Below are 57,671 nucleotides of genomic sequence, written 5' to 3' on the forward strand. Positions count from 1 at the left end.
ATTCAAAAGCGAAATTTGCGGAACATGGCTTGGACTTCGACTTTGTTCAAGACAATCATTCATTATCTGCAGAAGCAGGTGTGATTCGTGGTCTTCATTTCCAAAAAGGAGAAGCAGCGCAAACGAAATTGATCCGTGTGACTTCTGGTGCGGTACTGGATGTCATCGTGGATATTCGTAAAGGCAGCCCTACCTATGGACAGTGGGACGGATTTATCCTGTCTGAGCACAACCACCGTCAATTGCTTGTACCAAAAGGCTATGCACATGGTTTCGTGACATTGACGCCTAATGTCAATTTCTTATACAAATGCGATAATTACTACAATGCAGAAGCAGATGGAGGCATCGCGTTCGATGATCCTGATCTAGCGATTGAATGGCCGATCGACATCTCAAAAGCGATCATGTCAGAAAAAGACCATCATCATCCGACTTTGAAAGAATTTGAAGCAGAAAATCCATTTGTTTATGGTGAAATCTAACATTTGATAAGGAGAAAAACTTCGTATGAAAAACATCATCGTTACTGGTGGCGCCGGTTTTATCGGTTCGAATTTCGTCCACTATGTAGTAAACAATCATCCTGAAGTACATGTCACTGTTTTAGATAAACTGACTTATGCAGGAAACAAAGAAAATCTAGCTGGTCTTCCCAGCGATCGTGTAGAATTGGTCGTAGGTGACATTGCAGATGCGCCACTCGTTGACCGTCTAGTGAAAGAGGCAGATGCGGTAGTACATTACGCAGCGGAATCCCACAATGACAATTCATTGAAAGATCCTTTCCCGTTTGTACAGACAAATATCATCGGTACCTACACATTACTTGAAGCATGCCGGAAATACGACGTCCGTTATCATCATGTTTCTACGGATGAAGTATATGGCGATCTGCCATTGCGTGAAGATCTGCCAGGACATGGGGATGGCCCGGGAGAGAAATTCACTGCGGAAACACCTTACAATCCGTCAAGTCCTTATTCATCGACAAAAGCTGGCTCAGACTTATTGGTCAAAGCATGGGTGCGTTCCTTCGGGTTGCGTGCAACAATCTCGAATTGCTCGAATAATTACGGACCTTACCAGCATATCGAAAAATTCATCCCGCGCCAGATCACCAATGTATTGAGCGGCATCCGTCCTAAATTGTACGGAGAAGGGAAAAACGTACGTGACTGGATCCATACGAATGACCATTCTTCAGCAGTCTGGCTGATTTTGACAAAAGGAAGAATCGGTGAAACATACCTGATCGGTGCAGATGGCGAAGAAGATAACAAAACCGTGATGGAACTGATCCTTGAACTGATGGGTCAGCCGAAAGATAGCTATGAACACGTGAAAGATCGTGCAGGACATGATCTGCGTTATGCGATCGATTCGACAAAATTACGTGAAGAACTTGGCTGGAAGCCAGAATTCACTAATTTCCGTGATGGATTAGCTGACACAATCAAGTGGTACGAAGAACATGAAGATTGGTGGAAAAAAGAAAAAGAAGCCGTGGAAGCAGCGTACGCCAAAAATGGACAATAGTACAGGCAGCTTACATCTGTATTAATGGAAAAACACATGGGAGGCAGGCGCTCGTCTGTCTCTTTTTTAAAATAAAAGTCAAGGAGTGAACATCATATGTTTTTATTAACCGGAGGAAATGGCCAGCTTGGCACAGAATTACGACATTTACTAGATGAAAAGAATTTACCATATGTATCCACAGACGCACAGGAACTGGATATCACAGACGCGGATAAAACGATGGCGTATATCACAGAATTAAAACCAGACGTAATCTTCCATTGCGCCGCTTATACAGCTGTAGACAAAGCGGAAGAAGAAGGAAAGGAACTAGACGAAAAAATCAACATTGACGGTACAAGAAATGTTGCCCTTGCAGCAAAAGCAGTAAATGCCAAATTAGTTTACATCAGCACAGACTATGTGTTCGATGGCAAAAAGAAAAACGAGGAATATCAAGTCGACGATCCAACCAATCCTCTGAATGAGTACGGACGCACGAAATTATTAGGGGAACAAGCAGTCCAAGAAATCTTAGATGAATACTATATCATCCGTACTTCATGGGTATTCGGTATTTACGGACACAACTTTGTATTCACTATGCAACGCTTGGCACAAACCCATGATCGCTTGACAGTCGTGAATGACCAGTTCGGGCGACCAACTTGGACACGGACATTGGCTGAATTCATGACTTATGTGATCGAACAGCAGGCGCCATTTGGCATCTATCAGCTATCTAATGAAAACAGCTGTTCATGGTATGAATTTGCCAAAGAGATTTTGAAGGATACAGATGTGGAAGTAGCACCTGTCACATCAGAAGAATTTCCGCAAAAAGCGACACGTCCTCAATATTCAGTGATGAGTCTGGAAAAAGCAGAAAAATTAGGATTCACTATCCCAACATGGCAAGAAGCGCTCCATCAAATGCTTGCTGCGGCAGAAAAAATGAATCAGTAACATTTTTTCTTTCTGACAGAATCTAAAGAGAAATTGGAGACATTTATGGAAAATCAAACAAGAAGTGCGCGAAGAAGGAAGAAATCCGCCACAACACAGCAGTCTTCCCATCCGATTTTAGATGTATTGCTGAAGCTTCGTTATCTTTTTGGACTTCTAGCAATCGTCGTCATCGTGTCTTTTAATTTGAATGGCAGCTCGATCGGTGTATGGGACAACTATGTTTCACAAAGAGACGATGGTAAGAAAACTGATGTCATCTTTGGGCAGAACAGAGAGGTGCGATCGGATGAATGGCTTGTACAGACGCCGTTTTACCTTTCGCAAGCAGAAGAAGGTTATCCGTTAGTGAACGAAGATTATTCGCTGAATGGTCAGAACATGGTCATTGCGTATAATTCTCCAGTGAAAGATCTGACAGTGATCGGCAAACCTTTTAACTGGGGGTTCTTTTTCCTTGGGAGAGATCGCGGATTATCCTTTTACTGGGCAGTGAAACTAGTAGGGATGATTCTTTTAGGCTTTGAATTGCTGATGATTCTGACGAAAAGAAAAAAGGCATTATCACTAGTCGGTTCTTTTGCATTGACTTTTTCTCCCGCAGTCCAGTGGTGGTTCATGCAGCATGTCGGCGATTTGATTTTCTTTACGTTGGGGCTTATGGTGGCCTTTTACCATTATTTCTATCAGCATGAGAAAAAATGGCTGAGAACATTGCTGATGATATTGATCGTGATATTCGGGATCGGCTTTGTTCTGGTCATCTATCCAGCTCATCAAGTCATGCTGGCCTATCTATTGATTATCTATTTTGTCGGTCTGCTGATCTATTATGGCAAAAGAATCACTTGGGACCTATTTGACGCTTTACTGATCGGTGGTGCGATCGTATTCATTGGCATCGTGCTGTTTTATTTCTGGTCTACTTCCAAAGATGCACTGGAAGCGTCACTGAATACATTGTACCCAGGAAAACGAGTAAGTACGGGCGGGAAATGGACTTTTGGCGAATTCTTTTACTTTTTGACGAATTGGAAGATTCCGTTCAAAGATATCAGCTTTTCTAATAATTCAGAAGTGGCGCTGTTCTATCATTTCTTTCCAATCGTGTTTTTAGCCAGCCCGTTTGTTTTGTTCGGCAAAAAAGACAGTGAACAAAAATTATTAGGACGTATACTGATGGTTTTTTGTTTATTCTCTCTTTTCTGGATCACGATCGGTTTGCCAAAAGGAATCGCTGAACTCACCTTGTTGTCTTATGTTCCTGCAGAAAGAGCTTTACTGACATTCAGTTTTGCTGCTTGTTTACTGACGATTTGGTTCATTGCTTATATCTGGCGGGAAGAAGTGATCCCCACTTGGTACAAGTTCATTTTGCTGATTGTCAACGCTGGAATGTACGTGTATGCGATCGACAGCTCCCGTATGTCAGGTTATTTTTCAGTAATCGAAACAGCAGGGATTGCCATTGCGGGTACTTTGATATTAGCTTTCGCTTTATTTGGATGCAGACGTCTGTTTTATCTGTCTTTTGCTGCCTTGGTCATCGCTTCAGGATTTTTCGTTAATCCAGTTGTCGAAGGGACAGGTGCGATCTATGAAAAAACACTGGCAAAAGAGATCCGAAAGATCGATCAGGCAGACCCAGGGAAAATCTGGCTGTCAGAAGATCAACTGTACAATTTCACACCTGCACTTGGAGTAAAATCTTTCAACACCGTACGTTTTTATCCTGACATGGCGGCTTGGAAACTGATCGATCCAGATGGCAACGCAGAAAGATTCTACAATCGCTATGCGCATACGAGAGCGTTTATCGCAAAAGAAGAGACCTCGTACGTTTTGGATCGTCCGGATATGTTTACTGTGACGCTGAACTTTGAGGATGCGAAGAAATTAGGGATCAATTACGTGGTCAGCAAACGGCCGCTAAATGATTATAACCAGTTGGGAGAGGCCCAGTTCACACAGCTGTATGGTCCGGATCAGGATGGTTACAGGATTTTTGGAATCAGTTATCCGAATGACCAGCAAAATCAGCTGCTAGGACAATAAAACGTGTGAAAAATAGAGTTTCCAACAAATGGGAGCAACGAAAGGAGAGTGAAAAAAATTCAACAAATCGTACAGAAATTCAGTAATAAAATGAGTGCTGCTCTTTTGCTCATGCTCACATCAATCCTCTTTTTTGTATGGACAGCTGGGCTTAGTGTCCCGGCTGCTTCCTTTTTATATGACAACAGCCCTAAATTGATTGCTATGAGTATTTTGATTTTGTTAGGACTGAATATCTACAAGGCACGAGGGGCTGATTTTTTCTATTTAGGCGCAACGGTAGTGATTTTTCTTTTCTTTTCGTTTTTTAGAGAGATAAGAAATGAGTCGCTTTCTGGGGATCTGCTTCTTCCACTTGTGATCATTTTTGTCTTAGTCGTGAAGTGGATCGAGTTTACCAAATGGGATCGTGCCATGTATTTGCTTGTTTTTTATCTTTTTTTAGGCATCACAGTCTATCGAGTATTCACAGAGATCCAAGTACCGGAAGGGCAGAGTATCTGGTTGCCAGGCAATTCACTTTCAGATATTTGGATCAATACGAATACGATTGGTGGTTCATTGTTGACCCTTGCCCTGCTAATCAGCGGGTTTGCCAGTTCGTTTGAAAAATGGTATGTCCGAATGTTGGCACTGCCGGCTGTAGTTGCCGCATTGCTAGGTATCTGGGTTTGTCAATCCAGAGGCGCTTTAGTTGCGCTGATTGTTTTTGCAGTATTGGATATCTTGCCTAAGTTTTCAATGAAAATTATCCGAGCGCCATTTATCGCTTATACGGCCACGATCATTTTAGCCTTGCCATTATCCTACTTAGCAGGAAGCTCTGAAAAAGTAAACTTGTTTACCGGAAGAGAAGATATCTGGAATCATTTTTATCAGACACTCTCAGAAAAAACAGAGCAGATCTGGCTTGGGATGCAGCCATTTGTTTTCCATCGCGGTCATCAGGTGTTAGGAAATCACAACAGTTATAATTCTATCCTTAATCTTTATGGATTGGTCGGGTTCGGACTTGTTGTACTGCTGTTGTTAGGCTATATCGGCAAGTTGACGTTGCGCGCCGATCTATCGAATGGGCAAATGACTTTTCTTTGGGCATTCTTTGCCATATTGATGCAGTCGTTCATGGAAGACACACTTACTTCTTATCCATGGCTGCCTCTGATCTATCTGCTGCTGGCGATGGCTTCTCACCGATATGATGGATACGACGAATATATTGAATATGATGAATCCGAGATACCGGGACACATTGAAAGCAGAGATTTTGAAGATGATACAGAAGGATCATTCTCAAGAATCAAACGGTATCATTAAACACGTTTGTAAAAAGCCGCTCTGCATCAGGCAGGTAGCATAGATTTATCAAAAAAATCAGGGAAGTAGTCAAGACAAAACGATGTCTTGGCTGCTTTTTTGGGTTTATTGCAATTGCTTGTTATCTTTTGTAGAATAGAAACGTTAGAGCAAAGTTTACAAAGCAGAAAGTTAAGAAAAAAATAATATCGCAGTCCATTGGTGAATTTGTGGTAAAATGACACTTGACTGTAATTCATAGAAATCGCTTGGAGGAACACAAATGTTTAAAGATCTGTTTTTATTTATGAAGGATATCTATCAGAACAGAAAATTGCTGCTTCAATTCTCACTGAATGATTTTAAATCACGCTATGCGGGATCATTTTTGGGGATTTTATGGGCATTCATCAATCCTGTTTTCACTGTCCTGATCTACTGGCTGGTTTTCGGCTTCGGTTTGAAGGCGCAGATGGTCGATGCAAAATATCCATTTATCGTTTATCTAGTCACTGGAATAGTCCCATGGTTCTTTTTCTCTGATGCTTTTGCATCGACAACGGTCGTTTTTCGAGAGTATACGTATCTGGTAAAAAAAGTCGTCTTCAATATAAGGATCTTACCTACGACAAAAATCTTGTCTAATCTGTATACGCATCTTTTCTTTATCCTGATCGGGCTAGGTATAGCGATCGGATACGGCTTTTATCCCTCGGTGATGACTTTACAATTATTTTACTACCTGTTTTGTATGTGTGCATTCTTGACAGGACTGACATGGCTGACTGCTTCGATCCAACCATTTTTACCTGACATCATGCAGCTGATCACGATCGTTTTGCAGCTGATCATGTGGACTTTGCCGATTCTTTGGAGTACGAACCAGTTCAATCCACAGATCGTGAGAGTGCTGAAATTGAATCCACTGTACTATATCGTTCAAGGCTATCGCGAATCATTTTTGAGTGAAGCATGGTTCTGGCAGCACGGTGCATATAGCTTGTACTTTTGGATCTTCACATTAGCATTGTTTGTGATTGGTTCCGCAGTGTTCCGTAGATTGAAACCACATTTTTCAGATGTGTTGTAAGGAGAATAAACATGACAGAATATGCGATTAAATTAAACAACATCACAAAATCATATAATATGTACGCAAAACCAACGGATCGCTTCCGTGAAGCACTCAATCCATTCAAAAAATCCTACCATGATGTGTTTTATGCATTGAAGAATATCAATGTGGAGATCAAAAAAGGAGAAATGATCGGCTTCGTGGGCGAAAATGGCTCGGGAAAATCAACCATGCTGAAAATCATCACTGGCGTATTGACACCCACATCCGGCACGATGGAAATCGAAGGGAAGATTTCTGCGCTGCTTGAATTGGGCTCAGGATTCAATCCTGAATATTCGGGCTACGACAATATCTATCTGAATGGGATGGTCCTCGGTTTTTCTCGCGAAGAAATCGATGGGATGGTCGATGACATCATTGAATTTGCAGATATCGGCGATCATATCTATCAGCCAGTCAAGACGTATTCAAGCGGGATGTTTGTCCGACTGGCATTTGCTGTGGCGATCAATGTCAACCCTGATATTTTGATCGTAGACGAAGCTTTAGCCGTTGGCGATTTGGAATTCCAGTTGAAATGTATGGAAAAATTCACAGAAATCAAAAATTCTGGAAAAACGATTTTATTCGTCTCTCACGATATCAGTTCGATCCGTCGTTTCTGTGACCGTTCTTATTGGCTGAAAAACGGAGAGGTCGTTGAATACGGAGATACGATGGACGTTACGACAAACTATGAGAACTTTCTGAAGAAAAAGTCAGTAAAAACTGTTGATCGTAACAAGAATCAAGTAGAACGTTTTGCGTCACCTGACATCGTGGATGTACTCAGTGCAGAATTATTGGACAAAGACAAAAATCCGATCGATGTTTTAGACCAAGGAGAGACGCTTTTAGTCAAAGTGACCTATGAAGTAAAAGATGACTCGATCAAAAATCCGGTACTGGGAATCGCTTTGCGCACCGTCGATAATTTTTATGTGTGCGGCTTGAATACGTTATTGGATGGGATCAAGATTCCTTGGAAAAAAGGAAAGAATGTCTTTTATCTTGAATACGAAAAGTTAGGTTTATTAGCTGGCGAGTATTATTTTGATGTGGCGGTTTTTGAAGAAAACGCGACTGTTCCTTTGGTTTACAAGACGAAATACATGAATCTATTTGTAAATGGTTCTTATATCGGTGAAGGAATCGTGATCTTGGATCATAAGTGGGAAGAAGGTAGTCATAACGATGAAGTATGATTTTGAAATGGATCTAGACGAACAAAGCAGTGTAGGGAAAATCGCTGCTCAGATCAAGCTTGGAAGTAAGGTCTTAGAATTCGGACCGGGAAATGGCCGATTAACGAAGCATATGATCGGCGCAAAAAATTGTGAAGTAAGCATCGTCGAATTAGACAAGGAATTGTTCGATTATGTCAGCGATTTTGCACAAGACGGGTTTTACGGCGATATCGAAAGCTTCGAATGGGCCAACTATTTTGCCGGACAGACCTTTGATTATGTATTGTTTGCTGATGTGTTAGAGCATTTAGTGGATCCAGGCAAAACACTGGCTAAAGTCAGAGAATTTCTGAATGAAGAAGGCGAAATCCTGATCACGTTTCCTAACTTGGCACACAATTCAGTCTTGATCGATCTATTCAACAATGAATTGCCATGGGCTTCTTATGGCTTGTTAGATGAGACACACAATTCTTTTTACACACATACAGGATTCAAGAAAGTGTTTGAAAGAGCTGGGTTGCATATCAATATTGAGGACTATCTTTACTTAGCAGTAGGAGATACAGAACTGGACTCTACTTATGAAGAATTACCGAAAGCTGTTCGATATGATTTTAAAATGCGTCCATTCGGCGAAGTGTATCAATACTTCTTCTCGTTGAAAAAACACCCAGTCGAAAGCAAAGCGGTCCAGCCGCAAAACTCGAATTATGTCAAAGTCATGGAAATGATCCAGCAAACCGCGCAAGGGGAAACCGCACAGCAGATCCCATTCAACAATTTTACTGGCGAAAATCAGACATTGACATTTCCAATCGCAGAAAGCACGGAAACAGTAGCGATACGATTTGAAAAGCAACCAGGCTTTATTGAATTCCGTGCAGAAGTAGCAGGTGACTGCGTCGAATTTATCCAATCGAATGCAGTGATCAAGACTCCAAGTGATTGCTACTTATTCGATGGCGAAGAAGTACCAGAATTCTTGATTACCGAAGCAGCTGGCAAAGACTTGACGATCCATTGTCATTATCGATTTATCGGCGAATTGACAGATACGATGAAAGAAGTTCTAGCTGTAATCAAACCGATGAATGAAGTCAAGAAAGAATTACGCCAAAAAAACGCAGAATTGGAAAAAGAACTCCAAGAATCAAATGAAGAAAAAGAAGCGTTAGATCATTATCTTCAAACGACAACAAATCGTTACTGCTCTTTATTGGACAAAAATGAATGGTCTATCAAACCAAAAGGAATGCGTCGTACAAAAGAAACAGCCAAAAAGATCCAAGCAAAAGAGTTATCTCTGCGGATCGACGAAAAAACATGGGATGCAGAAACAAAAATCTTGAAAATCGTTGGCTGGGGAATCTCAAAAGAAGATCGGACACCGCTATCTTATAAATTGTCAGCAGATCAATCGCCTTATTTCGATGCAACTCCGATCCTTCGTGATGAAGTCAATCAAGCAGAACAGTTGCCGGAAGACACCAAAGCAGGGTTCGAACTACAGATCCTCTGTGAACAGGAACAAGCCTTTCTGGTAGAAGTCATTGCTGAAAACGGCCGTTCATGGCATGTTGAAATGTAGACAATCACAACTAACTTATTTGATAAAGGAGTAACTGAACTGTGCAGAAGAAAGAAATTGCCGTATTTATAGATCAGATCACTCGTGAGCGCGCTTCAGGGGATCTGCTCGTTGTCGGCTGGGCAATTGATGAAGTGACAAAAGAAATCCCTAAAATAAAAGTGGATAAAGACAATCTATTAGCAGAAACGACACCCGTTGTAAGACTGGACATCAACCATCTCTATGGTTTAGATGTGAAAACACAAAGCGGCTTCAAGATCCGCCTTTCCGGCAAGATGAGAGGAAGAGCGATTCTGGATTTCCAGACAAAAGAACACCAGAATGGGATCGCAGTGAAGTTGAATGCCCATTACCCTTATGATGACGGAATCGAGTCGGCATGGCAGAAACAAAAACGGTTATTAAAAAAAGGAATCAACTATGCACGTACACATGGTGTGAAAAAAGCGATCCGTCGTATAAAACTAGAATTGAAGCCAGGCTCCGTAGATTATGCAGAATGGATCACCAGACACGAGAAAGTGGATCTGAAAGCTCAGCAGAATCAAGCAAAAGAATTTGCTTATCGTCCACTGATCTCAGTAGTGATGCCTGTTTACAACGTAGAGATCAAATGGCTGGAAAAATGTATCGATTCAGTCTTAGCTCAAACCTATGATCATTGGGAATTATGCATCAGTGATGACGCTTCGACAGATCCAGCGATTCGAAAATGTCTCGAAGCTTATCAGGCAAAAGATGAACGGATCAAAGTCGTTTTTCGGGAAGAAAACGGTCATATCAGTTTAGCGACTAATTCTGCGTTGGAAAAGGCAGAAGGTGAATTTATCGCCTTGTTAGATAATGACGATGAATTACCGCCATTTGCTTTATATGAAGTTGCAAAAGTCTTGAATGAACGCCCGGAACTGGATTTGATCTATAGTGATGAAGATAAAATCGATGCAGATGGGAATCGGTTCGATCCTCATTTCAAAGCAGACTGGTCCCCAGATACCTTGATGGGCAATAATTACATCTCTCATTTAGGTGTATATCGAACCAGTATCGTCAAAGAGCTTGGCGGATTTCGCAAAGGCTATGAAGGTTCACAGGATTACGATCTGGTCCTTCGATTCACAGAAAAGATTCCGGCAGAGCATATCTATCATATCGATCGGGTCTTGTATCATTGGCGTACGATCCCTGGCTCGACTGCTAGCAGCGGCGAAGCTAAGAGCTATATCTATGACTCTGGCGTAAAAGCATTGACAGACGCATTAGCAAGACGGAAAATCAAAGGGAAAGTCCGTCCTGGGAGAATCTCCGGATTTTATGAAGTCACTTATGAAGTGCTAGAGGAAGAGTTGGTCAGTGTCATCATCCCGACTAAAAACGGCTATGATGATTTGAAAGTATGTGTTGATTCGATTATCGAGAAGACCACGTACCCGAATTATGAGATCATCATCGCAGACAATGGAAGCACCGATCCTAAAATGCAGGAATTGTTTGCCGAGTACAAAAAACAGCTGAATGATCGGTTTATCGTCGAATTGATCGATATTCCTTTCAATTATTCACGCATCAATAATCTAGCCGCTGAAAAAGCAAGCGGAAAGTACTATTTATTCCTGAACAACGATACAGAAGTCATCGAACCGAATTGGATGACGACAATGGTTTCCTATGCGCAATTCGATCGGATCGGCTGTGTCGGTGCGAAGCTCTTTTATCCAGATGACACGACACAGCATGCCGGTGTTCTCTTAGGAATTGGTGGAGTTGCGGGACATGCGTTGAATAATTACGACCGGACACATTGCGGGTACTTCGGCCGTTTGGTTATCGATGTCGATTATTTAGCAGTCACAGCCGCTTGCATGATGGTCAAAGCAGCAGATTTCAAAGCAGTCAACGGGTTTGACGAAACATTAGAAGTAGCCTTCAATGATGTCGATCTTTGCTTGAAAGTCTATGAATTAGGCCGCAACAATGTTTATGCCCATCAGGCAGAACTTTATCATTTCGAATCGAAATCAAGAGGATACGAAGATACACCGGAAAAACAAAAACGTTTCGCCGGAGAAATCAAGAAGATGCAGGACAAATGGCCTGCGTATATCGCACATGATCCTTTTTATAATGATAACCTGACAAAAGAAGGGATCGGCGACTTCTCGCTGAGACCGGATTAAAAACAAAAAACTGTTTCTTCATCTAAATGGATGAAGAGACAGTTTTTTTACTTCGGCAATATTGTATAGGAAGTTGCATCATTCCGTATAAAAGACAAGGTTTTTTTCTTTTAATTTATTTTACAATTTGGTTATTCACTAGGTTTTTAAAGTTGGCTATGGTAAGATGATAGAGGCATTATTTAATGGTTAGGAGTGTATATATGAATAAAAATGGGGAGTGGAATGCAGCACGTCGGATATTTATTATCCTGATGGATGTTGTTGTTTTCAACGTATCGATCTATCTTAGCTTTCTGCTGAAATTCCAAGGAGAAGTTCCAGCAAGAAACTTTGAGACCTTCCAGCGATCAGCGATCTTTATTTCTATCATCTTTATTGCATTGAATATTTTATTAGGTGCATATGTCTTTTATAATCGGACGATCAGTGACATTGTTTTCATTACGGTGATCGGGCAAGTCTTGATGATGCTCGGGATCATGGTCGTAACATTTGCTGGCCGCTGGTTTGCTTTTCCGCGTCTGGTGATCATGATGTCCTTTATTCTCGGTACGCTTTTGCTGAGTTTGTACCGAATACTCGTTTACAAATTGTATTTGAGTGTCAGCCGCGATAAAAAAGTCTTGATCGTGGGAAAAGAAAAAGACGTAGCGCCTGCTATCCAGAACTTCCAATCGAAGAAAAACAACAAGCATAAGGTAGAAGCAGTGGTGATCGGTGATTACTATGCGCATACGAAAGAATTGATCGATGACATCGATATCGTTTATCTGGCTTCTCATATCGAAGAAGAAGAGAAAATCAAAATCTATCAGCTAGTGACGAAAAAAGATAAAAAGCTATTCTTGAATACGACTTTTGAGAATCTGACAATGATCAATCCGAATATCATGAATTTTGAAGACGAAAGCATCATTGAAGCTTCTGGTTTCAGGATCCAGCCGGAATACGAACTGTTCAAACGGCTATTCGATATTCTCGTATCTCTAGTCTTATTGATCATCGCTTCACCGTTCATGCTGATCACAGCAATTTTAGTGAAAACGACATCCCCAGGTCCGATCATCTACAAACAAGTACGGATCACGAAAAACCAGAAAGAATTTTCGATCTATAAATTTCGCTCGATGAGTGCCACAGCTGAAGCAAAATCAGGCCCAGTCCTGGCAAAAAGCAACGATGCACGAGTGACACCAGTTGGTAAATTTATCCGTGCCGTGCGTTTTGATGAGCTGCCACAGATTTTCAACGTCTTGAAAGGGGATATGTCGATCGTTGGGCCACGTCCGGAAAGACCATTTTTCGTGGATCAGTTCAACGAAGAGAATCCTTATTATTACTTGAGACACAATGTGCGCGCTGGGATCACCGGTTATGCACAAGTCTATGGGAAATATGTCTCTGATTACAACAGCAAACTGCGCTTTGACTTGCTGTACATCAAAAAATATTCCTTGCTGCTAGATTTAAAAATCTTACTGCAAACAATCAAAATCTTGTTTGACAAAATGTCTTCTCAAGGACTGGATGAAGACGAAAATATCCGCTCATTAGCAGAAATTGCATTTCCAAAAGAAAAAACGTATCGTTAGATGGAGGCATTAGAAATAAATGAATCATCCGACATTTAGTATTATCGTCCCAGTTTATAATGCTGAAGACACGATTTTACGGACATTAGAAACGCTAAGTCAATTGGATTTTCCAGATTATGAAGTGCTATTGATCAATGACGGCTCCACCGATCATACGGAACAGATCATTTCGGAATTTGTTAAAGAAGATGAGAAAATCCGATTGATCACGACAAAGAATCAAGGTCCCGGACTTGCGCGAAATGAAGGAATCACACGCGCGAAAGGTAAGTATCTTCTGTTTTTTGATGCGGATGATGCGCCGATAAAAGAAGTTTTATCAGACTATCATACATTATTGATGGAAGAACCCGATTCAGATTTGATTATCAGTTCTTTTACATTCCGTACGCTAAGCGATGAAAAATTGATTTCAGAAAAAGACTATCTGGTTCCAGCATATCGATACACAAGTCACGAGTTGTTTGTTAATGATATGTATCAGCTGATGAACCAGCAACTGATGTACGTTGTTTGGAACAAGTGCTATCGACGAGACATCATAGAACAGCATCAGATTAGGTTCAAAAACTATAGCAGCTGTGAAGATCGTATCTTCAATCTCAATTATTATGAACACTGCCGACAAGTGATTTTGAATCCTAAGATCGAATATATCTATGATTTCGAAGGCGGGAAAGGAATCACGAACAAATATAATCCAAATAAATTCCAAACATTTAAAGAATTTTATGAACTTGCTAATTTTGTGACAAAAGAAAAAGACAAGGCTGGGATGGCTTCACTTTTTTTAAAAGGTACTACTTCGGTGATTTTTTCAATCTATGAAACTTCTACGCGAACATCTAAAGAGAAAAAACAAGAAGCAATGCAGATACTAAATGATGAAGCGATAAAAGAAGCAAAAAAAATTGCATTAGCTGATTCAAATGCAAAAAAAGTGACAAAATGGCTCTATAACATGCCAGCGCCATTATTCTTGTCAGCAGTTAAAATGGGAAGCTTCGTGGAAGTCAAAATGCCTGGATTGATGGCGGCTTTGAAGCGTGTTTATTAGTTTATGGAGGCGAAAAATGATTAAAAGAATCTTACATTTTCAAGGGAGAATGGGATTAGGCGGTGCTGAATCATTCATGATGAACTTGTACCGCAAGATTGACCGTTCAAAATACCAATTTGATTTTTTAATCTATGATGATTATGAGGATGTTCAAGATTACCATGCAGAAATTGAAAAATTAGGTGGCAGAATATTTGTTGTTACAAATCCTAAAAAAAATATTATCAAATATTTGATTCAAGTCAATCGACTGTTAAAAAAAGAATCATTCAGCATAGCTCATAATGAAGTTTATTTTGGTGGCGGTATTAATCTATGGCTAGCGAAAAAAAATGGTATCAAACAAAGAATCGCTCACAGTCATGCTACAGAGGACGGGAAATCTCAAAATATGGTAATGAGTTGGCTACGTAGATTTCTGACATATTTGCTTTTAACGAATGCAACAGATTTTCTTGCTGTCAGTAAAGAGGCTGGGGAAAGTTTATTTAAAGGCCATCCATTTGAAATAGTGCACAATGGGATTAATTTGCAAAGTTATCAGTTTACTGACGAAGAAAAAGCAAGCAAGCGAAAGGAATTAGGCTTGTCTACAGAGGACTTTATTATCGGAAATATAGGAAGACTTGAAAAACAAAAAAATCAAGAACGTTTATTAGAAATAACAAAAGAATTAAACCATATAAATGAACATACCAAGCTTTTGTTAATCGGAGAAGGAAGTCTTCGAGCAATGTTAGAAGAAAAAATATCCGATCTGGGGATCAAGGACTCAGTAATTATGACGGGCGAACGAAACGATATTCCAGAATTATTGTCTATTATGGATGTTTTTGTTATGACATCTTTATATGAAGGATTGCCAATGGTCGGATTAGAAGCGCAAGCAGCAGAATTAAAGTTAGTATTGGCAGACACAATTTCAAGAGATACTAAACTTACAGATAATGTTGTATTTGTATCTTTGAATGATACAGCAAAAGAATGGGCAAATCAAATCAATACAAAGCCATATACTAATAAAATAACAGAAGAACTAAAAAGCTATGATGTTTCATATACCACTGCACAAATGGAAAACATATATAGCAGGGAGATTGGAAAGTAAATTTAAATCTTTGGAGTGTGATTTTTTTTGGAAATTTGCTATTTAATATTGGCATATAATGATATTGAAAACTTAAAAAGATTGATTGATCGTTTAAATAAAAATGCTGTTTTTTTTATTCATATTGATAAAAAAACTAATATTGAACCATTTATACAAGAATTTAAATTGTATAAAAACGTGAATTTTTTACGAGGAAATGACCGTGTAAAAATTTATTGGGGAGGTTTTTCAATTGTTCAAGCTGAAATTAATTTAGTTTTAAAGGCGTTACAAAATGGAAAGTATTTAAAATATGTTTTATTGTCGGGAGCGGATTATCCAATCAAAGATAATGAATATATATATAATTACTTTAAAAAAAATCAATCAATAGAATTTATCAGGGGAATAAATTTAGATAATTTAGACCACAAGGAATTTTATGCTAAACATATAGATGTTTATCAAAAACATGATTATCCTATGATAAATAAAAACAATACAATTGTCTTTAAAACATTTAGAGCAATGGTTAATCGTTTTTTAAGGTTAGTTAAGCTTCCCCCAAAAATTAGGCATCATAAATTTGATCTATACCATGGCTCTCAATGGTGGGCTCTTTCCAAAGAATGTTTAGAGGAATTAATGACTATGTATAAAGATAATGAGGAAGACTATTTAAATTTCAAAATTGGCATGTTTGCTTCCGATGAAAAATTTTTTCATACTCTTTTTTTCAACTCATCCTATAAAAATGAAAATGTTGTACATGGACCTGATGAACCATTGAAATTGAGAAATGTAGAAGAAACTCCGTTACAAACTTCAAGGCTAGCAAATATTCATATTATTGATCCATCAATGAATAAGTGGTTTGATGAACGTGATTTTAATCAAATAAAAAAGAGTGATAAACTTTTTGTGAGAAAGGTTAAGTCAGGGTATTCTGATAAACTATTAAATAAAATTGACAATGAAATTCTGAAAGTTGGAAGTATAAATGAATAAAATAATTTCTGTTTTCAAAAAAAATATTCTGAGCCGCGATTTATTTAGGATAGTAAATTTAATAATCTGTTTGTTCTATTTTATGCCTAGTACCTTTAATATAACCAACATACCCATGAAAATAGCGTTTGTATGGGGAAGTGGTATAGTATTATACGAAATTTTTATACGAAAAAATTTTTTTAAAATGTCTTACTCCTTTTTATTAATTGTAGCAATACTTAGCTTTATGGTAACGATATTACTAAATAGAGAACATTTTTTAATTCCTTCACTTTATAATTTGGGTTATTTATTAATCACCCTAATAGTAATTTTCCCTACTGATTTTTCGCAAAGTAAAGAAACAAAAAAAATGAAAATGCTGCAATTTAATAATGTTTTTATCATTATAGTTTTTTTTGCTGCATTGATATCACTTTACCAATTTGTGCTTTTAATTGCTTATCATGTTCCAACAGGTACTCCAGGCTTATTTGCTAGACAAGGATTTATTGAACACAGATTATTTGGTGTATATACTAGCCCAAATGTGGGAGCTATGTTTGGATATACGTCTATTGTTTTGAGTTTAATTAGCGGGTTAATAAGAAAGTTAACTACGAAAACTCGTGTATTTTATGGGTTAAACTTTATTGTTCAAGTATTTTACATCACACTTTCGTCTTCAAGAGGAGCACAAGCAGTAATATGTAGCTTTTTAATATTGTTTGTTTTATTACTGTCCTTTTCAAGTTTTAGAAAAAGCATAGCTAAGGTCACATCTATAAAAACTAGATGGTTGTTAAGTCTACTACTTCTATTACTTTTATATTTTTCTGTTGGTAACACTTATGCTAAAGATTTTTTAGCTACAGTTCCTATATCAATTGAAAAAGAAGTCAAAATTGTAGAGCCTGAAAAAAATGAAGAAAATACAAATCCACCAAAGAAAGTGGTATTACAACATTCTGATAATGATTCAGAAGTTTCAGCTGGACGCTTTGCAATTTGGAAAGCGGCAGCAAAGGCGATGAAAACAGCACCGTTATTTGGATATGGTGAGACGGATTTTTACGGTAATAGTGATGGAAGAATTTTAAATAAGGTTGAACTTAGTACTTCTGATCAGAATGAATTGAAGAGGGCTCATGGAAATATGCATAATGGATTCCTTCAAGTTTTTGTATCTAGTGGTATAATTGGATTTATATTCTTTTATATTTTTTATGCATGTAATCTTTTTAATCTGATTAAAGCATTCTTGACCAATAAAGTAGATTATGTTTTTCTCGGAATTGTTTTGATATTTATATTATCTATTTTTGTAGATGAAATGGTTGAAGCGCATGTACTTTTCAATAAACGCGATGTAATATCAATTGTTTTTTGGTATTATTTAGGTAATTTATCTTACCTATATTTAAAAAAGGAGAATTGAGATGAGGATTGCTTTTGTTGCCTGGACTCCTTTACATTTGATTAACATAATAAACGTTTATAAAAATTTTTATCAAGAATCAAAAAGTGACTTGTATATATATTCGGAGTTTGAAAATGCAACGACATATAGTCAACGTTTGGAAAAATTAGGGATATTCGATAGAGTTATTTTAGTGGATCATAAAAAAATAGGCTCCACTTTAAAAAGAAAATTAAATTTAATTACTAATCATAACCAGTTTTTTTCTAATAAATTTGATTATTATGATGAGATTTTTATACAAGGAGAGAATTATTTTACAAAGATTCTTTTTTCAAATGCTTATAAAAATAATAAAAATGTTAAATTGAATTATATAGAAGACGGTTTAGGGACCTATTTAAATAATAATATCTTTTTAACTAGTAAAAATATTCAAAAGTTTTTTATGACAATGAATAGATATAGCATTTTTTCTAAAAAGATTGATACCTATTTTGTTTATTGCCCGGAGTTGCTGCTTTATGACGTTAAAGACGTGAAAAAAATACCTAAAATAGCAGAAAAAAGTGAATTGATGAGTACTCTTACAGCTATTTTTGGTTTAGAGAAACTTTCTGTTGAAAATAAAAGTATTTTTTTTGATCAACCTTTGCTTAATGATGGTTATGGTGTTGATGAGACAATAATTTTTACTCGCGTAAAAAAAATACTACCTAAATCAAGAGAAACTGTGGTTAAATTACATCCTAGATCTGATTTAAATCGTTATGGGGAAAATATCAACTTATTGGGAACACAGCTACCGTTTGAAGTATTACTAGCTGAAAATGATTTTTCTTCTACACTTTTAATCAGTCCAATATCTACTATTTCTTTTTCTCCATCTATGATGTTTGAAAAAAATATAAACTCCATTTTGTTAGCAAAATTGATTCTCAGAGAATATCCAACATTGGCTGATGCAAAAAGAGAAACATTAGAAAACATAGCATTATTTTGTCAAAAATATAATAATTTATCAGAAAAGAAAATATTACTTCCCTCAAGTTGGGACGAACTAAGAAAGTTGGTTGAATAAATTCATGGGATTAATTAACACACTTTCCAAATCAAAACTAATCAAATCAAGTTTTTGGTACACAATCGGAAACTTTTTTATTAAAGGCATTTCATTTATAACTATTCCAATTTTTGTAAATATTACTACTCAAGCTGAATATGGTTTAATTAATAATTTTGCATCTTTTGTCTCAATTTTTTCAATACTGGTTGGATTAAGTCTAAATTCAGCTATTAATAATGCTAGTTTTGATTATAAAAATGAAATAAATGAGTTCATGTCAGCTGCGCTTTCACTAGCTACCCTTTCATTAACTGTTTTTTTAATATTCGGAAATATATATTTTGTATTTACAGATGAATTTTTTAATATGAATCAAATTGTGTTTAATTTAATGTTGTTACAAAGTTTTGCTAGTTTTGTAATTAGTTATATTCAAGCATATTTTACTATTAACTTTAATCACTTTAAATACTTAATTTTATCATTTGTATCTACTATATTGAATGTGGCTGCTTCCGTAGCACTGATGCAAACTTTATACGTAGAAAATAAATATATTGGTAGAGTAGTTGGTGGAACATTAGCCTTTGTATTAATTGGTTTAATAATATATTTGCGAATAATGATTAAGGGAAAGCACTTTTTTGATAAAAAACAATGGAAATATGCTTTAAAAATTTCATTGCCTTTGATACCACATTCTTTAGCAAATATAGTTTTAGCTCAATTTGATAGAATTATGATTAATTCCTATTTAGGTCCTGCTGCTGGAGGAATATATTCATATATCAGCAATATAGGTATAATTTTAAGTGTAGTATGGATGTCAACTAATAACGCGTGGGTGCCGTGGTTTTATGGTGAAATGAGTAAAAAAAATGAGAAGACAGTGAAAAAAGTTAGCAATTACTATCTCTTAGCGTTTACTCTAATTACAATGATTGTGATGGTTGTTTCCATAGATTTGGCAAAATTTATGGCTCCAAAAGAATATTATCCTGGATTATCTTTGGTTATTCCTATTACTTTAGGGTATTTCTTCCAATTTTTGTATAGTTTCCCAGTCAATGCGGAATTCTATGAGAAAAAAACATCTTTTATAGCTATCGGGACAATAGCAAGTGCTGTAATCAATGTATTGTTAAATATAATTTTTATACCTGAATTTGGAATTATTGCTGCAGGGTATACGACAGTATTTACTTACTTTTTACTCTTCTTGTTCCATTATAATATTGCAAAAAAAATTACAGGCAAACAATTATTTGACACAAAAAAAATATGTATCATAATAGTTTTTGTATCGATTTTTTCATTAGCACTTCATGTATTAATCAATCAAATAGTTATTCGCTATGTACTGACATTGTTATTGATTATTAGTTTCGGTATTTATTTTTTGAAAAACAAAGATCGAATTATAGATGATTATAATTCATAAGGAGTGGTAGTAGTGTTTAAAGGAAAAACAATATTAGTTACTGGTGGAACTGGGTCCATTGGAAGTGAAATCGTTCGGCAACTATTGAAATTTGAACCAAAAGCAATTAGAATTTTTAGCCGTGGTGAAGAAAAACAATTTTATATGCAACAAGAACTTTCCCAGTATTCTAATTTAAGATTTTTAATTGGTGATATCAGGGATCCTCAGAGAATTGATTATGCGTGTCGCGATGTCGACATTATCTTCCATGCTGCAGCCATGAAGCACGTTCCAGCAAGCGAGTATAATCCGATGGAAGCGGTGAAGACAAATGTGATGGGAACTCAAAACGTAATAGACGCCGCAATAAAAAATGATGTTAAACATTTTGTAGGTATTAGTACAGATAAAGTAGTAAGTCCTACTAATACGATGGGAACGACAAAATTGTTAAGTGAAAAGTTAATAATCGCTGCAAATCAATATAAAGGAAAAACAGAAACAAATTTTTCTTGCGTGAGATTTGGCAATGTCATGGGTTCAAGTGGATCGGTAATCCCCCTTTTTTGCAAACAATTAGAGAACAATAAGGACATCACACTAACGGATAGTAATATGACTCGATTTATGATGTCTATACCAGATGCTGCAAAATTAGTATTGTCTGCTGCTATGAACTCAAAATTTGGAGAGACGTATGTTCTAAAAATGCCTTCAATCAAAATTTTAACTTTAGCTCAGGCATTGATAGATTTGTATAATAGTACGCATGAGAGTAAATATAAAGGTGAAATCAAAATTGTAGGTGTGAGACCTGGTGAAAAGCTATATGAAGAGCTGATGACTGTGGACGAAATTGAGCGATCATATGAAAATGATAAAATGTATATTATCCCACCACATTATCATGCAACTGATAAACTTTATGAAGACTATGAAAAAATAAAAATCACTGCATATTCTTCGGATACTACTGATTTAATGAGCGGACAAGAATTTATCAATATTGTAAAAGAGAATAAGATTATCGAGTGGTAAGGGGGAGAAAAATGGAATCTCAAGTATATATAATTGCGGAGATTGGAGTAAATCACAATGGAAGTCTTGATTTAGCCTTAAAAAGTATTGATAAAGCCAAAGAATGTGGAGCTGATGCGGTTAAATTCCAAACATTTAAGACAAGTAAATTAGTTTCTAAAAAAGCTCCAATGGCAAAATATCAGAAAGCTAATTTGGAGAAAGATGGTTCTCAATTTGATATGTTAGAAAAATTGGAATTATCAAAGTCAGATTTTATTGAAATAAAACAATATTGTGCGCAAAAGGAAATTGATTTTTTGTCTACCCCTTTCGATGACGAAAGTGCGGCATTTTTAAAAGAAATAGGGGTAGAAGGATTTAAAATTGGTTCCGGAGATCTAACCAATCTACCTTTTCTTAGAAAAATTGATATGTATGGACTACCAATCCTATTATCTACGGGTATGTCTAATATGGATGAAGTCAGAGAAGCTATGGCGTGTTTTGTGGATAGTCCTGTAACAATCCTTCATTGTACATCTAACTATCCTGCTGCTCCTGAAGATATTAATTTATTAGCTATCAATTCATTGAAGGAAACATTTAATGTGCCTGTAGGGTATTCTGACCATTCTTTAGGGTATGACGTTGGGATTTGCTCAGTTGCAATGGGTGCAAAAGTGATTGAAAAACATTTTACTTTGGATACGTCATTGCCTGGGCCAGACCACAAAGCTTCTTTGGATCCTAAAGAATTTAAGGAGTTTGTAAATCATATTAGAAATGCTGAAGTTTTTCTAGGTGATGGTGTTAAAAGAGCAATGCCATCTGAACTTAGCACTAAAGATGTTTCTAGAAAAAGTTTAGTTGTTACTAAAGATCTGAGTGTCGGAGATACTCTATCAGAAGAATCTCTTACAATTAAACGTCCGGGAAATGGATTAGCACCTAAATATTTATATCAATATATTGGGAAAAGGGTCAAGAAATCAATAAGCGCAGATAGCATTCTGCTTGAGGAAGATGTTGAATGAAGAAAATCTTTATAGTGAGTGGCACTCGTGCTGATTATGGAATATATAAGCCAGTTGCTGAAGAATTAAAACGAAGCAATTGGGATGTGTCATTTGTTGTTTCTGGTATGCATCTAGCTCATCAATATGGATTTACCAAGGAAATAATTTTAAAAGATGGTTTTAAAATTGTTGGAGAAGTTCAGAGTCTCTTCTTAGAAAATACGAAGGGAAACATGGCACGCTCAGTTTCATTAGAAATAAGTGGTTTTACCAATATTTTTGAGCAACATAACCCTGATTTTGTTTTATTGTTAGGAGATAGAGGAGAAATGCTAGCAGCTGGAATTGCTTGCTTATATCTGGGTATCAAAACAGCTCATATTCATGGGGGTGAAAGATCTGGTACCGTAGATGAATCAATTAGACATGCTGTTTCAAAGTTATCTTCAGTTCATTTTACTGCTACAAAGAAGAGTAAGGAACGTTTATTAAAAATGGGAGAGGATTCTTGGAGAATCTTTTCTGTAGGTGCTCCTAGAATCGATACAATCTTGAATAGTAAATTACCTAGTTTTGAGAGTATACAAAAAAAATATAATTTTAATTTTGAGAAAAAAGAATATATTTTACAAGTGTTTCATCCTGTGGTTACAGAATTAGAAAATATTGAAAAACAAGTATTGACTTTGATAAAGGCTATGAAGAATGAATCAGTTCCAATTATCTGCATTTTACCTAATAGCGATGCTGGAAGTGAGATTATTCGAAAAATATACCAAGAAAACTTTATTTCAAATATCATATATATAAGCAACTTAAATCCTGAAGAATATTTAACAGTATTGAAAGAATGTAGGTTTATGATTGGGAATTCTTCTTCTGGGATAATTGAAGCAGCTTCTTTCAAAATACCAGTTATAAATTTAGGAACTAGGCAAAACGGACGTGAGCAATCTCCAAACATTATAAATGCAAATTTAGAAGTTAATGAAATTGAAACTGCATTAAAGTATGTTCAAAATCCTGTCTTTTTAAACAAATTAAGTAACGTTGTAAATATCTACGGCGATGGTAGAAGTGCCAAAAGAATAGTCAAAATATTGAATAAAATTTTGGATGAGAAGGAAGAGTTGAAGTGGATTCAGAAAAAAATAGCTTATTAAAATATTCCAAATATCAATATATCATTATTGGCGCAGGTGGGCACGCAAAGGTCATTCTTGAGACTTTAAGATTAGAGAATAAAAAAATTTATGGATTTTTCGATGATAATAATGTTAAATTACAAGGACTAAAGTATCTTGGTACAATAAAAGAACTGAACAAATGGACGGATAAAGAGAAAGAAAAATATAAGTTTATTATAGCTATTGGTGATTGTGCTGTGAGAAAAAAAATTGTGGAACAATTGAATTTATCTAGTGAACAATATGGGGTAGCTATTCATCCTAGTGCTATTCTTGCTGAATCAATTTCTATTGGACCTGGAACTGTTATTTTTGCGAATGCTGTGCTTAATCCAGACGCTGTAATTGAAAAACATGTCATAATAAACACTGGTTGTATTGTCGAACACGATTGTATAATTAAAAGTTATGTTCATCTATCTCCAGGAGTGGCATTAGCTGGAGGGGTAAGAGTAGGAATAGGAACTCAAATTGGAATTGGCTCTCAATGTATCCAGACGAAGAAAATTGGTTCTTGGTGTATGATAGGCGCAGGCAGTACTATTGTTAAGGACATTCCATCTCATACCTTGGTTTATGGCACGCCTGCTAAAATTATGAAAGAAGGAATTAATATTGAATTCTAGAATTTTATTATCAAGCCCACATATGGGTGGGACAGAAGAAAAATATGTTGCTAAGGCTTTCAAGGATAATTGGATAGCACCACTAGGAGAAAATGTTGATAAATTTGAAGAAAGTATTACACAATATACTGGTTCTGAAGGAGGAGCTTCAGCATTAAGTTCAGGTACAGCAGCTATCCATTTGGCATTACGTTTATTGAATGTAGGTAAAAATGATATTGTTTTTGCGCCTTCATTTACATTTATTGCTTCAGTAAATCCGATTCTATATCAAGGGGCTACTCCTGTATTTATTGACTCAGAACCTAACACATGGAATATGAGCCCCATCGCTCTAGAACGAGCTTTAGAAGATGCAGAAAGAAATAATGAAATGCCTAAGGCAATCATAGTAGTGAACTTATATGGACAAATGGCTAATTATGAACAAATTTTAACTATTGCGAATCGTTTCAATATCCCGGTAGTGGAAGATGCTGCAGAATCTTTAGGTTCAACTTACAAAGGAGTTTCTTCTGGTCTCTTTGGAACTATTGGTATTTATTCATTTAATGGAAATAAAATTATTACGACTTCTGGTGGAGGAGCTTTAGTAGCAAAAGATAAAAAATATGTCGAGCATTCAAGATTCTTAGCTACTCAAGCACGCGATCAAGCACCATATTATCAACACAGTGAAATAGGCTATAATTATCGTCTGAGTAACATTTCTGCTGGGATTGGACGTGGACAAATGGAAGTTTTAGATGACCGTGTCGCTAAACGCAGAGAGATTTTTGATCGATATAAGGACGCTTTTTCTGGATTGGACAGAATTGAAATGATGCCAGAAGTAGAAGATATGGTACCTAATCGATGGTTGTCTACCTTAACAATTAACGGTTATAATTCTATTGATCAAGTAGTTGATTTAATAAATAAAATGAACGAAAAAAATATTGAAACTAGAGCTCTATGGAAACCACTTCACTTACAACCATTATTTCATAGCTCAAAGATGTATTACCATGATGAAGGTACTAGTGTATCTGAAAAATTGTTTAATAGCGGACTCTGTCTGCCATCTGGGAGTAACATGACAGAGAGCGAACAAGAATTTGTAATTGAAGAGTTTAAAAAATTATTTAAGTAGGAGTGCTGTTGTATGAAAGTGGGAATTATTGGATTAGGTTCTATGGGTAAAAGAAGATTACGTCTCATTCAAGCTAATTTTAATGATATTTTATTATGTGGTATTGATACCAATAATATAAGACGTCAAGAAGTAGAAAATAGATATGGTATACCCACCTATAGCAGTTTAGAGACAGCAAATACTGAATTTGAACTAGACACAGTTTTTGTCTGTACTTCTCCTATAACCCATGAAAATATAATTAAGGAAGCTTTAAATTTAGAGTGTAATATTTTTACTGAAATTAATTTATTAAATGAATATTATTCAGAGGTAATCCAATTAGCAGAAAAGAAAAGAAAGTTGTTGTACTTGTCTTCTACATTTTTAAAAAGAAAAGAAATACAATATATCCGATTAAAAGTAAAGGATGAACAAAATATTTCGTATCGGTATCATGTGGGACAATATCTCCCTGATTGGCATCCATGGGAAGATTACCGTAATTTTTTTGTTTCAAATAAAAAAACAAATGGCTGCAGAGAAATATTTGCTATTGAATTGCCTTGGATTATTGATACTTTTGGAAAAATTAAGAAATTCTCTGTAAATGCTCGAAAATTGTCCAATCTTGATATCGATTATCCAGACAGTTTTAATCTATTGATTGAACATGAGAGTGGTGTTGTCGGAACCATGACTGTAGATCTTGTTTCAAGAATTGCAAAAAGAGAATTAACGATAATTGGCGAAAATAATTTAATAGAATGGTATGGTAATCCAAATTCCTTATTTTCATGGAGTAATAAAGACTCTGATATGAAAAAAATTGAGTTGTATGATGATATAATTAGTGACAGTAATTATTCCCATACCATAATCGAAGATGCTTATTTAGAAGAAATAAAAGAATTTTTTATGATTTTAGAAAAAAATTTAAAACCCAATTACACTTTTGAACAAGACGACTATGTCATTAACTTAATTAATGAAATTGAGGCAAATTAGTATGAAAGTAATTTTTTTTGGATTAGGCTCAATCGGGAAAAGACACTTGAAAAATCTACTGAGTTTCGGTGCTGAAAGATCTGTTGAATCTGATATCACAGCTTACAGTAGTAGTGGCAAAAAAGAATTTCGAGGTATCACATATATCCAAGACGAAGAAGAGTTAGCCCCGCATTATGACGTAGCATTTATCACAAATCCAACTTTTAAACATCTAGATACTTTAAATATGATTATAAAAAAAGCAGATTATATCTTTTTAGAAAAACCTGTTTTTTCGGAAAGTATCAATCTTTCCCAATATAATTATGATTATCAAAAAATTTATATAGCTGCTCCATTAAGGTATAAACAAGTTATGAATATTGTACGTGAAAAAATTTCTAGTACTGAAGTTTATTCAGCCAGAGTAACTTGTTCTTCTTATCTTCCAGAATGGAGAAAAGATACAGATTACAGAAAAAATTATTCTGCCTTCAAATCTATGGGTGGTGGTGTTGAATTAGACTGTATACATGAATTAGATTATGTTATAAATCTATTTGGTTTTCCAAAAGATGTGAAAAAGAAATTTGGTAAATTTTCTAATCTTGAAATTAAAAGTAATGATTTAGCTACTTACTTATTGGAATATAATGATAAAATTATAGAAGTCCATTTAGATTATTTTGGGAAAAAATCCAAAAGGAAGCTCGAATTATTTACTTCAGATGGATTTATTAATGTTGACTTGTTAGCTAATGAAGTAAGTATTGATGAGCATATCATTGAAAAGATAGATGAATCCTCCAATTATATGTATGAAGAAGAATTAAAATATTTTTTAGAAAATGTAATAATGGGTAAAAGTAATTGGAATAATTTATACCATGCGAATGAAGTATTAAAGATAGCTGAGGAGAAATAAATGGAAATTTTGTTTACTATTTGCGGTAGAGCTGGTTCTAAAGGATTTAAAAATAAAAACTTGAAATATTTAGCTAGAAAACCTTTAGTTCATTATGCTTTAGCAATAATTGATATCTATCAATCGAAACATCCTGAGTATAATTGTTCAATTTGCTTAAACACAGACAGTGATGAATTAATAGAATTGACAACTAAATTAAATTCATCTGTAAAAATTATAGAACGGAAACCTGAATTAGCGACAGATACCGTAGGGAAAATTGAAGTAATTAGAGATTCATTTCTAAATTTAGAATCAGAAAAAAAACATTTTGACTTAATTGTAGATTTAGATTTAACCTCACCTTTACGTGAGGTTTCTGATCTTGAACAGTTGATATCTGAACATTTAAATAACATAGATGAAAAAGATGTTTATTTTTCAGTTGTGTCTGCAAGGCGTAATCCTTATTTCAATATGGTAAAAAAAATTGATAATGAAGTTACTATAGTTAATACATCGGATTATACATCTAGACAGCAAGCGCCAGAGGTCTTTGAGATGAATGCTTCTATGTACTCCTTTAAGCCTGAATTTCTAAAAAAGAATAATTATATCTTTAATGGGAAATGTGGAATAATAGTAATGAAAGATTATCTTGTTTTAGATATCGATAGTGAAGAAGATTTTAATTGGTTAGAATTTTTATTCCCTAAATTTTTAGAAGATTCAATTGAACTGCAAGATATTTATAATCATTAGCATTGGAGGATAGAAAATGTCGAACTATCTCATTCCCGGCGGCGCCGGCTTCATCGGCTCGACGCTCGCGAATTATTTGGGAAAAGAAAACAATGTGGTCGTGATCGATGACTTGTCGATGGGGAAAAAAGAGAATCTGGATGAATCGAAGCACATCACGTTTATTGAAGGGGACGTCGCTGACAAAAATTTGATGGAAAAGGTCATGAAAGAATACCGTTTCGATTATATTTTCCATCTGGCGGCTGTTGCTAGTGTGGCGGATTCTGTCGCACGCCCGCTGGAGACTCATCGCGTGAATTTTGACAGCGTGCTGCTTATGCTTGAGCTTGTCCGCAGCTACCAGCCTGAGTTGAAACGGATCGTGTTCAGTTCGTCTGCTGCAGTTTATGGCGATGAACCAACGTTGCCTAAAAAAGAAGAATCAGTCATTCGTCCATTGACACCGTATGCGATCGATAAATTTGCAGCGGAACAGTATGTTTTGGATTACTGTCATTTATATGGTGTTCCAACGAGTGCTGTGCGCTTTTTCAATGTTTATGGACCAAATCAAAACCCAAGCTCTCCTTATAGCGGCGTGATCTCCATTTTGGTCGATCGTTACAAGAAACAGCTTGCAGGAGAAGACACTTCATTTACTTTGTTTGGTGATGGCAGTCAATCAAGAGATTTTGTCTATGTGGATGATGTGATCCAAGCACTGCTTCTGGTTGCAACCAAAGAGGCTGCTTTAGGGAAACAGTTCAATGTCGGCACAGGAAAAGCGACGACGTTATTGGAACTGATCCATGCGATCGATGAGATACTTGAGGTAGAATTGAAGCTGGAGTATGAAGAAGAGCGTTCTGGTGATATCCATGACTCATTAGCGGATATCTCTAAAATCCAATCGATCGGTTATCAGCCTCGATATGATGTACTTAGCGGAATGACGAATTATCTGAAAACAGAAATCAAATAAAAAAGATCTTATGATAGTTTAAACGAAGAGAGCCAAACGCTTGAAGAACTTGTTTCATCGATCAGCGTTCGGCTCTTTTTTATAAAATTGTTATCCTTTAGACAATTGGTTTGATCCTTCGATCAGGTCGTAAATCTTATTTCTCAGATCAGTAGCAGGAGTTTTGAATTTTTTGTCGGCTTGCACATTGCTTTCCATCACGACAGCATCTGAGGTGTTTTTTTTCATGGCTAAAACAGCATGGAATCGATTGATGTTTCCTTGTGCTAAAAGATAGTTGTTCCCGCTGTAGACTCCTCCATTATAAGGATGCTTGGTACCGTTGTCTTGCCATAAGGAGAAGAGCAGGTCTTTTGGTATCAGCTTTCCTGAAAGTACCTTAGTGAAGAATGCATCCAAATCATAGACAGACATGCTGATGTTTCCTGTTCCGAGTTCATTGCGGATATCTGTCTCTGTTTCACTAAGAGCTTTCCAGTAATCATTTTTTGCTGACATTTGATAAGAGATAGCATGTTGTGGAGAATTCTTTATTTGTTCATAGAAATTCGTCTGTTTCAATTGTAGTGGCTGGATCAGTTCTTTCTTCAGCAGCGTCTCATAAGGCTGATTCGTCAATTTGAGTAAAATACCTGTTAATAACGTAAAATTTAATGGTTCATAATGGTACGTATGATAATCGGTGAATTTCAGGTGCGCTAAAGCAAAACGGATCACTTCATTGTCTGACATAGGTTTATCTGGCGAAGCCGTACGATGAAGGCCAGAGCGCATATAGAGCAAGTCCTTGATCGTGATCTTCTGACTGCCTGGAATCTTGGGATAGAAATCTGCCAGCTTGGTTTCTAGTGTAAGATTGCCTTGTTCTACTTGTTTCAAAATAAGTAGCGCAGTCATCGCTTTTTGGATAGACCCGATCTGATAGTATAGGGCAGGCGAATTCGGCAGGTGTTTTTGTTCATTGGCATAGCCATAACCTTTTTCAAAAATTACCCGATTGTTTTTACGTACGTAAATCGAACCGATATAGTCAGCTTTTTGCAAAAGCTGATCGATTTTTGCAGAAAGTTGCTGTTCTTCGGGGGTCAAAGGCGTTGAAAGCTTTGGCGTCTGGATACCAGAAATAGATGAAAAAGTCTGATCTTCTTTGGATAGCTGCCAGCCAAGTAGTATGCCTGTTGAAAGCGCACAGCCTGATAAAAGAAAAATCACTAAAGGAATCAGCCGAAATGAACGTTTTTTTTGATGTCTTCCTTTTCTCATCGGGACTCCTTTCTGTTTTTTTTTGTGGACAATATTTATTGTAATCCGCAGCTTTGCTATTTACCACTTACAATTTTGACATAATATTTGAATAAAATAATTCACGGCAGTCAAAATTTCATGTATAATAAATAGAGTTACGAAGTTGATAGTAAGGAGGAGTTGTTTTGTCAGAAAACAAACAACATCCAGAAGAAAAAAACAGAAGAAAAACCAGCGAAAAAACTACCGCTGATGTAATCAGTAAGCGAAAAGATATGCGTAAAAAAGAAGACAAGATCGTTGGAAAGATCATATTAGTGATCGTACTCACTTTATTGATCATCGGCGGTGTTTTTGGATTCACCATCTATCGTTATGTGGACAATGGGCTGAAGCCTCTGGATGCCTCAGACGATCAGCTGGTTCAAGTGGAGATTCCAAGCGGTTCATCTAACAAGCAAATAGGAGAGATATTGGAAAACGATCAGATCATCAAGAGCGGCATCGTTTTTAATTATTATACCAAGTTCAAAAATATGACCGGATTCCAAGCAGGTTATTATCAAATGTCACCAAATATGACATTGGATGAAATCGGAAAGCAGCTACAAGAAGGCGGGACATCGGAGCCGACAAAAGTAGCGGATGGGAAAGTCGTGATTCCTGAAGGGTATGATATCGATCAGATCGCTTCACGTGTGGCAAAAGTCACCGGTAAAGACAAACAGGAATTCTTGGATTTGATGAAAGACGAAAGTTTCTTCAAAGAACTCTATCAAAAATTCCCGGATCTGCTGGAGAGTGCCTCGAAGGCCGAAAACACGAAATACCGCTTAGAAGGGTATTTGTTCCCAGCAACCTATGATTATTACAAGAGTACTTCTCTGAAAGATCTGGTTGTCCAGATGGTGGCAAAAACCAATGAAGTGATGCAGCCGTATTATGCAACAATCAAGCAGCAGAACCATACAGTACAGGAAGTCCTGACATTGGCTTCGTTAGTTGAAAAAGAAGGAGTGTCAGAAAACGACCGTAAGAACATCGCACGGGTATTTTATAACCGGATCGATGCAGATATGCCGCTTCAGTCAGATATTTCTGTTTTGTACGCATTAGGTGAACACAAAGAATTCGTCACTTATGAAGATACTGCTGTCGATTCCCCTTATAATTTGTATACTAATACAGGTTATGGTCCAGGGCCTTTAGACAGTCCAAGTGAGTATTCCATCAAGGCAGTCTTGGAGCCGGCAGAGAATGACTACTATTATTTCGTGGCTGATATGAAAACTGGAGATGTTTACTTTGCAAAGACGTACGAAGAACACTTAGAATTAGTTGACAAGTACGTGAACAATTCTTAAGAATAAAAAACTATCTGTAGTTGTTCATTTTTTAGAAAAACATTTACATTTTAAGAAAAGCATGGTAATCTTTTTTGGACTATATTCCTCAAAAGATTACCTTTTGCGGTATTCCATAGAGAAAAAGGAGACGTTACACATGGTAGAGAAAGTTTACCCAATGACTCTAGAAGGTAAAGAAAAACTGGAACAAGAATTAGAAGAGCTAAAAACAGTCAAACGCGGAGAAATCATTGAACGCATCAAGATTGCACGAGGTTTCGGTGATCTTTCCGAAAACTCTGAATATGAATCAGCAAAAGATGAACAAGCATTCGTTGAAGGAAGGATCACGACACTAGAAAACATGATCCGTTTCGCTCAAATCATTGATAATGACGGAGTGGACGCTGATGAAGTATCTATCGGAAAAACAGTGACTTTCATGGAATTGCCTGATGGAGAAGAAGAAGAATATACGATCGTCGGAAGTGCAGAGGCAGATCCATTTTCAGGAAAAATCTCTAATGACTCTCCGATCGCACAAGCCTTGATCGGCAAAATGAAAAACGATGAAGTAACGATCGCCACACCTGGTGGAGATATGTTAGTAAAAATCATCAAAGTGGAACAAGCATAAGAACGTATTGCAAAAAGATCTAGGACTTTCATCTTATGATAAAGTTCTAGGTCTTTTCTCATGCATAGGATGTTCGGCGATTTACATCTAAAGTCCTATAGCATCTCAAACAGAAAATAGTTATGATAATAAGAGAATGTGTCAAGGAGGGAGAAAAAAGATGAATAGCTCTTGGCGTTTTTTCATAGTAGTCGAAGCATTGTTGCTGTTATTTGCTGTTTGGCAGATCGTGAATAATACTGGATTACTACTCTTAGTATTATTCGGTATCTTTAATATATATCTAGCATTACGGAAACATCCACGTACGAGATTCCAGAATTTCCAGCTAGTTTTAGGGTTATTGGTCATTTTTTTCAGTTTAGTGAACAGTCCGGCTTTATGGATGATGGCAGTCTTTGCTGTGTTATTCATCGGTTTGAAAGGGGTCGAGATCTCAGGGATCGATCTGACCAAAAATGCTTTCTGGCGGAAAAAACAAATGGTGATGGTCCAGACAGAACAATTGAAGTCGCATAATAATGAACGCAAAAGACAGCAATTATTCGGCAATCAGCGAATCGGCAATGATGTCTATGAGTGGGACGATATCAATATCGCAGTTATCTCAGGGGATACGATCATCGATCTTGGGAATACTTTACTGCCTAAAGACGATAATATCGTCATTGTACGCAAAGGGGTCGGCAGAACAAGAATCTTAGTGCCTTTGGGGATTGCTGTTAGCCTAGAACATGCGACGCTCGTTGGCAACGTGTTGTTTGAGGAAGAACAGTTTTCATTGAAAAATGAGTCGATCAAGATTTTCAGCAATGATTATGATGAAAATCCTCGACGTCTGAAAATCATTACGAACACACTTCTTGGCGATGTCGAGGTGATCCGTGTATGATGGGAAAGATGTCGAGAGCAATGGTAGCAGTGTATGCAGCAAGTGGTACGTTCCTTGTCATTTTGTTCTCACTGTTCACCTATTTTTATGCAAGTAACCAAGAGCAATGGTGGGGAGAATTGCTGCGGGCCAGATTACTTTATGTCCCGCTGATTTTTCATTTATTTGCGATTTCTTTAGGTGTAGGTCTGATCGTCTTTTTAGTGATATCAGTGATGCAAAAAACACGCTATGGAAAAATCGAAGAAAAACTGCGCGCGCTGTCTTCAGGCAACTATGAGTCAAAAGTCCTGAATGAACCGATCCCAAGTGCGTCCGATGATATCTATGTGAAGGATATCGACAAAGAGATCACAAAAATCAAAGAAAAAATGATCGAGGTATCTAGTGAACTCCAAATTATGACTAGCCGCCCGCAATATGTAGATGGACAAACCAAAGAAGAAATCTTAGAATTAGAGAGACACCGTCTAGCGCGTGAGCTGCATGATTCAGTCTCACAGCAGTTATTTGCTGCGATGATGATGATGTCTGCCTTGACAGAACAAGCAGAAAAAAGCGAAACACCAGAAATTTTCCGTAAGCAGTTGAGAATGGTCGCAGATATCATCAATGCTTCGCAATCGGAAATGCGTGCGTTGCTGCTGCATCTTCGTCCAGTGAATCTAGAAGAAAAGAGTCTGAAGCAAGGGATCGAACAATTGCTGAAAGAGCTGCAGAACAAGATCCAGATTTCATTGAAATGGGATGTGGAGGATGTGACATTGTCCAGTTCGATTGAAGATCATTTATTTCGGATCGTTCAGGAATTATTATCGAATACCTTGCGACATGCAAAAGCAGAAGAACTGGAAGTTTATCTCCATAAAATCGACAATAATCTGCTATTGAGAGTGATCGATGATGGTACGGGATTCAACATGAATGAAACGAAAACCGGCAGCTACGGACTCAGCAATATCAGAGAACGTGTGGCGGGGATTGGCGGAACAGTGAAGATTATCAGTTTTAAAGGTCAAGGAACCAGTGTAGAGATCAAAGTTCCTTTGATAAAGGAGGCGTAAGATAACAATGATAACAGTTTTATTAGTGGATGATCATGAAATGGTCCGTTTAGGCGTATCCTCTTATTTATCGATTCAAGAAGATATCGAAGTGATCGGCGAGGCCGAAAATGGACAGCAAGGGTATGAAAAGGCAATGGAATTACGTCCAGACGTCATATTGATGGATCTGGTCATGGAAGAGATGGATGGCATCGAATCGACAAAAGCGATTTTGAAAGACTGGCCGCAAGCGAAAATCATCATCGTAACGAGCTTCATCGATGACGAAAAGGTCTATCCGGCAATCGAAGCAGGAGCAGCCGGTTATCTGCTGAAAACATCCACAGCGCATGAAATCGCTGATGCGATCCGTGCGACGCAACGTGGCGAAAGAGTTTTGGAACCAGAAGTCACCTCGAAAATGATGGAGAAAATGAGTCGCCGGAATGAACCGATCCTTCATGAAGAACTGACCAATCGGGAAAATGAGATCCTGATGCTGATTTCTGAAGGGAAAAGCAACCAGGAAATCGCGGATGAACTGTTTATTACCCTCAAGACCGTTAAAACACATGTATCAAATATCTTAGCGAAGCTTGAAGTGGAAGATCGTACGCAAGCAGCTATCTATGCCTTCAAGCACGGACTAGTAAAATAAGAAAAAAATCTTATCAGATAAATCAAACAAGTCAAGAAAATGTGTGTCATTTTTCTTGGCTTTTTTACAAAGAAGAAGGCCTGCTTTTGTTTTTAGAAAGGCTTTGCTATACTTGGAAGAGGAAAGAGGATAAAGGAGGACAAACGTGAAACAAAATTTTGCAATTGTCGGTCTCGGTCGTTTCGGCGGAAGTGTTTGCCGTACATTGATCGAAGCAGGTCAAGAAGTCTTGGCCATCGACAGCAACGAAGACCGAGTAAATGAATACATGAATATCGCGACACATGCCGTGGTAGCAAATGCACAAGATGAGATGACTTTGCGTTCATTGGGGATCAGAAATTTTGACCATGTGATCATCGCTATCGGAGAAGATATCCAGGCGAGCATCTTAGTTACCTTGATGGTGAAAGAAATGGGCGTACCGAATATTTTAGCAAAAGCGCAGAATGAATATCATGCGCGTGTATTGGAAAAGATCGGCGCAGATCGCGTAGTCCATCCCGAGCGAGATATGGGAAGTCGGATCGCGCATAATCTGGTCTCGAAAAACATTCTGGATTATCTTGAACTTTCAGATAAATTTTCTTTGGCAGAGATTCGAGTGACCAATCCTAAATTCTGCAACAAAACATTATTGGAACTGAATTTTAGACAACGCTACGATTTGACAGTCGTTGCTATCCGAAGATCTGACCATACAGTGATCGTGTCGCCTTCAGCGGAAGAGTATGTGCGTGAGAATGACAATCTGCTGGTGATCGGAGAGACAGAGGACGTAGATATTCTAGATGATAAAATGAATCAGTAAGGGGATGCTTGAATGGAATTGACAGTGACTGAAGCAGCACAAAAATGGTTCAAGACAGAAGTAGATCCGCCAGAACATTACGGGATCCGTTTTTTTGGTAAAGTTTACGGAAAAACAGAAGTACACGATGGTTTTTCGATTGGCATGTCCGTAGAACAAATGGAGCATCCTGTCAAAGAGACAATGATTGACGGCATGCAGTTTTTTATCGAAGAAGCAGACGAATGGTTTTTCAAAGGATATGATTTACTGGTCGATTACGATCCTGTGTTGGATGAGCCGGTGTATCATTTTAACAAACAAGAATCGTAACAGTGAGTAGAAATAAATGACAGATGAATAACCGAAAAAGGAGGTTGGGATTTTTCCCAAGCCTCCTTTTTAAGATCATATGTTTGTTTGATATAGAGGAGTTTTTCTTGAATTCAGTCTAATATCCGTCATCTAATCTCACTTGATTGGTCCTGATTTTTCCTGTTTGGATATAGCTTTCCAGATTATCCAGGAAAATCGCCATCAGTTTGTGCTGGAAGTCGGGTGTCAATCCAGCGATATGCGGAGTGATCAGGACATTGTCCATCGCCCAAAGCGGACTGGTTGCAGGAAGTGGTTCTTCTTCGAATACATCGAGTGCAGCAAAAGCCAGCTGTCCTTCATCTAATGCATGGATCAGATCTGCTGTTTTGACTGAAGCGCCTCGTCCCACATTGATAAATAGGGATTCTGGTGAGAATTGCGCAAACAGCTGTGCATCGAAAAGTCCCGTTGTCTGTTCGGTCAAAGGCAAAATATTGACCATGATCGCCGCACTTGGAAGAACTTCTCCCAGTTGTGCTAATGAAAAGGTCTTTTCCATCCCTTCAACAGGATGGCCAGTTGTGTTGATCCCATAACACGTTAAGCCGAATGCACTGGCTTTTTGCGCAAGCCGCTTGCCGATATGACCAGTACCGATGATCAGTAGTTTTTGCTGTTCTAAGGCCTGATAATGGACAGAATCGCCTAACCACTGTTTATTCATCTGTGCTTTTTGTGCTTGGAAAAGACCTCTCGAATACCCAAGAATGATTCCCATGATGTGTTCGGCAATGGACTCACTATGGATTCCGCTCCCATTTGACAAGTGGACTTTTTTTTCTGCAAAACGTTGGAGTGGTAACGTGTCGACGCCTGCTGAAATCGACTGGACCCACTTCAGGTGAGAACTAGCTAGTAAATCTTCTTGGTAGTTTCGATCCCAGCCCAAGCTGATCTCCACATGTTCGATCTCTTCAGGCTGTAATTCCGTTTTGAATACATAATCTGGGGCGATTTCCCGGATCTTTTTGATGAATTCCTCGCGAAACGGCCGATTAGCATAAATGATTTTTTCTGACATAGCGTTTACCTACCTTTCCTTCTTTTAAGTGTAGCGCATACAGCGTGAACTTTGAAGTGCCTTGCTTGCAGTTGGCATATCTGCGTTTCAACTAAAAAAACTGTAATGAAGAAATTCTCCATGAAGTTTGATCTTCCAAGGTGATTTAATTAAAACAACACTATTTGACAATGAGCCGTTATTTCCTTGGAAAATCAAGTATGACTAGGTCTATTTTTTAGTTGGAAAATAGACAATGAATTTGGAACTATTGAAAAATAATGTGGTACACTCGTTTAAGGAAGATGATCAATCATGATGAATATCAAATCCATGCCAGAGTTGGGAGATTGCGATAAGGCCTTAAACGACGTGCCCCCAGATGAGTCACTTTTTTAACAAAGAATGGGCATGGAAAATTTGCGGTAATTGATATCAAAGAATACGAAGAATATGGAAAGTACAAAATAGCTAAACAAATTTCGCAAGAAGGTAAGTTGTTTGCGAATAAGTAAATAACAATTATCTATTTTCTCATCTGTTGTAGAAAATTAAAAGTATAGAAAATATACTAAGACAACAATAGCAACTAAGACCTCTATCGTAACAACTGTTAACAGAAATCTATAGGCAAAGAGGAACAACCTATGCGTAATTTTTTCCTTCCATAAAAAGAGGATACAAAAGGAAATAGGAGCTGAGTAGGGGATGAAAATTGAGATTATAAGAAATACGAATATCCCTGTACGCCACATTCCGATATCCGAGTTTCCTCTTAATCGTTTATTTGAAAGATATTGAGTCTGATTATTTAGCGAGTCTGTAGGGAGTGTTTCTTCATGAAAATGATTGATAGGGAGATTGAATATTTTTGATAATAAGATAAGATTATCGTAATTGGGAAAGGAACGTTCATTCTCCCAGTTTGAAATAGTTTGCCTTGAGACAAAAAGTTTCTCTGCTAACTCTTCTTGTGAAAAGTTTTTTTTCAATCTTTCTTGTTTTATTTTTTTAGAAACATTCATCATAGAAAGTATTTCCTCTCTTTTAATCATAGTAAAATGCAGATTTAATACGATGTAAAACGCTATGTAAAACATATTTGATATCTAAGTACAGTTTATTTTAATATACTTTCTTTGTAAATAAAAAATAAAGGAAGTGTTTTTGGATGGTTAAAAATAAAATGAAATTGATTGCCGGATTACTATCTGTTGTTGCTCTTTCTGGGGCGATTATTCCGTCCACCTCTGTTTTAGCTGCAGAAAAAATGCCAATAGCTACGATTGATCAAGAACAGGGTAGTCACGTTTTTAAATGAAGAGAATGAGAACTATAACAAAGCCATTGAATATTTGGAAGCAAACGGTAATGGAATGTCTGTCCAATATTTCCAAGAGTATTTTTATGGAAAAACTGTGACAGCAGACGATCAAGATGAGTTAATGGATGGATATCTTGCATTTCTTGCTACAAAATCTGGAGGCAAAATCGCTTTAGAAACTATCTTAGGAATTGTAGCTTCTGCCATGGCAATAGTTTCAGGAATGTACAACGCGGGCAGATACGCAGCTAAGCAATGTGTGTCTCGTGGTATTTTAACTAAAAAGAGCTACAAAACCAATGGTGGTTGGATTATGTCTGGCATTACAGTAGCGTTTGGGTTACCTGCAGCACTAGGATTTGATGATTATATGTATGATCGATAAGTAGAGAAAATAGGAGTCAGCCCAATGATAATTCTTCGAGATATATTTAGGTTTACTATTTTGCATTATGAGTTTTTCGCAATATTGTTATTAGCTATTGCAACTATATCATTGTCTATAAAGGTTACAAAACAACAAGAAAATATTAATGAGTTAGAAAGAAAAATATTTGAAATGCAAATTGACAAGAATACAGATACGGATAAGAATAAATAAGTATAAAAAATCACCAAATTGAATCCAAAAGCAATGAGATTAGCAACACAAAATCAATGAAATAGTTTTGTGTTACTATTTTAGTAGAATAAAAATATTGATTGACTACAAAATTTTCTTGATTCTGCTTAGCTTTAAAAACTGTGTGATTTTATGGGAAAATGAATACTATAAAGAAAAAGTTAGTTAGTTTCCTGAAATAGAGACTAACTAGCTTTTTATTCTAATTAAAGAATGGAAGAGAAGCTCATTTCTATGGGCTTCTTTTTTTATAAAGATTGCTTTTATTGAACGTAACAACGTTTAGCATCAGTGTCCATGAAAAAAGGAGAGTAAGAAGAATGAAAACATATTTTTTGATCAAAATGTCTGAACGATTTATGTTGGGTGATATAGGTTCTACCCTGCAAGGGATACTTGCCCCTTTTCAGATGGATATGAAAAAGCATATGGAGATCCTAAACATAAATCAACATACGCCGACAATAAGGTTCCAACGGCAAATTGGAAGGGAAAAACAATCTAATCAAGTTCATTAAACGAATCGCATTTGACTTTCGGACATTTCGCTATCTACGCATGCGTAGATTATTTAATAATAAATAAAGAGGAAACGTCAAAACGTTTCCTCAAGGTGATTTAATCAAAACAACACCATTTGACAATGAGACTTTTTTGTCAGTCCTGTCTCATTGTCTACCGTTGCGGCAGCTGGAATTTCGGCCATCCTTTGACCGCTTGTGCGAAAATAAAAATACCGGCAAGGGCAATGAACGCACTTGTATCAAAAGAAGGAAGGAAGATCATCAGGATCGTCGCGATCACGACTGGCAAGGAAACAGCGTAGATCATTGTTTTCAAGCAGTCAAGAAAGGTTGCTTTTGCAAGTCGCAGACGCGCATATAGGTATGCCACGAAGCTTGTCAGGACCAAAGTGATAATCAGATTCAAAAAGCTAGGATAGATAGAAAACAGGAACACTAGGATTTTGATCCAAAAAGGAACGGCTGTTTCTTCTAAGAATGAACGAAGCTGTGATCCGTTCAGGTCTTTCATTGCTTCATTCGAGTAGGGCATTTCGAATTGATTGTTGTTCAATAAAGCGGAAGTCGTCCCTGTATTAGGCAAAGCCACGACGACTTTGTCCTTCAGCATGCCGACACTGAGAAAATTCCCCATCAAATCAGAAGAGATGTCTTGTTCTGTTCGTTTTCCTTCCGGATCAAAGGTAAAGATGATGGAATTGGTCTGATAGATGAATCCTTTGCTGTCTTTTGCGTCGAGCTGTCCATCTTTGATCGTGAAATCCGGGATTTTTGTAGCGATCTTCTGTCCATCCGATTTGATGCTGTCCAAAACTTGGAAGACCTGGAAAGAGATAGGCAGAGCCATAAGGACACTAAGCACTAAAAGATACAGGATTGATTTCCAAAAAGAGGTTTTCCGTGCATCCTTCAGATCGCTGAAACGGGTGAAAGAACTGATAATTAATTGTTTTGTTGTCATAAGTACTCCTTGTCTCGTATTGTCATCACTTGCAATTCTAGCGAAGTATCAAGGGAAATACAAGGGCTGCCCGGTGAAAACGTACGAATGATTGGTTGTTTTTGAAAAAAATGCTATCCTTAGGGTGAACATAAAAAAGAGGTGAGTCTCATGCATCAGCAGACAACAGCAAAGAAGATGTTCGGTGTCGTCTTATTGAATGCCATTATCACACTTTCTGAATTCATCGGTGGGGTCGCTTCTGGCAGTTTATCACTCATTTCAGATGCTTTTCATAACTTGAGTGATATGTTAGCGATCGTGTTTTCGTATGTTGCACAAAAAATCGCACGAAAAGACGCCGATACGAAAAAAACTTACGGATACCAACGTTCCGAGATCATCAGTGCTTTTATCAACTCATTTATATTAGGGGCGCTTTCTGTCGTTCTAGCGTTTGCTTGTTCAAGCCGGAGACGATCAATAGCAGCTTGATGCTCATTGTTGCCGTGATCGGGCTTTTGGCTAATCTGTTCTCTGTTCTTTTGCTGCGAAGAGATGCAGGGGAGAGTTTGAATATCAAATCCAGCTATCTTCACCTGCTTAGTGATACGCTGTCTTCTGTCAGTGTGATCATCGGAGCGCTGCTGATCCGATATTTTGAGATCTATTGGGTCGATCCAGTGATCACGTTGCTTATTTCTGTCTATATTTTTTTTGAAGCAGTGCATGTGGTGATAAAAACAGTAGATATTCTAATGCAGAGTGCACCAGCGATTGATTATCAGCGCTTGGAGAGCGATCTTAAAACCATTCCAGGGGTAAAAGACGTCCATCACATCCATGTCTGGCAGTATAGTGAGACGAAAATCGTTTTTGATGCCCATATAGACTTTGAGGACCAGCTGCTGAGTGAAGTCGAAAAAATCTATCCTCAGATTGCGAAAATACTGAAAGAAGGGTACGGCATCACACACGTCACGATCCAGGCAGAAGCAAAAATGGATGATCGGAAAAAATTAATTTTTTTAAATAAAGATGAAAGTTGCTGAAAAATAGAGTATGATGAATAAGAATTTTTGATAAGGCAGGTTGACACATGAAGTTATATCAGCAAGTAAGAGAATATCTGGAAAACAAAGGCTATTGGGAAATACTGGTGTATCTCTTTTTCGGCGGCTTGGCAACGGTCGTGAACTTTGTCAGTTTTGCGATCGCCCTGCAGTATTTTGATTTGAGCATGGCACTTTCCAACTCTATCTCGTGGTTTTGTTCGGTCCTGTTTGCTTTTGTGACGAACAAACTGTGGGTATTCCATTCTAAATCTCCGAATTTTACCCATGCGCTGATTGAATGCGGCAAATTCTTTTTTTATCGGATTCTTTCATATGGATTGGATATGGGCGCGATGGTTTTACTGATCGATGGGATGCATACCAATGAATATGTGGCAAAAATAATCACACAGATCATCGTGATACTAGCCAATTATGTTTTCAGTAAATTATTTATTTTTAAAGAGACAGAGGTCTTTGAAGAAGAAAACAAGCAGATCGAAAAAGATGAGTAGGCATAATTTTTGAAGAATTTCCTTCTCTTTGTTACTCTTTGTAGTGTAAATACTATGAAGGAACATTGAGGAGGAATTTTTTATGACTTACACATTACCAGATTTACCTTATGCATATGATGCATTAGAACCTTACATCGACGAAGAAACGATGCATCTGCATCATGACAAACACCATAACACGTACGTAACGAACGTGAATGCTGCAATCGAAAAATACCCTGAACTAGGCGAAAAAACGATCGAAGAATTGATCTCAGACATGGATGCGATCCCTACAGATATCAAAACAGTCGTTCGTAACAATGGCGGAGGACATGCGAACCATTCTTTCTTCTGGGAAATCATGGCGCCTAATGCTGGCGGAGAACCAACTGGTGCAATCAAAGAAGCAATCGAAGAAACATTCGGCGATTTCTCTGCTTTTAAAGATGAGTTCAAAAAAGCAGCTGCTGGACGCTTTGGATCAGGATGGGCTTGGCTTGTTGTTGAAAACGGTAAATTGGCGATCACTTCTACTGCAAACCAAGATTCACCGTTAATGGAAGGTAAAACACCTGTGCTTGGATTAGATGTCTGGGAACATGCTTATTACTTGAAATATAAAAACGTTCGTCCAGAATATATTGAAGCTTTTTGGAATGTAGTGAACTGGGACGAAGTAAACAAACGCTTTGAAGCAGCAAAATAAACCGTTTTTCTAAAAAAGTCTCCTGTCATAAAAAGATTTTGAAAAATAACTAGTGCAAAGCTTGCGAGCGTTTTCTAAATTGGGTATAATATTCATGCAAGGACTCTTGCAAGAACTTTTTTGGAGGCTATACATTTATGGAACACGGAACAGTAAAATGGTTCAACAATGAAAAAGGATTTGGGTTTATTACAGTAGACGGCGGAGACGATGTATTCGTACATTTCTCAGCGATTCAAGGAGACGGCTTCAAAAGCTTAGAAGAAGGCCAAGAAGTTGAATTCACGATTGTTGAAGGTGCACGCGGACCTCAAGCTGCTGAAGTGACTAAATTATAATAATTTGTTGACTAAAGACACGACTTCATTTTGGAGTCGTGTCTTTTTTTACAATTATCTAGCGATTTTCGTTTCTGTCAGTATCAGTTCTTGGATTTTTTGGCTGAGTAGATAGATTTGCTCGCTGGACATCTCCGTGCTGATCGTCAAACAAGGAATCTGTTCTTCATAAGTCACGCTTTTTATCGGTGTATCGGTGGTACGTATGATCAGTTCAGGCTTAAAGAGAAGGTCGTTAGTAAAGACGACATTCAAGTACATGCGAAGCTGTTCTTGAAGCATCTCCATATATGCTAATTCTAATCCAATAGGAAAGTCGGTTTCAAACTTGATTTTTATTTCCTGATTGAATGAAGCTGGAGACGTGATGATCATAAAAGCTTCCGCTAGGTTCCATGGATGTAGCCAGTTAAGAACAGGAGAATCCATTTTGAACTTTTCTGATAAACGGTTGATTTCTAAATAGAAAGCTGGGTAATTCGTTTCTATAAACGTAGTGATATCATGTTTGATGATCGAAAATTGCGGAAACAAGTACCCGTGCATCCCATTGGCTAACAGTGTCCCATTCAAGAGCGGTTTTTTTGGATTGATCTTAGATGACTTGAAACCGATCGAATAGATATATGAAAAGAAACTGCTGTGCAGTTGTTTTACTGGTGTTGCATGTTTGATGTGTAGTTTCATAGCTGTATCAAGATAGTTTTCTTTTAAGTAAAAGGCAGCGCGTGACTGCATCCAAAGAAACAGGAATTCTGTATCGGTCAGGCTGAGCTGTAATCGTTGATAGTTTTGTTTCAGCTTACTGGCAATCGTTTCAAATCCTTCCCAAAGAGCGTCTGTAAAGTAGGGCAAGGACTCTTTTGGTATTACATTCCCTTGATTGGAACGAAGGATAGTGACAGCAACGATGAAGCACCATTCGATCATTTTTATTTTATTCGGTTTTTGATTCACGATTTTGAACGCTGAAGTGATTTCTGAGAACAATTCATGGAAATCAATCGATGGAAAAGGCCACTCCACCCCATGATATGCCTGCCATAAAACTAAATAGATCAGATACCTGATCTGCATCTCGCTCCCTTTGATATAAATCTGTCCTTTTCCTGTTTTGATCTGGAGCTGATATTTTTCCAATAATTTGTTGATATGGGTAATATGGCGTCTGAGAAAGGATTCGCTGATATTTTTTTCTACTGAAAAAGCAGCTAGATCCACGCTCGAATACAAGCATAACTCTCTGATTAAATGAAATATCGTTGAGTGATCAAGGATACTCAGGACAAGTTGCTGATAATCTGTATTCGTACCTAAAAAGTGATAATTCCGTGTTTCTTTTCTGAATTGATTGTTCACAGAAAGTTCTCGGATATGTTCACAATGATTAAGAGCAGCGCGTTTATCACATTTTAGTAATTGAGAAAGCTGTTCTAAAGATCGGCTTTTTTTTGTTGTATGCAGCTGTTCAAGAATCGTCAATTGTAGTTGTACAGGTCTTTCTAAAAAAGTATAAAAATTCATAAAATCGTTCTCCTCTTTGATTATGAATAAGGTTGAATGAAACAAAAGTACGTAAAAAATTATTATCAATTGTATTTTTTTAGAACAAAAAATAATAAAAAAAGCTTGTTTTCTCAAATTCAGACGAATAATAACTTTTTATTTTATGTTGATTGAATGTTATTTTTTACATATGTGTTTTTGTGGTAGCCTTTTCAAAAAATAGAATCCAAATAAAGTCGTGATTGCTTATTTCATTATAATTCATCTAGGAAAAAAATCCTATTTTTATACAAATACATAACATACTGCGAGATAAGGTGACTTACTAGCAAAGGATGAAATCATAGTTATTTAAAATAAGATTAGAACATAATAATAGATTTTTAATTTTATGGTTGCTAAAATTCCACTAACTTAAGTTGATGAATCGAATAGTTTCAAAAAGATATCTTTTTGGTTAAAAAAATAGGACTAAAAGGAGTGTTCTAAAAAGCTGACATATTTGGATAAAGGAAAACAAAAACAGGGGTGAAATGAGTACTAGCACAGGAGGAGAACGATGAGAAAAGATTATAAAAAAAGTATGGAACAAAAAGCAAGAGCGAAACGGCGCGCTAAAAAATATTTAATGGCCGGTACGACACTTGCGGCTGGCGTGATGTTAGGGATCACACCAATCTCAATTGCGACACCGCTGTTTACGGTAGGGACACAGCAAGTACATGCAGATCTGATCAGCGGGCAGCTTTTCACGAATCTCAGTACATCGAATACTAGTGGAACGACGGTTGATGCACCTTATCCATTAGAAGGAGCGACACGCAATGTAGACTTTGTCATTTCTGGAAACAGCGGGCTTGATGTTAGTCTGATCAATGGAACTCGTCGTGCAGTGTTAGCGATTCCAGAAGAGATGCAAGGTCTCGTCACACCAAATGGAACTGGTACTTTCTATACAGACATCCTGCTGCCGGGGAATAGTTTAGCGCCTTTATTGAATATCGTAGATGGGGCAGTGACGACATTAGTAGGAGCAGTAGAAGATATCGTGAATCTAAATCCACTGGCGAGCGTGAATCTTTCCGAGGTCTATGAACAGCTTGCTTTGCTGCAGAACCTTTCGACACTGTCCTCTGCTGAAGTGGAGGTACAACTTCAGATGCAAGGTGACGAATACATTTACGGCGAATTGGATGGTGCATTGGAAACAGTGATCCGCGAAAATCTAAGGGACATTTTACAAGGGATCAATAATGCTGTCCAAGCGATTGAAGCAACATCTAATGGAGGGCTATTAGGGGACGCAGCTGCCGCAACGATCAATACAGCTTTAGCGTTAACAATCAAACCGGCATTCAATGTTACTTTTGGTGCTGCTTTAGCATTAGTGAATGTTGGTTCTTCTTTACTTGGTACGCTTGCTGATGCAAGTATCCTTGGAGAAACTACTGTTACGATCCCTACACTGATCCAAGACCCTACTTACACAGATTTATCAAATGCCGGAGTCGATATGACTGTACCTTATGAGGCTGGCTTTGTCGGGACGATTCTTAAGTCAGATATTTTATCGATTGCAATCGCTTCAAATATCGATGGCTACTCACCTGTGTTTTACGAAGCTGCTGCAGTCACAGCACCATATAACGTAGAAGTAACGGGAAACTCTACAGATGGTTATGAAGTGACCGGGATGGCAGACCCGAATGCAACGGTTCGTATCTACGATGATGGAGGGAACCTGATCGCAGAAGGTCAAGCAGATGAGACAGGAAACTTTACTATCCCGATTTCTGAAGAAGACGTAGCTCCTTTAGAGGAAATCCAGCTGATTGCTTATGATGAGAATGAAGTAGCAAGTGATCCAACCACAGCCGTTATTCCGGATGATGATGATGGTGATGCGGATGCGGATGCTGACGCTGATGCGGATGCTGACGCTGATGCGGATGCTGACGCTGATGCTGATGCCGACGCGGATGCTGACGCTGATGCTGATGCCGACGCGGATGCTGACGCTGATGCTGATGCCGACGCGGATGCTGACGCGGATGCCGACGCGGATGCCGATGCTGACGCTGACGCTGATGCTGACGCGGATGCTGACGCCGACGCCGACGCGGATGCCGACGCTGACGCCGATGCTGATGCAGATGCCGACGCTGATGCAGATGCCGATGCCGATGCGGATGCTGATGCAGATGCCGATGCTGACGCTGACGCGGATGCAGATGCCGACGCTGATGCCGATGCCGACGCTGATGCTGATGCCGATGCCGACGCAGATGCAGATGCCGATGCGGATGCTGACGCAGATGCCGATGCAGATGCCGACGCGGATGCCGACGCTGATGCCGACGCTGACGCGGATGCTGACGCCGACGCCGATGCAGATGCTGATGCCGACGCTGATGCTGACGCTGATGCCGACGCGGATGCCGACGCTGATGCTGACGCCGACGCCGACGCGGATGCCGATGCTGACGCTGATGCTGATGCGGATGCCGATGCCGACGCTGATGCTGACGCCGACGCTGATGCAGATGCAGATGCAGATGCCGACGCTGACGCCGATGCTGATGCGGATGCCGATGCTGATGCGGATGCTGACGCCGACGCTGATGCTGACGCTGATGCGGATGCTGACGCTGATGCAGATGCCGACGCGGATGCCGACGCGGATGCCGACGCTGACGCAGATGCCGACGCGGATGCAGATGCAGATGCAGATGCAGATGCCGACGCTGACGCCGACGCTGACGCCGACGCTGATGCGGATGCTGACGCTGATGCTGACGCCGACGCAGATGCCGATGCAGATGCCGACGCAGATGCCGATGCCGACGCAGATGCCGACGCAGATGCCGACGCAGATGCTGACGCCGACGCCGACGCGGATGCAGATGCAGATGCCGACGCGGATGCTGATGCTGACGCCGACGCCGACGCTGACGCCGACACTGATGGAGACGGGGACCCTGATGTGATTCCGGCACCAAGCGGAGGCAGCCAAACAGGTGGATCAGGTGGACTAACAGGTGGAGGCTATCATGGAGGAACGACAAAACCTACTGCATCTGGGGGAGGAGCATCACCAAAATCGTATCCTAAGACATCAGATACACTGAGTTCTTCAGCTTCTTGGCTAGGAGTACTTGCCTCAGCCATGTCCGGATTAGGAATCTGGAAAATGAAAAAGCAAAAAAATAAAGAATAACACATATTGAAAATAACGAAGAAGAAAGCGGCATTAGTCGATTTTTTGATCCGTATCAACGGAAAAGACAACCAAAAATGAAAACTTTTGCCGCATCTTTTTCTATATAGAGGTGATCCAGTGATAGTTCAAACAGCCACAACAACTTATTTGTCACAAATAAAAGATATTTTAGAGACCATCGAGACGAACGTATCGAAACAGCTGCTCATCGTTTCAGTAGGGGATTTCAGTGAACGTGGACGGATCTACGAGTTTTACGGCCGAAATTTCAAAACGATTTGGCAGAATTTTCTGACCGCTTATCGTCTCAACCAATTTGAAAAAGCACCTTATTTAAGAATAGATATCGCCACAGAAGAAGAAAAAGCCGATTATCAGCAAGTAAAAGAACGACTAGGAAAAATCAAACGGAACAATTATATTGATTTTAACCTAAGAATCGATGGTTTGAGACGAAGAAGCTTTTTGAAAGAAGAATTAGTCGCCAATGCCATCATCAAGCCAAGCAAAAAACATAAAGTGGGAAAAAACCTCCCTGAATTACGGATTGATCCGCAAAATTACAAAGGATACGTCAAACGTAAATATGGACGTGAAGAAACGGATATCAGTTACTTAGAACGATCAGCCTTTTACTTTTTTCAGACAAAGTCATTTTATTTTGAAAAAGAAAACATGTATCCATTAAAAGATTATGGGAATGGTAATCATTTGAGAGAAGTGACCTATGAGAATCTGGAAGAAACAACAGATTTAGTGATCGCACAAGGCAGTACTTACTTGAGAAAACAGTTAACCAAAACCGGTCAATTTATTTATGGTTATTATCCTTGTTATGATCAGCTGCTTAAAGGCTATAACTCCGTACGGCATTTTTCTTCTTTATATGCTTTAGCAGAAGCCGCAGACTATTTTTCAGATCATGAAATGTTAGAAGAAGTTGAAAATGGATTGGTTTGGGGAATCGAACATCTTACTTCAGTAGAAAATGGAGAGCTTCTTATCAAAGATTACTTGAATCAGGAAGTGGAATATAAATTAGGTGCACAAGCAACGGCTATTTTAGCGATTGCTAAGTATAGTGAAGTAGCGAAAAAAGAACAGTTCCATCCGATACTGGAACAGTTGATCAAAACAGTGTCAGAAAAATTCCTGACGGATGATCAGCGAACGATCCATGTATTAAATGAGCGATTAGAAACGAAAGAACAGTTTCGGATCATCTATTATGATGGCGAAATCCTGTTTTCTCTCCTTCGAGCATATGCACAATTGAAAAAACCAGAAATCTTTGCTATCTGCGAAGGTTTGATGGATCAGTTTGTGAAAAATAATTATCAAAAATATCACGATCATTGGTTAAGTTATGCGACCAATGAGATGCTGAAACATCATCAAACAGTAGAATATTATCAGTTTGGGATAAAAAACGCTTTAGAAAACATCGATTTTATCGACAAAAGGGATACGGCATACCCGACGATGCTCGAGTTGTTAGTTGCAGCATCAAAAATGATGACAAAACTTGAACACAGTGAACTCAAGCATCAAATATTCGCTGAAGAAGCCGATTTTTGCCAAGTAAAAGAAAGAATCAATACTGTGATGAAAAAAAGAGTACACCATGAAATCACCACGGGCGTCATGTTCCCAGAGTTTGCACAATTTTTCAAGTGCCCTGCTGTGATCAGCTATGGCTTTTTTGCCAGACATGACCGCTTCAGGATGAGGATCGATGATGCGGAGCATTTTCTATCAGGACTGATCAATTATCGTATCCATTACAAAGAAGAGGAGTGAACAAGATGGTAGCATTCATTCGTTTTGCGGCATTAGCAGCAATCGGTCTTTCTTATTTAGGGATTCGTTTACGCCGAAAGAAACAGCATAGTAACCAGACTATAGAAGAAGATCTGAGTAGATATGAAAAAAACCAAGAAGGACTCTACCCTTGGGAACAAGACCAGAACGACTCACCGAATCGGATCGAAAAAAATGCTGCGAGATACGTCAATCAAGCAAGACCAAGAAGAGGTAGGTGGTAAGAATAAACGCAAAAAATAAATCAAAAAGGCAGGAAAAAAGATGAGTACGATCCACACACTATTATCCGGCATCAACGGGTACTATTTTAAACAATATGAAGGATTGGAGACAGAGATACGCGATGTAGAATATTTTTCTGGACATTTGAAACGATCAAATGATTATTCGAAAACGATGTTTGTCTGTCTGACACCTGAAAGAAGAAGTTATATCAACCGCAAGCCTGTTGCTTGGCGTGATGGCAATGAGCAAATCGCAGGTAAAGAAAACGAGTTTGGCTTGATCGTGACAGAAAAACCGATTGAAGATCCTCAAGTGACGTCGCCTCAGTTCATTGTTGAGAACAGTTGGGAATTCTTATTGGAATTATCAGCGAAATTACGCAGCCGATTCACTGGTCCTGTTATCGCGATTACCGGCTCGGCAGGAAAAACTTCTACTAGAATGATGATCTCCCATCTATTTCAAAAAGAAAAAGTACTGGAAAATCGCGGGAACCATAACGTGCGATTCGCCATCCCTTTGTATATGAGCAAATTAGTCAGCTGTCCCGATCTTTTGAACTTGGAAGTCTCAGTAAACGCATTGAATTCCTATGACACGGGATCGATGTCTCATCTGATCGAACCAGATATCGCTATCGTGACATCAATTGGCGAAGCGCATCTTAGCTCACTGAAAGACACAAAAGGAGTGGCTGTCCATAAAGCAAAGATTTTTGATGGATTGAAAGCAGATGGGACAGCGATCATCAATACGGACATGGGACAAGAAGAACTGGACATATTACTGAAAGCTGCTAAAAAAAAGACAGCTACGATCTTCACTTATTCCTTACATGATCAGACACAAGATGTGTATGTAAAAAAGAAAGAGCAGAAAAGAACATACTGCGAAGTCACAGTTTCGTTTTTTGGCGAAGAAGTTTTATTGAATCTAGCAGTTTCTTCTTCGGGGATGATCTCAAATGCTTTGGCTTCTTTACTGACCGTATGGAAATTGAGAGGCGATCTTCAACCGTATTTAAAAGCATTCGAAACCTTCAAGCCATTGAGAAAGATCCTAGACAAGACAGAGTACGCATCTGAAGAGGGACAGCAGTTTACATTCATTGATGATACGCATAACGCTTCATTGCCATCGATGAAAAATGCGATTGAATATTTCAATGATGTACGCCCCTTTTATAAAGGAAACAGTTTTTTGATCTTAGGCCAAATTGCGGATCTGGGCGAAGCTTCCGCGAAGGTCCATGAAGCCTTGAAAACTGAAATGAAAAAGACATCTGCCGATCGTGTTTTCGGTTACGGTGAGCAGTTCAAAGCGGTATTTGAGGAAGTGAAAGAGCAGGAAGAGCGATTCCAGTGGTTTAGTACACTCCAAGAACTGGGTGAGGCTATCAACGATCATTTGAATGAAGACAGTTTGATTTTAGCCAAAGGATCTGTGACGGGGAGTGACTTTCAAGAAATCGATAAATACATTCGCCGGATCGCTGCAAATCACCAGCTGAAAAGCAGAAGTTGAGTAGCCAACAGAACACAAAGCAAAAAATGATTAAACGATTCTTGCGTTCTATACCCTGGATTTTCGAATCATCGATGAGACCGGCATCTATTTTTCCGGTCTTTTTTGTTTTTTAAGAAGGAATGATCGATAAAATAAAAAGAGATATTTTTTAACCAAAAAAGCGGAAAAATTTGTAAAACCTTTACAAATAGGTCCTATTCCTTCTTTCCTCATTTTGTGTGCTGTGGTATGATAGTTAAGAATTTTGAAAAAATTACATATAAATCAGTTATTGTACTCATTTATTTTTTTAAAGTTTTCTTACGTTTAAAAAGGGAAATTGCTGATTTATTGGTTGTATGAGACAATATTTTAGAAAATGTGAGACAGAGGTGTACTATGAAGCGATGGCAGAAAGTTATATTAACTTTACTCGGGATACTTGTTCTCTTGGTAGGCGGGCTTTCAGCTTATGGGATCAAGTTCATGAGCGAGGCGAATCAGACAGTGAATAAAATTTCGCAAAGTCTGAATCGAGAGTCCACTAAACGAAAGGACAAGGTCAATATCGACGACAGTGAGCCATTTTCAGTCCTGTTACTGGGATTGGATACTGGGGGATTAGGTCGTACCGAACAAGGAAGATCTGATACGATGATGGTCGTCACCGTCAATCCTAAACAAAAAAAATCAACAATCGTAAGTCTTGATCGTGATATCTATACGAATATCGTCGGATATGGCACGGTAGACAAACTCAATCATGCATATGCATTCGGCGGTGTCGAAATGGCGATGGACTCGATCGAACAGTTACTGGATATCCCACTCGATCATTATGTGACGATCAATTTGGACGGGATGGAAGATTTGATCAATGCAGTCGGAGGAATCGAAGTCAATAACAAAATCGATTTTACATTAGATGGCGTGCATGTCCCAGTAGGTAAACAAACGTTAAATGGAAAAACGGGTTTAGCTTATTCTAGGATGCGTCACGAAGACCCAGAAGGCGATATCGGTCGTCAGAGACGTCAGCGTGAAGTAGTGACAAAAATCGTCAATAAAGTTTTGAGTTTAGATGGTGTGAGCAATTATAAAAAAATCTTAAAAGCTGTTGAAAACAACGTAACAACGGATCTGGATTGGGACGATATGATGGACGTAGCAACCAATTACACCTCTGCTTTTAAAACGATCAAACAAGATCAGCTGCAAGGCGAAAGCCAGACGATCGATGGCATATACTACCAGATTCTTGGGAAAAACGATCTGCTTTCGATCCAGAATGAATTGAAAAAGCAATTGAACATCAAGACAAGCGATACTTTGCCTAATATGAAGAATGATAATGCTTATATGATGTTTTACGATGATTCGGATGGCGCTGATACATCAGACGAAGAAACTGGAACGGAAAGTGAAGATACATCTGGTTATACACAAAGTTCCTATGATCAGTATCAAGATCCGAATACCAATTATCAGCAAAATGAAGACACGAGCCAATACTATGCCCCAAGCCAAGATACGCAAACCTATGATCCTTATGCCGATCAGGGAACTGACGGACAGAACGATTATGGATACGGGTATGGTTATTAAACACACACAATCGAAATAAGAGAACAAAACATCCGAACGATGATAGGATCTGTTCGCTGACTATCAGCGAACATCCTCCATCAGTTCGGATGTTTTATATCTTGACATGAATGACGTCTATCCTGATTTCGATGATTCGTCGATCGACTTTTAGTTCAAGAAATAGATAGAATAATTTAAAAGGGTCGCAAATAATACCCATATATAGTAAGGAAGCATGAGCCACGATACTATCCGTTTATTGAGCCACAAATGGTACATCAGCATGGACAAGAAAATCACTAACAACGTAATATCGATCGCTGCGACTAAATTGTTCTTCAGATTAAAGAAGAAGAACGTCCATAAAAGGTTAAAGATGAATTGAATTACAAATAGCGTGACCATCGTCTGTCTCTGCTTTCTATTTTCATGATTCAGCAGTAAATAAAGAGAAATCCCCATCAATAGATACAACAATGTCCACATCGGACCGAACAACCAACTAGGTGGCGCAAAAGAGGGCAGTTGCAAGGAATAATAATAGCTTCCTGGATTTCCGCTTAAAAGCCCAGATAAAAAACCTAAAACAACGATCCCAACCACACAAAACCAAAACTTGCGATCTTTCAACATATTCATTTTCTCCACTCCTTTCTATATATCCAGTTTACCATGAACGATTCGTTCCATACCTGTATTTAGATTGGATAAGACACGTACGCTTTTTACGAGGGTCATCATTAAGAAAAACACGCTTTTTTATGATTTGTTGCTTTACGATTCATTCTTCATGTTATTTTTGTGTTATTTAAAGTAAAGAATGCAATTTTTGGTTTTCATTCGCTTAAACAGTGCTATAGGGATCGTTCAGGGATAATAAAGACCAAAGTTGCAATAGGATACAGCTTTATTGGAGAACTTTTTTTATATGAATATTAAAGAATAGGAAGGTTAAATAACCTTAATTTTGACATATAAATGTTATAATAAAATTATTCTTCTGCTACGATAAAGATGTAACCGATTACTTAACCAAGTATCGGAAAAATATTTTTAGTGAAGGAGAATAAATCATATGTTTAGAGGAAAACGAACAAAAAAGCTAATTGTGGGAATGGCATTAAGCGGTATGTTGATTGCCCCGATGCTATTGAGTGAAGTACAAGGAACTGCAGCTGTGGAACAAAAAACTGTGGCTAAACCGGATTTCGGTGTAGGACAGGGGATCGAATGGCCTGAACAAGTAGTGGCACCTTATGTCGATATGACAGCTTATTCATCCAGTGAAGATTTATCAAATAATGGAGTAGTTGATTTAGCTGCCATATCAAAAACGACTGGACAAAAATTCTTTAAATTAGCATTCATGCAAGCTAGAGGTGTGAAGAATGGCCGGATTGACTGGGCATGGGGAGGATTTACTGGATTAAGCGAAATTGACAATGATGAGTGGCAATATGAAGGAATCAAAAAATCGATCCGTGAATTACGACAAAACGGCGGAGATGCAGCAGTTTCTTTCGGCGGGTTGAACTCGGGCGCTTTCTGGGAAGTAACGCAAGATGAGGATCTGTTATATAATGCATATATGGAAGTAGTCCAAGGCTATGGATTGACTAGAGTGGATTATGATGTAGAGGCCGCAGCGATGGGATATGAAGAAAATTTAGCCAATGCGAAGGCAGTAAAACGAGTGCAAGAAGCTACAGGTGTCGAAGTAACATTGACTCTTCCCGTGATGGACACTGGATTGATTTCTACTGGTCTGGACGTTTTACGCGCCTATCTGGAAGCTGGAGTTGAGTTGACGAACCTGAATCTGATGACGATGTGTTACGGACCTGTCGTGCCTGACTATGCGCAAGGATCTTTGGATGCAGTGGACAATACGATGGTACAATTGAAAGACTATTATCGTACATATACAGGAAAAACATTGACGACAGAGCAAGCGTACGCAAAATTGGGAACAACGCCATCTATAGGATTCGAAAGCGAAGCGCATCCTTATTTTACAACTGAAATGTTTGACAAAGTCGTTCAGCACGCTAAGGAGCGTAAGCTTGGAATGGTTTCTTACTGGTCGATGAACCGGGATGCAAAAGTGGATGGCGGACAAGGACGAGTAACGAATCAGTACGAATTCTTAAATGTTGCCCAAGATTTTGTCGATGATTCTGAGATTCCTGTTGATACAGAAAAACCAACACCTCCTCGCAATCTTACAACGAGCGGAGTCACTACAAGACGCGCAACAGTAAACTGGTCACCTGCAACAGATAATGATCGAGTAGCAAAATACAATCTTAAGCTGATTGAAAAAGGTGGAGGAACCAGTACAGCGACTACCTCTGCTTTGACATATTCCTACAGCAACCTGAAAAGCAACACGGAGTACACAGTCGAGATAACGGCAGAGGATCGCTCCGGGAATGTATCGGATAAAGCCGTAATAAAATTTACGACGTTAAAAGAAAATGAATCAGCTATCCCTGAATGGAATCCTGCAACAGTTTACGTAGCGGGAGATCGTGTGGTTCATGAAGGGATCATCTATGAAGCAAGATACTGGACACAAAACAATAATCCGCTCGAATCTGGCGAATGGGGCCCTTGGAGACAAGTTTCCTAAGTTCTTTGATTACTTTAAGCGAATGGCTTTAGGAAGATGAATCAATCGAAGAGGTTTTGACAGGAATGGACAGCTCCTTTTCTTTTTTCGTGGTATAATGAAATGAGCTCATTATAACGAATAGTAAGGAAGAAGTAACTTGAGAAAAATCTATTTTCTATGTACAGGAAATTCCTGTCGCAGTCAGATGGCAGAAGGATACGGGCATCAATTACTAGATGAGGATTTCGAGATACACAGTGCAGGGATCGAGACACATGGACTGAATCCCAAAGCGGTAAAAGTAATGGCGGAAGACGGAGTAGATATTTCTGGACAAACTTCGGATCTGATCGCTATGGATTATTTTGTACAAGCAGACTTGATCGTCACGCTTTGTGGGGATGCAAAAGACAAGTGTCCAACAATCCCTAAAGATAAAACGCATTTACACTGGGATTTAGAAGATCCGGCAAAAGCGCAAGGAACAGATGAAGAGATCTTGAACGAGTTCCGTCAAACAAGAGACAGAATCAAACAAGAAGTGAAAAAATTGGCAGCATTCAAATAGACAAGGCTGGGAAGATACGAAATCCCAGCTTTTTTTGTGACGTAAAATTGTAAGATTAGGTTTTAAAAATTATAAAAGTATAATGTTTGGAGAAATAGAATAAAACGGTTACAATGTGGATATCAAATAGAGGAGGTTCATTTATGAAAAAGTTCAGCGCGTTATTATTGTTGGGAATTGTCAGTTTAGGGTTGTTTGGTTTTAGTATTCCAGGATTTGCACATGGGTATATTACTTCACCAGGAAGTCGTGCTTATCTAGGAACATCAAATGCAGGGAAATTAAATCAGAATGTTGGACGAGCAGAATGGGAACCGCAAAGTATCGAAGCACCGAAAAACACCTTTATCGATGGGAAAATCGCTAGTGCGGGCGTAAGCGGTTTTGAACCATTGGATGAACAAACGTCAAATAGATGGCACAAAAACATGATCAATTCAGGAACGTTGAATATCACATGGAACCTAACAGCACAACATCGTACAAGTACTTGGGATTACTATATTACTAAACCAACATGGAACCCTGATCAGCCTTTGAAATTCAGTGATTTCGAATTAATCACAAAAATCGATGATAAAGCAACAGTACCGCCAAAAACAGTGAATCAGTCAATCACTATTCCACAAGACCGCAAAGGGTACAATGTTATTTTAGCTGTCTGGAATATCAGTGATACAACGAATGCATTTTATCAAGTCATTGACGTAAATATCCAGTAGTCTTAGAAATGTCAGTCACTCGGATATTAAAAATATATATATAAAGAAAAACGAAGCAAGCCATCAAAGGTTTTGCTTCGTTTTTTTCAGATAAGGTTATTTTTTAATCAGTTTGACGACTACTTCGCAACGTGCCGTTTGAGGGAACATATCGACAGATTGAAGATAATCGACGTGGAATTTCTTGCTTAATTGAACCAAATCGCGCGCTAAAGTAGAAACATTACAGGAAATATAGACGAGTTTTCTCGGCGGATTTTTCAATAAAGCTTGCACCAATTTGCCGTCTAAACCTGTACGTGGCGGATCGACAATGATCCCATCTGGCTGGAAGCCTTCGTCTAACCATTTAGGCAGCAACTCTTCTGCAGTACCGACTTCATAGCGGGTATTCTTGTATCCTAAACGCTGTGCATTCTTTTGTGCGTCTTCGATTGCTTGAGGAACGGTGTCCATGCCTCGTACTTCTTTTGCCTGCTTTGCCACACTCAAGCCGATCGTTCCGACCCCGCAATACGCATCAACGATCGTTTCATCCGGCTGGATCGCTAAGGCTTTGATACCTTCTCCGTAAAGAACTTCTGTCTGTTGAGGATTCAATTGGAAAAACGCACGTGGCGATAAATCGAAAGTCACTTCATTGATCTGTTCTTCGATCGCTTCTTTTCCCCAAAGATGGAGCGTTTCATCGCCCATCACCAGAGAAGTTTTATGTGGCTGGACATTTTGCATGACTGATACTACTTCAGGCA

General features: G+C 38.2%; 54 protein-coding genes and 2 pseudogenes (2 of these 56 cut by a window edge). 49 read left to right on the plus strand and 7 right to left on the minus strand.

From position 1 onward, the window contains the following. The 25 genes from rfbC to G7Y42_RS01595 form a co-directional block, all read left to right on the plus strand. Positions 1 to 485 carry the 3' portion of a dTDP-4-dehydrorhamnose 3,5-epimerase gene (gene rfbC, locus G7Y42_RS01475; RefSeq protein WP_165003192.1) on the plus strand. Its footprint begins 88 nt before the window's first position, so the window shows 485 of its 573 coding nt (coding positions 89-573); its start codon lies beyond the left edge, outside the window; it ends in the stop codon at positions 483 to 485. Between the two features lie 25 nt (positions 486 to 510). After that, the gene (gene rfbB / locus G7Y42_RS01480; protein WP_165003194.1) at positions 511 to 1,539 is read left to right on the plus strand and encodes a dTDP-glucose 4,6-dehydratase; all 1,029 of its coding nucleotides are present in this window, start codon (positions 511 to 513) and stop codon (positions 1,537 to 1,539) included. A 96-nt stretch (positions 1,540 to 1,635) separates the two neighbouring features. Further along, complete coding sequence (rfbD, locus tag G7Y42_RS01485) at positions 1,636 to 2,487, plus strand: dTDP-4-dehydrorhamnose reductase (protein ID WP_165003196.1); 852 nt, start codon at positions 1,636 to 1,638, stop codon at positions 2,485 to 2,487. A 45-nt stretch (positions 2,488 to 2,532) separates the two neighbouring features. After that, positions 2,533 to 4,542 carry a hypothetical protein gene (locus tag G7Y42_RS01490; RefSeq protein ID WP_165003198.1) on the plus strand — a complete coding sequence of 670 codons (2,010 nt, stop codon included), beginning with the start codon at positions 2,533 to 2,535 and terminating at the stop codon, positions 4,540 to 4,542. A 48-nt stretch (positions 4,543 to 4,590) separates the two neighbouring features. Further along, a complete protein-coding gene (locus G7Y42_RS01495) occupies positions 4,591 to 5,859 on the plus strand; it encodes an EpaQ family protein (protein ID WP_165003200.1) in 1,269 nt (422 codons plus the stop codon). A gap of 262 nt (positions 5,860 to 6,121) precedes the next feature. Next, entirely contained in the window at positions 6,122 to 6,928 is an 807-nt protein-coding gene (locus tag G7Y42_RS01500; protein ID WP_165003202.1) for an ABC transporter permease, read from the plus strand. An 11-nt stretch (positions 6,929 to 6,939) separates the two neighbouring features. Next, positions 6,940 to 8,160, plus strand: coding sequence for an ABC transporter ATP-binding protein (locus tag G7Y42_RS01505; protein ID WP_165003204.1), 1,221 nt, complete (start codon positions 6,940 to 6,942; stop codon positions 8,158 to 8,160). Next, on the plus strand, positions 8,150 to 9,733 hold the full coding sequence (locus tag G7Y42_RS01510) for a class I SAM-dependent methyltransferase (RefSeq protein ID WP_165003206.1): 1,584 nt from the start codon (positions 8,150 to 8,152) through the stop codon (positions 9,731 to 9,733). The genes G7Y42_RS01505 and G7Y42_RS01510 overlap by 11 nt, the downstream gene beginning before the upstream one ends. A gap of 41 nt (positions 9,734 to 9,774) precedes the next feature. After that, positions 9,775 to 11,913: a glycosyltransferase family 2 protein gene (locus G7Y42_RS01515; protein WP_165003209.1), complete on the plus strand. Its 2,139-nt coding sequence runs from the start codon at positions 9,775 to 9,777 to the stop codon at positions 11,911 to 11,913. Between the two features lie 203 nt (positions 11,914 to 12,116). Beyond that, the gene (locus G7Y42_RS01520) at positions 12,117 to 13,508 is read left to right on the plus strand and encodes a sugar transferase (RefSeq protein WP_165003211.1); all 1,392 of its coding nucleotides are present in this window, start codon (positions 12,117 to 12,119) and stop codon (positions 13,506 to 13,508) included. Positions 13,509 to 13,527: 19 nt separating this feature from the next. Continuing rightward, complete coding sequence (locus G7Y42_RS01525) at positions 13,528 to 14,568, plus strand: glycosyltransferase family 2 protein (protein WP_165003213.1); 1,041 nt, start codon at positions 13,528 to 13,530, stop codon at positions 14,566 to 14,568. A gap of 19 nt (positions 14,569 to 14,587) precedes the next feature. Then, the gene (locus tag G7Y42_RS01530) at positions 14,588 to 15,679 is read left to right on the plus strand and encodes a glycosyltransferase family 1 protein (RefSeq protein WP_165003368.1); all 1,092 of its coding nucleotides are present in this window, start codon (positions 14,588 to 14,590) and stop codon (positions 15,677 to 15,679) included. 27 nt (positions 15,680 to 15,706) lie between these two features. Continuing rightward, on the plus strand, positions 15,707 to 16,669 hold the full coding sequence (locus G7Y42_RS01535; RefSeq protein ID WP_165003215.1) for a beta-1,6-N-acetylglucosaminyltransferase: 963 nt from the start codon (positions 15,707 to 15,709) through the stop codon (positions 16,667 to 16,669). Beyond that, positions 16,662 to 18,089 carry an O-antigen ligase family protein gene (locus G7Y42_RS01540; protein WP_165003218.1) on the plus strand — a complete coding sequence of 476 codons (1,428 nt, stop codon included), beginning with the start codon at positions 16,662 to 16,664 and terminating at the stop codon, positions 18,087 to 18,089. The genes G7Y42_RS01535 and G7Y42_RS01540 overlap by 8 nt, the downstream gene beginning before the upstream one ends. Before the next feature lies 1 nt (position 18,090). Next, a complete protein-coding gene (locus tag G7Y42_RS01545; RefSeq protein ID WP_165003220.1) occupies positions 18,091 to 19,152 on the plus strand; it encodes a polysialyltransferase family glycosyltransferase in 1,062 nt (353 codons plus the stop codon). A gap of 4 nt (positions 19,153 to 19,156) precedes the next feature. After that, positions 19,157 to 20,578: an oligosaccharide flippase family protein gene (locus tag G7Y42_RS01550; RefSeq protein ID WP_165003223.1), complete on the plus strand. Its 1,422-nt coding sequence runs from the start codon at positions 19,157 to 19,159 to the stop codon at positions 20,576 to 20,578. Between the two features lie 12 nt (positions 20,579 to 20,590). After that, entirely contained in the window at positions 20,591 to 21,598 is a 1,008-nt protein-coding gene (locus tag G7Y42_RS01555; RefSeq protein ID WP_165003225.1) for a UDP-N-acetylglucosamine 4,6-dehydratase family protein, read from the plus strand. Positions 21,599 to 21,609: 11 nt separating this feature from the next. Continuing rightward, complete coding sequence (neuB, locus tag G7Y42_RS01560) at positions 21,610 to 22,614, plus strand: N-acetylneuraminate synthase (protein ID WP_165003227.1); 1,005 nt, start codon at positions 21,610 to 21,612, stop codon at positions 22,612 to 22,614. Continuing rightward, positions 22,611 to 23,759, plus strand: coding sequence for a UDP-N-acetylglucosamine 2-epimerase (neuC, locus tag G7Y42_RS01565; protein ID WP_165003230.1), 1,149 nt, complete (start codon positions 22,611 to 22,613; stop codon positions 23,757 to 23,759). Before neuB ends, neuC begins: the two co-directional genes overlap by 4 nt. Continuing rightward, positions 23,732 to 24,409, plus strand: a complete 678-nt coding sequence (locus G7Y42_RS01570; RefSeq protein ID WP_165003232.1) for an acetyltransferase — start codon at positions 23,732 to 23,734, stop codon at positions 24,407 to 24,409. The genes neuC and G7Y42_RS01570 overlap by 28 nt, the downstream gene beginning before the upstream one ends. Next, positions 24,399 to 25,541, plus strand: a complete 1,143-nt coding sequence (locus G7Y42_RS01575; RefSeq protein ID WP_165003235.1) for an aminotransferase class I/II-fold pyridoxal phosphate-dependent enzyme — start codon at positions 24,399 to 24,401, stop codon at positions 25,539 to 25,541. The genes G7Y42_RS01570 and G7Y42_RS01575 overlap by 11 nt, the downstream gene beginning before the upstream one ends. A gap of 12 nt (positions 25,542 to 25,553) precedes the next feature. Next, positions 25,554 to 26,531, plus strand: coding sequence for a Gfo/Idh/MocA family oxidoreductase (locus tag G7Y42_RS01580; RefSeq protein WP_165003238.1), 978 nt, complete (start codon positions 25,554 to 25,556; stop codon positions 26,529 to 26,531). Between the two features lies 1 nt (position 26,532). Further along, entirely contained in the window at positions 26,533 to 27,438 is a 906-nt protein-coding gene (locus G7Y42_RS01585; RefSeq protein WP_165003240.1) for a Gfo/Idh/MocA family oxidoreductase, read from the plus strand. Further along, a complete protein-coding gene (locus G7Y42_RS01590; RefSeq protein ID WP_165003243.1) occupies positions 27,439 to 28,182 on the plus strand; it encodes an acylneuraminate cytidylyltransferase family protein in 744 nt (247 codons plus the stop codon). It begins immediately after the preceding gene. Positions 28,183 to 28,198: 16 nt separating this feature from the next. Next, a complete protein-coding gene (locus tag G7Y42_RS01595; RefSeq protein ID WP_165003245.1) occupies positions 28,199 to 29,146 on the plus strand; it encodes an NAD-dependent epimerase/dehydratase family protein in 948 nt (315 codons plus the stop codon). A gap of 90 nt (positions 29,147 to 29,236) precedes the next feature. Here G7Y42_RS01595 and G7Y42_RS01600 read toward each other — a convergent pair whose 3' ends face one another. After that, positions 29,237 to 30,409, minus strand: coding sequence for a serine hydrolase domain-containing protein (locus tag G7Y42_RS01600; protein WP_165003247.1), 1,173 nt, complete (start codon positions 30,407 to 30,409; stop codon positions 29,237 to 29,239). A 167-nt stretch (positions 30,410 to 30,576) separates the two neighbouring features. Here G7Y42_RS01600 and mltG point away from each other — a divergent pair, with 167 nt between their 5' ends. The 7 genes from mltG (at position 30,577) to G7Y42_RS01635 (ending at position 36,093) form a co-directional block, all read left to right on the plus strand. Further along, positions 30,577 to 31,755: an endolytic transglycosylase MltG gene (mltG, locus tag G7Y42_RS01605; RefSeq protein ID WP_165003249.1), complete on the plus strand. Its 1,179-nt coding sequence runs from the start codon at positions 30,577 to 30,579 to the stop codon at positions 31,753 to 31,755. Between the two features lie 139 nt (positions 31,756 to 31,894). Then, positions 31,895 to 32,374 carry a transcription elongation factor GreA gene (gene greA, locus G7Y42_RS01610; RefSeq protein ID WP_165003251.1) on the plus strand — a complete coding sequence of 160 codons (480 nt, stop codon included), beginning with the start codon at positions 31,895 to 31,897 and terminating at the stop codon, positions 32,372 to 32,374. Between the two features lie 160 nt (positions 32,375 to 32,534). Then, positions 32,535 to 33,266 carry a cell wall-active antibiotics response protein LiaF gene (gene liaF / locus G7Y42_RS01615; RefSeq protein WP_165003254.1) on the plus strand — a complete coding sequence of 244 codons (732 nt, stop codon included), beginning with the start codon at positions 32,535 to 32,537 and terminating at the stop codon, positions 33,264 to 33,266. Then, positions 33,263 to 34,330 (plus strand): two-component system sensor histidine kinase LiaS, encoded by a 1,068-nt coding sequence (liaS, locus tag G7Y42_RS01620; protein ID WP_165003255.1) that lies wholly within the window; start codon positions 33,263 to 33,265, stop codon positions 34,328 to 34,330. Before liaF ends, liaS begins: the two co-directional genes overlap by 4 nt. Positions 34,331 to 34,337: 7 nt before the next feature. After that, positions 34,338 to 34,970: a response regulator transcription factor gene (locus G7Y42_RS01625; protein ID WP_165003258.1), complete on the plus strand. Its 633-nt coding sequence runs from the start codon at positions 34,338 to 34,340 to the stop codon at positions 34,968 to 34,970. A gap of 145 nt (positions 34,971 to 35,115) precedes the next feature. Continuing rightward, positions 35,116 to 35,781, plus strand: coding sequence for a TrkA family potassium uptake protein (locus G7Y42_RS01630; RefSeq protein WP_165003260.1), 666 nt, complete (start codon positions 35,116 to 35,118; stop codon positions 35,779 to 35,781). A 12-nt stretch (positions 35,782 to 35,793) separates the two neighbouring features. Further along, positions 35,794 to 36,093, plus strand: coding sequence for an iron-sulfur cluster biosynthesis protein (locus G7Y42_RS01635; RefSeq protein WP_165003263.1), 300 nt, complete (start codon positions 35,794 to 35,796; stop codon positions 36,091 to 36,093). A 118-nt stretch (positions 36,094 to 36,211) separates the two neighbouring features. Here G7Y42_RS01635 and G7Y42_RS01640 read toward each other — a convergent pair whose 3' ends face one another. Both G7Y42_RS01640 and G7Y42_RS01645 read right to left on the minus strand, forming a co-directional pair. Then, a complete protein-coding gene (locus G7Y42_RS01640; protein ID WP_165003265.1) occupies positions 36,212 to 37,159 on the minus strand; it encodes a phosphoglycerate dehydrogenase in 948 nt (315 codons plus the stop codon). 530 nt (positions 37,160 to 37,689) lie between these two features. Continuing rightward, positions 37,690 to 38,238, minus strand: coding sequence for a helix-turn-helix transcriptional regulator (locus tag G7Y42_RS01645; protein WP_346773676.1), 549 nt, complete (start codon positions 38,236 to 38,238; stop codon positions 37,690 to 37,692). A 71-nt stretch (positions 38,239 to 38,309) separates the two neighbouring features. Here G7Y42_RS01645 and G7Y42_RS01650 point away from each other — a divergent pair, with 71 nt between their 5' ends. The 5 genes and pseudogenes from G7Y42_RS01650 to G7Y42_RS01670 form a co-directional block, all read left to right on the plus strand. Then, positions 38,310 to 38,459, plus strand: a complete 150-nt coding sequence (locus G7Y42_RS01650) for a hypothetical protein (RefSeq protein ID WP_165003268.1) — start codon at positions 38,310 to 38,312, stop codon at positions 38,457 to 38,459. 55 nt (positions 38,460 to 38,514) lie between these two features. Continuing rightward, on the plus strand, positions 38,515 to 38,847 hold the full coding sequence (locus G7Y42_RS01655; protein ID WP_165037797.1) for a hypothetical protein: 333 nt from the start codon (positions 38,515 to 38,517) through the stop codon (positions 38,845 to 38,847). Positions 38,848 to 38,871: 24 nt separating this feature from the next. Then, positions 38,872 to 39,063 carry a hypothetical protein gene (locus G7Y42_RS01660; protein WP_165003272.1) on the plus strand — a complete coding sequence of 64 codons (192 nt, stop codon included), beginning with the start codon at positions 38,872 to 38,874 and terminating at the stop codon, positions 39,061 to 39,063. A 341-nt stretch (positions 39,064 to 39,404) separates the two neighbouring features. After that, positions 39,405 to 39,602 (plus strand): hypothetical protein, encoded by a 198-nt coding sequence (locus G7Y42_RS01665; RefSeq protein ID WP_165003274.1) that lies wholly within the window; start codon positions 39,405 to 39,407, stop codon positions 39,600 to 39,602. Next, positions 39,556 to 39,669, plus strand: a pseudogene (locus tag G7Y42_RS01670) (transposase); the annotation flags it as partial. The gene G7Y42_RS01665 and the pseudogene G7Y42_RS01670, both read left to right, overlap by 47 nt. A gap of 90 nt (positions 39,670 to 39,759) precedes the next feature. Here G7Y42_RS01670 and G7Y42_RS01675 read toward each other — a convergent pair. Continuing rightward, positions 39,760 to 40,569: a DUF1189 domain-containing protein gene (locus tag G7Y42_RS01675; RefSeq protein WP_165003277.1), complete on the minus strand. Its 810-nt coding sequence runs from the start codon at positions 40,567 to 40,569 to the stop codon at positions 39,760 to 39,762. Between the two features lie 150 nt (positions 40,570 to 40,719). Here G7Y42_RS01675 and G7Y42_RS01680 point away from each other — a divergent pair. The 4 genes and pseudogenes from G7Y42_RS01680 to G7Y42_RS01695 all read left to right on the plus strand — a co-directional run bounded on the left by G7Y42_RS01680 (position 40,720) and on the right by G7Y42_RS01695 (position 43,147). Next, positions 40,720 to 41,600 (plus strand): annotated as a pseudogene (locus G7Y42_RS01680) (cation diffusion facilitator family transporter). A 47-nt stretch (positions 41,601 to 41,647) separates the two neighbouring features. Continuing rightward, complete coding sequence (locus G7Y42_RS01685) at positions 41,648 to 42,118, plus strand: GtrA family protein (RefSeq protein WP_165003279.1); 471 nt, start codon at positions 41,648 to 41,650, stop codon at positions 42,116 to 42,118. An 82-nt stretch (positions 42,119 to 42,200) separates the two neighbouring features. Next, positions 42,201 to 42,809, plus strand: coding sequence for a superoxide dismutase (locus tag G7Y42_RS01690; RefSeq protein ID WP_165003281.1), 609 nt, complete (start codon positions 42,201 to 42,203; stop codon positions 42,807 to 42,809). Between the two features lie 137 nt (positions 42,810 to 42,946). Then, positions 42,947 to 43,147 carry a cold-shock protein gene (locus tag G7Y42_RS01695; protein ID WP_002292860.1) on the plus strand — a complete coding sequence of 67 codons (201 nt, stop codon included), beginning with the start codon at positions 42,947 to 42,949 and terminating at the stop codon, positions 43,145 to 43,147. Between the two features lie 54 nt (positions 43,148 to 43,201). Here G7Y42_RS01695 and G7Y42_RS01700 read toward each other — a convergent pair whose 3' ends face one another. Next, positions 43,202 to 44,671, minus strand: a complete 1,470-nt coding sequence (locus tag G7Y42_RS01700) for a helix-turn-helix domain-containing protein (RefSeq protein ID WP_165003283.1) — start codon at positions 44,669 to 44,671, stop codon at positions 43,202 to 43,204. Between the two features lie 541 nt (positions 44,672 to 45,212). Here G7Y42_RS01700 and G7Y42_RS01705 point away from each other — a divergent pair. From G7Y42_RS01705 to G7Y42_RS01725, 5 genes are all read left to right on the plus strand, one after another. After that, positions 45,213 to 47,870 (plus strand): adhesive domain-containing protein, encoded by a 2,658-nt coding sequence (locus G7Y42_RS01705; protein WP_165003286.1) that lies wholly within the window; start codon positions 45,213 to 45,215, stop codon positions 47,868 to 47,870. 120 nt (positions 47,871 to 47,990) lie between these two features. Continuing rightward, on the plus strand, positions 47,991 to 49,673 hold the full coding sequence (locus G7Y42_RS01710; protein WP_165003288.1) for a hypothetical protein: 1,683 nt from the start codon (positions 47,991 to 47,993) through the stop codon (positions 49,671 to 49,673). A 5-nt stretch (positions 49,674 to 49,678) separates the two neighbouring features. Continuing rightward, positions 49,679 to 49,918 carry a hypothetical protein gene (locus G7Y42_RS01715; protein ID WP_165003307.1) on the plus strand — a complete coding sequence of 80 codons (240 nt, stop codon included), beginning with the start codon at positions 49,679 to 49,681 and terminating at the stop codon, positions 49,916 to 49,918. 40 nt (positions 49,919 to 49,958) lie between these two features. Next, positions 49,959 to 51,446 (plus strand): UDP-N-acetylmuramoyl-tripeptide--D-alanyl-D-alanine ligase, encoded by a 1,488-nt coding sequence (gene murF, locus G7Y42_RS01720; RefSeq protein ID WP_165003309.1) that lies wholly within the window; start codon positions 49,959 to 49,961, stop codon positions 51,444 to 51,446. 381 nt (positions 51,447 to 51,827) lie between these two features. After that, positions 51,828 to 53,033, plus strand: a complete 1,206-nt coding sequence (locus G7Y42_RS01725; protein WP_165003312.1) for an LCP family protein — start codon at positions 51,828 to 51,830, stop codon at positions 53,031 to 53,033. Between the two features lie 150 nt (positions 53,034 to 53,183). Here the strand turns inward: G7Y42_RS01725 and G7Y42_RS01730 are convergent, their stop codons facing one another. Beyond that, positions 53,184 to 53,654: a TspO/MBR family protein gene (locus tag G7Y42_RS01730; RefSeq protein WP_165003314.1), complete on the minus strand. Its 471-nt coding sequence runs from the start codon at positions 53,652 to 53,654 to the stop codon at positions 53,184 to 53,186. A gap of 436 nt (positions 53,655 to 54,090) precedes the next feature. Here G7Y42_RS01730 and G7Y42_RS01735 point away from each other — a divergent pair, with 436 nt between their 5' ends. The 3 genes from G7Y42_RS01735 to G7Y42_RS01745 all read left to right on the plus strand — a co-directional run bounded on the left by G7Y42_RS01735 (position 54,091) and on the right by G7Y42_RS01745 (position 56,919). Beyond that, a complete protein-coding gene (locus G7Y42_RS01735; protein ID WP_165003316.1) occupies positions 54,091 to 55,647 on the plus strand; it encodes a carbohydrate-binding protein in 1,557 nt (518 codons plus the stop codon). A 139-nt stretch (positions 55,648 to 55,786) separates the two neighbouring features. Then, complete coding sequence (gene arsC / locus G7Y42_RS01740) at positions 55,787 to 56,197, plus strand: arsenate reductase (thioredoxin) (protein WP_165003318.1); 411 nt, start codon at positions 55,787 to 55,789, stop codon at positions 56,195 to 56,197. A 143-nt stretch (positions 56,198 to 56,340) separates the two neighbouring features. Next, positions 56,341 to 56,919 (plus strand): lytic polysaccharide monooxygenase, encoded by a 579-nt coding sequence (locus G7Y42_RS01745; RefSeq protein WP_165003320.1) that lies wholly within the window; start codon positions 56,341 to 56,343, stop codon positions 56,917 to 56,919. A 96-nt stretch (positions 56,920 to 57,015) separates the two neighbouring features. Here G7Y42_RS01745 and rlmD read toward each other — a convergent pair whose 3' ends face one another. Continuing rightward, on the minus strand, positions 57,016 to 57,671 hold the 3' portion of the coding sequence (rlmD, locus tag G7Y42_RS01750; protein WP_165003323.1) for a 23S rRNA (uracil(1939)-C(5))-methyltransferase RlmD. The gene runs 721 nt beyond the window's last position; 656 of the gene's 1,377 nt are visible here — the last part of the coding sequence; its start codon lies beyond the right edge, outside the window; the stop codon is at positions 57,016 to 57,018.

Origin of the sequence: Enterococcus sp. ZJ1622 (assembly GCF_011038845.1) — a bacterium.
Taxonomy (GTDB): domain Bacteria; phylum Bacillota; class Bacilli; order Lactobacillales; family Enterococcaceae; genus Enterococcus_B.

Excerpts from the sequence above, each read along its gene's own strand:
- G7Y42_RS01675 (WP_165003277.1), bottom strand. The coding sequence starts at position 40,569 with ATGACAACAAAACAATTAATTATCAGTTCTTTCACCCGTTTCAGCGAT.
- G7Y42_RS01500 (WP_165003202.1), top strand. The coding sequence starts at position 6,122 with ATGTTTAAAGATCTGTTTTTATTTATGAAGGATATCTATCAGAACAGA.
- G7Y42_RS01505 (WP_165003204.1), top strand. The coding sequence starts at position 6,940 with ATGACAGAATATGCGATTAAATTAAACAACATCACAAAATCATATAAT.
- G7Y42_RS01685 (WP_165003279.1), top strand. The coding sequence starts at position 41,648 with ATGAAGTTATATCAGCAAGTAAGAGAATATCTGGAAAACAAAGGCTAT.
- G7Y42_RS01635 (WP_165003263.1), top strand. The coding sequence starts at position 35,794 with ATGGAATTGACAGTGACTGAAGCAGCACAAAAATGGTTCAAGACAGAA.
- G7Y42_RS01545 (WP_165003220.1), top strand. The coding sequence starts at position 18,091 with ATGAGGATTGCTTTTGTTGCCTGGACTCCTTTACATTTGATTAACATA.
- G7Y42_RS01595 (WP_165003245.1), top strand. The coding sequence starts at position 28,199 with ATGTCGAACTATCTCATTCCCGGCGGCGCCGGCTTCATCGGCTCGACG.
- G7Y42_RS01540 (WP_165003218.1), top strand. The coding sequence starts at position 16,662 with ATGAATAAAATAATTTCTGTTTTCAAAAAAAATATTCTGAGCCGCGAT.
- liaF (WP_165003254.1), top strand. The coding sequence starts at position 32,535 with ATGAATAGCTCTTGGCGTTTTTTCATAGTAGTCGAAGCATTGTTGCTG.
- G7Y42_RS01745 (WP_165003320.1), top strand. The coding sequence starts at position 56,341 with ATGAAAAAGTTCAGCGCGTTATTATTGTTGGGAATTGTCAGTTTAGGG.
- G7Y42_RS01625 (WP_165003258.1), top strand. The coding sequence starts at position 34,338 with ATGATAACAGTTTTATTAGTGGATGATCATGAAATGGTCCGTTTAGGC.
- G7Y42_RS01490 (WP_165003198.1), top strand. The coding sequence starts at position 2,533 with ATGGAAAATCAAACAAGAAGTGCGCGAAGAAGGAAGAAATCCGCCACA.
- rfbD (WP_165003196.1), top strand. The coding sequence starts at position 1,636 with ATGTTTTTATTAACCGGAGGAAATGGCCAGCTTGGCACAGAATTACGA.
- G7Y42_RS01735 (WP_165003316.1), top strand. The coding sequence starts at position 54,091 with ATGTTTAGAGGAAAACGAACAAAAAAGCTAATTGTGGGAATGGCATTA.
- greA (WP_165003251.1), top strand. The coding sequence starts at position 31,895 with ATGGTAGAGAAAGTTTACCCAATGACTCTAGAAGGTAAAGAAAAACTG.
- murF (WP_165003309.1), top strand. The coding sequence starts at position 49,959 with ATGAGTACGATCCACACACTATTATCCGGCATCAACGGGTACTATTTT.
- G7Y42_RS01580 (WP_165003238.1), top strand. The coding sequence starts at position 25,554 with ATGAAAGTGGGAATTATTGGATTAGGTTCTATGGGTAAAAGAAGATTA.
- G7Y42_RS01645 (WP_346773676.1), bottom strand. The coding sequence starts at position 38,238 with ATGTTTTACATAGCGTTTTACATCGTATTAAATCTGCATTTTACTATG.
- rfbB (WP_165003194.1), top strand. The coding sequence starts at position 511 with ATGAAAAACATCATCGTTACTGGTGGCGCCGGTTTTATCGGTTCGAAT.
- neuB (WP_165003227.1), top strand. The coding sequence starts at position 21,610 with ATGGAATCTCAAGTATATATAATTGCGGAGATTGGAGTAAATCACAAT.
- neuC (WP_165003230.1), top strand. The coding sequence starts at position 22,611 with ATGAAGAAAATCTTTATAGTGAGTGGCACTCGTGCTGATTATGGAATA.
- G7Y42_RS01510 (WP_165003206.1), top strand. The coding sequence starts at position 8,150 with ATGAAGTATGATTTTGAAATGGATCTAGACGAACAAAGCAGTGTAGGG.
- G7Y42_RS01705 (WP_165003286.1), top strand. The coding sequence starts at position 45,213 with ATGAGAAAAGATTATAAAAAAAGTATGGAACAAAAAGCAAGAGCGAAA.
- G7Y42_RS01600 (WP_165003247.1), bottom strand. The coding sequence starts at position 30,409 with ATGAGAAAAGGAAGACATCAAAAAAAACGTTCATTTCGGCTGATTCCT.
- G7Y42_RS01585 (WP_165003240.1), top strand. The coding sequence starts at position 26,533 with ATGAAAGTAATTTTTTTTGGATTAGGCTCAATCGGGAAAAGACACTTG.
- G7Y42_RS01590 (WP_165003243.1), top strand. The coding sequence starts at position 27,439 with ATGGAAATTTTGTTTACTATTTGCGGTAGAGCTGGTTCTAAAGGATTT.
- G7Y42_RS01660 (WP_165003272.1), top strand. The coding sequence starts at position 38,872 with ATGATAATTCTTCGAGATATATTTAGGTTTACTATTTTGCATTATGAG.
- G7Y42_RS01700 (WP_165003283.1), bottom strand. The coding sequence starts at position 44,671 with ATGAATTTTTATACTTTTTTAGAAAGACCTGTACAACTACAATTGACG.
- G7Y42_RS01715 (WP_165003307.1), top strand. The coding sequence starts at position 49,679 with ATGGTAGCATTCATTCGTTTTGCGGCATTAGCAGCAATCGGTCTTTCT.
- G7Y42_RS01730 (WP_165003314.1), bottom strand. The coding sequence starts at position 53,654 with ATGAATATGTTGAAAGATCGCAAGTTTTGGTTTTGTGTGGTTGGGATC.
- liaS (WP_165003255.1), top strand. The coding sequence starts at position 33,263 with ATGATGGGAAAGATGTCGAGAGCAATGGTAGCAGTGTATGCAGCAAGT.
- G7Y42_RS01690 (WP_165003281.1), top strand. The coding sequence starts at position 42,201 with ATGACTTACACATTACCAGATTTACCTTATGCATATGATGCATTAGAA.
- G7Y42_RS01655 (WP_165037797.1), top strand. The coding sequence starts at position 38,515 with ATGTCTGTCCAATATTTCCAAGAGTATTTTTATGGAAAAACTGTGACA.
- G7Y42_RS01725 (WP_165003312.1), top strand. The coding sequence starts at position 51,828 with ATGAAGCGATGGCAGAAAGTTATATTAACTTTACTCGGGATACTTGTT.
- G7Y42_RS01525 (WP_165003213.1), top strand. The coding sequence starts at position 13,528 with ATGAATCATCCGACATTTAGTATTATCGTCCCAGTTTATAATGCTGAA.
- G7Y42_RS01665 (WP_165003274.1), top strand. The coding sequence starts at position 39,405 with ATGAAAACATATTTTTTGATCAAAATGTCTGAACGATTTATGTTGGGT.
- G7Y42_RS01695 (WP_002292860.1), top strand. The coding sequence starts at position 42,947 with ATGGAACACGGAACAGTAAAATGGTTCAACAATGAAAAAGGATTTGGG.
- G7Y42_RS01650 (WP_165003268.1), top strand. The coding sequence starts at position 38,310 with ATGGTTAAAAATAAAATGAAATTGATTGCCGGATTACTATCTGTTGTT.
- G7Y42_RS01520 (WP_165003211.1), top strand. The coding sequence starts at position 12,117 with ATGAATAAAAATGGGGAGTGGAATGCAGCACGTCGGATATTTATTATC.
- G7Y42_RS01550 (WP_165003223.1), top strand. The coding sequence starts at position 19,157 with ATGGGATTAATTAACACACTTTCCAAATCAAAACTAATCAAATCAAGT.
- G7Y42_RS01640 (WP_165003265.1), bottom strand. The coding sequence starts at position 37,159 with ATGTCAGAAAAAATCATTTATGCTAATCGGCCGTTTCGCGAGGAATTC.